At 69.6% G+C, this 57,671-nt stretch carries 41 protein-coding genes (1 of these 41 only partly in view); 18 read left to right on the plus strand and 23 right to left on the minus strand.

Annotated features, from left to right (window positions below):
* The 4 genes in view from QHF83_RS04120 to QHF83_RS04135 are tightly spaced (at most 8 nt apart) and all read right to left on the minus strand, a layout consistent with a single transcriptional unit that may run on beyond the window.
* Positions 1-963 carry the 5' portion of a glycosyltransferase family 4 protein gene (locus QHF83_RS04120; protein WP_282416443.1) on the minus strand. The gene continues 168 nt to the left of window position 1, outside the view, so the window shows 963 of its 1,131 coding nt (coding positions 1-963); the start codon lies at positions 961-963; its stop codon lies beyond the left edge, outside the window.
* Positions 956-1,396, minus strand: coding sequence for a 6-carboxytetrahydropterin synthase (locus tag QHF83_RS04125; protein WP_282416444.1), 441 nt, complete (start codon positions 1,394-1,396; stop codon positions 956-958). The genes QHF83_RS04120 and QHF83_RS04125 overlap by 8 nt, the downstream gene beginning before the upstream one ends.
* Before the next feature lie 8 nt (positions 1,397-1,404).
* Positions 1,405-2,400 carry a zinc-binding dehydrogenase gene (locus QHF83_RS04130; protein WP_282416445.1) on the minus strand — a complete coding sequence of 332 codons (996 nt, stop codon included), beginning with the start codon at positions 2,398-2,400 and terminating at the stop codon, positions 1,405-1,407.
* Positions 2,397-3,113 (minus strand): RibD family protein, encoded by a 717-nt coding sequence (locus tag QHF83_RS04135; RefSeq protein ID WP_282416446.1) that lies wholly within the window; start codon positions 3,111-3,113, stop codon positions 2,397-2,399. Before QHF83_RS04135 ends, QHF83_RS04130 begins: the two co-directional genes overlap by 4 nt.
* A 101-nt stretch (positions 3,114-3,214) precedes the next feature.
* Here QHF83_RS04135 and QHF83_RS04140 point away from each other — a divergent pair, with 101 nt between their 5' ends.
* Positions 3,215-3,814: a YqgE/AlgH family protein gene (locus QHF83_RS04140; RefSeq protein ID WP_282416447.1), complete on the plus strand. Its 600-nt coding sequence runs from the start codon at positions 3,215-3,217 to the stop codon at positions 3,812-3,814.
* Positions 3,815-3,826: 12 nt separating this feature from the next.
* On the opposite strand, the gene QHF83_RS04145 is transcribed toward QHF83_RS04140, so the two are convergent.
* Entirely contained in the window at positions 3,827-4,759 is a 933-nt protein-coding gene (locus tag QHF83_RS04145; RefSeq protein ID WP_282416448.1) for a hypothetical protein, read from the minus strand.
* Positions 4,760-4,876: 117 nt separating this feature from the next.
* Here QHF83_RS04145 and QHF83_RS04150 point away from each other — a divergent pair, with 117 nt between their 5' ends.
* Together QHF83_RS04150 and QHF83_RS04155 are read left to right on the plus strand one after the other, a co-directional pair.
* Positions 4,877-15,982: a tetratricopeptide repeat protein gene (locus QHF83_RS04150; RefSeq protein ID WP_282416449.1), complete on the plus strand. Its 11,106-nt coding sequence runs from the start codon at positions 4,877-4,879 to the stop codon at positions 15,980-15,982.
* Positions 15,983-16,305: 323 nt separating this feature from the next.
* On the plus strand, positions 16,306-16,644 hold the full coding sequence (locus QHF83_RS04155; protein WP_153818780.1) for an HU family DNA-binding protein: 339 nt from the start codon (positions 16,306-16,308) through the stop codon (positions 16,642-16,644).
* 181 nt (positions 16,645-16,825) lie between these two features.
* Here QHF83_RS04155 and QHF83_RS04160 read toward each other — a convergent pair whose 3' ends face one another.
* Positions 16,826-17,443, minus strand: a complete 618-nt coding sequence (locus QHF83_RS04160; protein WP_282416450.1) for a hypothetical protein — start codon at positions 17,441-17,443, stop codon at positions 16,826-16,828.
* Between the two features lie 124 nt (positions 17,444-17,567).
* Positions 17,568-17,861, minus strand: coding sequence for a hypothetical protein (locus QHF83_RS04165; RefSeq protein WP_282416451.1), 294 nt, complete (start codon positions 17,859-17,861; stop codon positions 17,568-17,570).
* Between the two features lie 206 nt (positions 17,862-18,067).
* Here QHF83_RS04165 and QHF83_RS04170 point away from each other — a divergent pair, with 206 nt between their 5' ends.
* Entirely contained in the window at positions 18,068-18,895 is an 828-nt protein-coding gene (locus QHF83_RS04170) for a hypothetical protein (RefSeq protein WP_282416452.1), read from the plus strand.
* Positions 18,896-18,991: 96 nt separating this feature from the next.
* Here QHF83_RS04170 and glyA read toward each other — a convergent pair whose 3' ends face one another.
* From glyA to QHF83_RS04190, 4 genes are all read right to left on the minus strand, one after another.
* Entirely contained in the window at positions 18,992-20,263 is a 1,272-nt protein-coding gene (gene glyA / locus QHF83_RS04175; protein WP_282416453.1) for a serine hydroxymethyltransferase, read from the minus strand.
* The gene (locus QHF83_RS04180; protein ID WP_282416454.1) at positions 20,260-21,591 is read right to left on the minus strand and encodes a dihydrolipoamide acetyltransferase family protein; all 1,332 of its coding nucleotides are present in this window, start codon (positions 21,589-21,591) and stop codon (positions 20,260-20,262) included. The genes glyA and QHF83_RS04180 overlap by 4 nt, the downstream gene beginning before the upstream one ends.
* Before the next feature lie 129 nt (positions 21,592-21,720).
* Positions 21,721-22,479: a glutaredoxin domain-containing protein gene (locus QHF83_RS04185; protein WP_282416455.1), complete on the minus strand. Its 759-nt coding sequence runs from the start codon at positions 22,477-22,479 to the stop codon at positions 21,721-21,723.
* Positions 22,476-24,488 carry an ABC-F family ATP-binding cassette domain-containing protein gene (locus QHF83_RS04190; protein WP_282416456.1) on the minus strand — a complete coding sequence of 671 codons (2,013 nt, stop codon included), beginning with the start codon at positions 24,486-24,488 and terminating at the stop codon, positions 22,476-22,478. Before QHF83_RS04190 ends, QHF83_RS04185 begins: the two co-directional genes overlap by 4 nt.
* 104 nt (positions 24,489-24,592) lie before the next feature.
* Here QHF83_RS04190 and QHF83_RS04195 point away from each other — a divergent pair, with 104 nt between their 5' ends.
* Both QHF83_RS04195 and QHF83_RS04200 read left to right on the plus strand, forming a co-directional pair.
* Positions 24,593-25,216 (plus strand): hypothetical protein, encoded by a 624-nt coding sequence (locus QHF83_RS04195; protein WP_282416457.1) that lies wholly within the window; start codon positions 24,593-24,595, stop codon positions 25,214-25,216.
* 374 nt (positions 25,217-25,590) lie between these two features.
* Positions 25,591-26,814 carry an iron-containing redox enzyme family protein gene (locus QHF83_RS04200; RefSeq protein WP_282416458.1) on the plus strand — a complete coding sequence of 408 codons (1,224 nt, stop codon included), beginning with the start codon at positions 25,591-25,593 and terminating at the stop codon, positions 26,812-26,814.
* 114 nt (positions 26,815-26,928) lie between these two features.
* Here the strand turns inward: QHF83_RS04200 and QHF83_RS04205 are convergent, their stop codons facing one another.
* The 8 genes from QHF83_RS04205 to QHF83_RS04240 form a co-directional block, all read right to left on the minus strand.
* A complete protein-coding gene (locus tag QHF83_RS04205; RefSeq protein ID WP_282416459.1) occupies positions 26,929-28,077 on the minus strand; it encodes a DUF4388 domain-containing protein in 1,149 nt (382 codons plus the stop codon).
* A 7-nt stretch (positions 28,078-28,084) separates the two neighbouring features.
* Positions 28,085-29,089, minus strand: a complete 1,005-nt coding sequence (locus QHF83_RS04210; RefSeq protein WP_282416460.1) for an ATP-binding protein — start codon at positions 29,087-29,089, stop codon at positions 28,085-28,087.
* Positions 29,090-29,189: 100 nt separating this feature from the next.
* Positions 29,190-30,875: a hypothetical protein gene (locus QHF83_RS04215; RefSeq protein WP_282416461.1), complete on the minus strand. Its 1,686-nt coding sequence runs from the start codon at positions 30,873-30,875 to the stop codon at positions 29,190-29,192.
* Positions 30,876-30,966: 91 nt separating this feature from the next.
* Complete coding sequence (locus QHF83_RS04220; protein ID WP_282416462.1) at positions 30,967-31,656, minus strand: OmpA family protein; 690 nt, start codon at positions 31,654-31,656, stop codon at positions 30,967-30,969.
* 61 nt (positions 31,657-31,717) lie between these two features.
* Positions 31,718-32,092: a roadblock/LC7 domain-containing protein gene (locus QHF83_RS04225; RefSeq protein ID WP_272419090.1), complete on the minus strand. Its 375-nt coding sequence runs from the start codon at positions 32,090-32,092 to the stop codon at positions 31,718-31,720.
* A 192-nt stretch (positions 32,093-32,284) separates the two neighbouring features.
* Entirely contained in the window at positions 32,285-32,686 is a 402-nt protein-coding gene (locus QHF83_RS04230; protein WP_282416463.1) for a V4R domain-containing protein, read from the minus strand.
* A gap of 701 nt (positions 32,687-33,387) precedes the next feature.
* Entirely contained in the window at positions 33,388-35,502 is a 2,115-nt protein-coding gene (locus QHF83_RS04235) for an ATP-binding protein (protein ID WP_282416464.1), read from the minus strand.
* A gap of 38 nt (positions 35,503-35,540) precedes the next feature.
* Complete coding sequence (locus QHF83_RS04240) at positions 35,541-37,256, minus strand: ATP-binding protein (protein ID WP_282416465.1); 1,716 nt, start codon at positions 37,254-37,256, stop codon at positions 35,541-35,543.
* 194 nt (positions 37,257-37,450) lie between these two features.
* On the opposite strand from QHF83_RS04240, the gene QHF83_RS04245 reads away from it, so the two are divergent.
* Together QHF83_RS04245 and QHF83_RS04250 are read left to right on the plus strand one after the other, a co-directional pair.
* A complete protein-coding gene (locus QHF83_RS04245) occupies positions 37,451-38,827 on the plus strand; it encodes a hypothetical protein (RefSeq protein WP_282416466.1) in 1,377 nt (458 codons plus the stop codon).
* A gap of 123 nt (positions 38,828-38,950) precedes the next feature.
* On the plus strand, positions 38,951-39,415 hold the full coding sequence (locus QHF83_RS04250) for a DoxX family protein (protein WP_282416467.1): 465 nt from the start codon (positions 38,951-38,953) through the stop codon (positions 39,413-39,415).
* On the opposite strand, the gene QHF83_RS04255 is transcribed toward QHF83_RS04250, so the two are convergent.
* From QHF83_RS04255 to groES, 3 genes are all read right to left on the minus strand, one after another.
* On the minus strand, positions 39,355-40,281 hold the full coding sequence (locus QHF83_RS04255; protein WP_282416468.1) for a YihY/virulence factor BrkB family protein: 927 nt from the start codon (positions 40,279-40,281) through the stop codon (positions 39,355-39,357). The genes QHF83_RS04250 and QHF83_RS04255 overlap by 61 nt on opposite strands.
* A gap of 146 nt (positions 40,282-40,427) precedes the next feature.
* Positions 40,428-42,056 carry a chaperonin GroEL gene (gene groL, locus QHF83_RS04260; RefSeq protein WP_282416469.1) on the minus strand — a complete coding sequence of 543 codons (1,629 nt, stop codon included), beginning with the start codon at positions 42,054-42,056 and terminating at the stop codon, positions 40,428-40,430.
* Positions 42,057-42,092: 36 nt separating this feature from the next.
* The gene (gene groES / locus QHF83_RS04265; RefSeq protein WP_153818762.1) at positions 42,093-42,389 is read right to left on the minus strand and encodes a co-chaperone GroES; all 297 of its coding nucleotides are present in this window, start codon (positions 42,387-42,389) and stop codon (positions 42,093-42,095) included.
* Between the two features lie 455 nt (positions 42,390-42,844).
* Here groES and QHF83_RS04270 point away from each other — a divergent pair, with 455 nt between their 5' ends.
* Both QHF83_RS04270 and QHF83_RS04275 read left to right on the plus strand, forming a co-directional pair.
* The gene (locus QHF83_RS04270) at positions 42,845-43,453 is read left to right on the plus strand and encodes a hypothetical protein (RefSeq protein WP_282416470.1); all 609 of its coding nucleotides are present in this window, start codon (positions 42,845-42,847) and stop codon (positions 43,451-43,453) included.
* Complete coding sequence (locus QHF83_RS04275) at positions 43,453-44,061, plus strand: hypothetical protein (protein ID WP_282416471.1); 609 nt, start codon at positions 43,453-43,455, stop codon at positions 44,059-44,061. The genes QHF83_RS04270 and QHF83_RS04275 overlap by 1 nt, the downstream gene beginning before the upstream one ends.
* Here QHF83_RS04275 and QHF83_RS04280 read toward each other — a convergent pair.
* Positions 44,058-45,065: an NAD-dependent epimerase/dehydratase family protein gene (locus QHF83_RS04280; protein WP_282416472.1), complete on the minus strand. Its 1,008-nt coding sequence runs from the start codon at positions 45,063-45,065 to the stop codon at positions 44,058-44,060. The two genes, QHF83_RS04275 and QHF83_RS04280, sit on opposite strands and share 4 nt — an antisense overlap.
* A 251-nt stretch (positions 45,066-45,316) precedes the next feature.
* Here QHF83_RS04280 and QHF83_RS04285 point away from each other — a divergent pair, with 251 nt between their 5' ends.
* The 8 genes from QHF83_RS04285 (at position 45,317) to QHF83_RS04320 (ending at position 57,631) form a co-directional block, all read left to right on the plus strand.
* Positions 45,317-46,087, plus strand: coding sequence for a response regulator (locus QHF83_RS04285; protein WP_282416473.1), 771 nt, complete (start codon positions 45,317-45,319; stop codon positions 46,085-46,087).
* A 289-nt stretch (positions 46,088-46,376) separates the two neighbouring features.
* Positions 46,377-48,368 carry a hypothetical protein gene (locus QHF83_RS04290; protein ID WP_282416474.1) on the plus strand — a complete coding sequence of 664 codons (1,992 nt, stop codon included), beginning with the start codon at positions 46,377-46,379 and terminating at the stop codon, positions 48,366-48,368.
* A gap of 52 nt (positions 48,369-48,420) precedes the next feature.
* Positions 48,421-49,422 (plus strand): MoxR family ATPase, encoded by a 1,002-nt coding sequence (locus QHF83_RS04295; protein ID WP_272419115.1) that lies wholly within the window; start codon positions 48,421-48,423, stop codon positions 49,420-49,422.
* Between the two features lie 14 nt (positions 49,423-49,436).
* Positions 49,437-50,384 carry a DUF58 domain-containing protein gene (locus QHF83_RS04300; protein ID WP_282416475.1) on the plus strand — a complete coding sequence of 316 codons (948 nt, stop codon included), beginning with the start codon at positions 49,437-49,439 and terminating at the stop codon, positions 50,382-50,384.
* 3 nt (positions 50,385-50,387) lie between these two features.
* The gene (locus tag QHF83_RS04305; protein WP_282416476.1) at positions 50,388-52,283 is read left to right on the plus strand and encodes a VWA domain-containing protein; all 1,896 of its coding nucleotides are present in this window, start codon (positions 50,388-50,390) and stop codon (positions 52,281-52,283) included.
* On the plus strand, positions 52,280-55,078 hold the full coding sequence (locus QHF83_RS04310; protein ID WP_282416477.1) for a VWA domain-containing protein: 2,799 nt from the start codon (positions 52,280-52,282) through the stop codon (positions 55,076-55,078). Before QHF83_RS04305 ends, QHF83_RS04310 begins: the two co-directional genes overlap by 4 nt.
* Before the next feature lie 198 nt (positions 55,079-55,276).
* Complete coding sequence (locus QHF83_RS04315; protein WP_282416478.1) at positions 55,277-56,221, plus strand: homocysteine S-methyltransferase family protein; 945 nt, start codon at positions 55,277-55,279, stop codon at positions 56,219-56,221.
* A gap of 48 nt (positions 56,222-56,269) precedes the next feature.
* Positions 56,270-57,631 (plus strand): glutamate-cysteine ligase family protein, encoded by a 1,362-nt coding sequence (locus QHF83_RS04320; RefSeq protein ID WP_282416479.1) that lies wholly within the window; start codon positions 56,270-56,272, stop codon positions 57,629-57,631.
* The last annotated feature ends 40 nt before the right edge of the window (positions 57,632-57,671 follow it).

Below are 57,671 nucleotides of genomic sequence, written 5' to 3' on the forward strand. Positions count from 1 at the left end.
TACGAGGAGGGCCTCTTCGCCGTGGCGGACGACCTCGGGGATCGCGCCGGCGTCGCATGACACGATGGCGAGGCCGTGGGATGCGGCCTCGGCGAGCGCGATGCCGTAGCCCTCGTAGCGGCTCGGCAGGACGAGGACGTCGTGCGCGCCGAGCTCGCCCGCGAGCGCGGCGTCGGTAAGGGCGCCCGTCACGCGCACACGGGTGCCGTAGCGTGATGCCGCGGCGAGCACGCGCGCGGTGTAGAGCGGGTCGCGATCGGCAGGTCCGGCGAGCGTGAGCACGGCGCGCGCGGCGACGGCGGGGAACGCTTCGAGCAAGGCGAGCGGATCCTTGCGAGGCGTGAGCGCGCCGAGGAAGAGCAGCCGCACGGGGGCGCCGCGCGTGCGCGCAGGCGGCGCGGCGCGAGCGCCGAGGCGATCACGTCCAGGGGGCACGACGGTGATGCGATCTGGCGGGATGCCCGCGGCGACGGCCACGCGCGAGGTGGTCTCGCTCGTGACCACGACGTGATCGGAGGAGGTGAGGAGCGCGCGTTCGAGGGCGAGGCGGAGTTTTGCAGAGGTGCCCGTTCGTTCGCTCGCGGCGAGGTGATGGAGCAACGTGACGAGGCGAGGTTGGGGTTCGGGGCGAAGGGCGCCGCAGGGCGACCCGAAGCCCCGAGCGTCGACAGCAGACGAGCGGGCGCGGATCGCGGCAGCGAAGGCGGCGCGCGGGTGACAGAGCTCGTCGACGATGATGACGTCGTAGGCGCGTGAAGAACGCGCGTGCGGGGCGAGGAGGCGCAGGAGCCGAGCGTTCTCGCGCAGCGAGGCGAGGGGGCCACGCACGTCGAGGTTCACGACGTCGACGTCGCAGCCGCGTGCTCTCAGGCCTTCGATGACGAGGCGATCGTAGAGGTAGCCGCCCGTGGGTTGATCGAGCGCGCCATCGATGACGAACGCGACGCGTGCCCCATCAAGCAACCCCGATCTCCGCGCCGGGCATGGTCGACGCATGACGAATCGGCCCGCGGTACTTGGCCCATGCGTTCGGAGACTCGTCGAGCACGACGGTGAGCATCGTGCCCGCGCGGAGCGGGAGCACGTGCCCGAGCTCGCGGTGGATGTACCGCGCGATGACCTCGGTCGTGGATTTGCCAGGCGTGAAGCCCGGGTGATCGTCGAGGTTCTTGTAGTCGAGCTGCTCGAGGACGCCGCGCAGCTTCGTGCGGAGCATGCCGATGTCGCAGACGACGCAATGCTCGTCGAGCTCCTCCTGCTCGACCTCGACGCTGACCACGTAGGTCGCGCCGTGCATGCGTTGCGCGGGTCCGAAGAAGTCACCGTCGAGGCGGTGAGCCACCATGATGTGATCGCGAACGCCGACCGTGTACATGCGCTCCAAGATAACCCACACGATGCGGATCAACGCGATGGATCGAGCACGCGATGAGGCGGATTCCAGACCTCGCCGGCGGCGAGCGACGCGTACAGGCGGGGCGCATCGGTGAAGGGAACGAGAGGACCAACGAGGCGATCGAGGTGTTCGTCGTGGAGCAGTTCGTTCACGACGGAGAAGCGTCGTTCGAAGGTGAAACGAGCGCGGCGCGCGGGCGGAATCGCGCCGACCTGGCTCGAGCGGATGGTGACGCGGTTCGGGTGGAAGCGGCCGCCGAGGGGCAAGGTGACGCCGTGCTCGCCGTACCAGGAGACGACGAGGATGCGCGCCTCGTGCCCGGCAGACGCGACGAGCGCGGCGAGGGCTTCGGGGGAGCCGGACGCTTCGATCAGGACGTCGGCCTCGGAGACGATCGCGGCGTCGATCGAGGAGAGGGCCGCGGCACATCCGAGGTCGCGGGCGAGCGCGGCGCGACGTGCGTCCGGGTCGATGCAGGCGACGTGGCCACCCGCGCGCGTGGCGAGGCGCGCGACGAGCTGACCCACGACGCCGAGGCCCACGACGACGACGCGCTCTCCGAGCGCGATTTCCGCGTCCCACACGGCATTCAGAGCGGTTTCGAGGTTCGCCGCGAGGGTCGCGCGAGGTGCCGGGACGCCGTCGGGCAAACAGCGGAGGGATCGTTCGTTGGAGAAGAAACGATCGTGGTGCGGGTGGAGCGCGAAGACCGTGCGGCCGAGCAGATCGGGCGAGGCATCTGCGCCGATCGCCTCGACGACGCCGACGGCCGCGTAGCCGTAGCTCGTCGGCAGATCGAACGAGCCGCGTTGCGTGGGCAGGGCCATGACGGCGCGGATGTCGGGCGGTACGCGGCCCGTGAGTACGAGACGCTCGGTGCCAGCGCTGACGCCACACGCGAGCGTGCGGACGAGGGCTTCGCGCGGGCCCGGTCCGGGCAGGGGTTCGTCACGCAGAACGGCGACGCCGGGGCGTTCGAACCAGATCGCGCGTGCCCGGGTCACGAGGCCACCGCGGCAGGATCGGGGAGCGAGAGCGGCAAGGGCGGCGCGCCTTCACGGGCGAGCTCGAGCAGCACGTCGCCGCCGACGTGGAGGACGCGGCGGAGCGTGAGGCGCAAGGCTTGATCGAGCTTGCGGATGCCGAGGTCGCCGACGGCCTCGATGCCCGCGCCGATGACGAGAGGGGCGACGGTGACGACGAGGCGATCGACGAGGCCTTCGCGAAGGAAGGAGGTGATCACGCCGCGACCGCCTTCGACGAGGAGCTCGCGCGTGCCGCGCTCCGCGAGGGCGGCGAGCAGCGCGTCGAGATGGATGCCCTCGCCACTCTTCGAGAGGGGGAGCGAGCAACACTCGACGTGAGGCGGGAGCGCTGCGCGTGGTGCCTGTCGTGTGACGTGCAGCGTGCGTGTCGTCGCGTCGCGGAAGAGCTGCGCGGCGGGAGGCACGCGGCCTCGGGTGTCGAGCACGACACGCAGGGGCTGTTTTCCGGGTACGTGTCGCACCGTGAGCCGGGGATCGTCGGCGAGCGCCGTGCCGGATCCGACGAGGACCGCGTCCGCGGCGGCGCGCAGGGCGTGAGCGAAGCGCAGGGTCTCCTGGCCGCTGATCCAGCGCGAATCGCCGGTCGCGGTGGCGATGCGTCCGTCGATGGATTGTGCGAAGTGCACGGTGACCGTGGGACGTGTGCGAGGTCCTTCCGTGCGGTCGCGCATGGTTCGGAGCGTAGCGTCGCCAATCGCGTGACGCGAGGTACGCGCGGAGGAGCAAGGAGCGGGCGCTCGCGCGACCACGGATTCGATTAAGATGGGAACGGATGAAGAAAGCCCACCGCTCGCTCGCGCCCGGGTTCTTGATCGCTTCGCCTCCGCTCGGAGATCCGAACTTCGATCGGACGGTCGTGCTGCTCGCGGTGCACAACGAGGACGGCGCGCTCGGGTTCGTGGTGAACCGCGTCGCCCCGATGTCGCTCGGCGAGGTCCTGAAGCTCGCGGGCTACAAAGGCCCCGAGTGGAAGGACGAGGGTCCGGTGTTCCTCGGAGGCCCGGTGGCGCCGACGATGGGCTGGATCCTCTGCGTGGATCCGAGCCTCGACGCCGAGCAGGAGGGCGTGCTCGCGGTGGATGCGCGGATCCGGATCACGTCGCGCCGCGCGGCGTTCGACGATCTCGTGCAGGAGCGGCTCTCGTTCGCGGGCGCGTCGGATCCGAAGCGGCGGATGGTGATGCTCGGCTACAGCGGCTGGGGGCCCGGTCAACTCGAACGAGAGATCGGGACGGGCGCGTGGTTGCCGACGCCGCTCGACGAGGGCGTTCTCTTCGACGTGGACGTCGACGAACGGTGGGAGCGCGCCTACGCGCTGCACGGGCTGACGCCCGCCGTGATGATGTCGATGCGGAGCGTGGGCGAGGCGTAACGCGCCGCGTGTTCAGGGGTTCGGCGGGGACGAACTGCGGAACCGGCGGTCGTGCCAGCGGAGCATCTCCAGGGTGCCGACCTCGCGGAGCCAAGGTTGGTCATGGGGTCCCGGCAAGACGATCGCGTCGTGCGGGACCTTGCGCTTCGTGAGCTCGGCGGAGAGAGCGACGTTGGCCGCGCGGAACGGATCCGCGGTGCTCGTCTCGACGTGCACGCCGCGCGCGCCGTGGGCGGTGAGGATCGAGGCGAGGCGATCGGCATACCCGGCGGCCCGGTGCTCGCCGATCGCCGTCTGCACGACGCCGATCGCGCCGAAGGCATCGGGGCGTCGCGAGAAGACCTCGAGCGCGACGTAACCTCCGAGCGAGCATCCATCGAGGGCCGTGCGAGCGACGTCGGTCGCCACGTGCGCCTCGCGGCGCGCGCGCGGCACGACGACCTCGGCGATCCAGCGCGCGTATCCGTCGAGCGCGGCCTTCGGGTTCGCCGCCTTGTTGACGTTGGGCGTGTAGGGGCAAGCGATCACGAAGCCGCGGAACGGCGCGCGCGTGAGCTCTTCGTTCACAGCGCGGAGATGTTCGTCGGTGAAGTCCAGCCGTTTCGACGTGCGCAGGACGGGCGGCCGGCAGAGTCGCGCGTACGCCGTCGCGAGGCCGTAACGTTCGAGCCAGGCGTAGGCGCCCATGCGCTCGTCGCCGGTCTCGCCAAGGCCGTGCAAGAGGACGAGGAGCGGCGCCGGGGCCTTCGTGAGATCGAGTCCGCGCGGGATCGAAAGGGTCATGCGCCGGCCGAGCGCGCGATCGCCAGGAAGATCGAGATCGCGCACGTCGAGATCCGGACCGCCGAGATCGGGAGTTCGTTCGGCTTCGGCGCGTCGCGTCGTGCCGAGCGTCCACGCCGCCGCGGAGGCGCCGATCAAGAAGCCACGACGTGTCGTCCGCACGGTGACGCAGCGTAACCCACGCCCCCCGCGCGGGGCCACCGCCGGGGGCGAGGTGGCCGACCGGTCCCCCGGGTTCCCGCTGCATTTCGTGATTTTGCCCGCGACCGATTCAGATCAATGCGATCCGTCCGAACGATCCTTGATACGTTCTCCGCCGCGCCGATTTTCCCCGGCGGCTCGGGAAGGGACATGCAGGAATCGAAGACCGGTCGCGCCGTACCGCAGCTGGACACCGTTGCCTCGGCCCTGGAACAGACGCTCGAGAACGAGCCCGCGCTCCTGGATTTGCTCGCTCAGGCCCTCGCGAAGGGCGCGAGCCCCGGAGAGCTCTGGGACATGCTCCATCAGGCGGCACATCGCGACAACCGCATCGCCGAGCTCGCCGCTGCCTACGACGCGATTTGCCGCGACCGGAAGATTCGCCTGCTGCAGCCGGCCGCGCAGATCGAGCTCTTGCTGAGCGCATCGGCGTTCCTCGTCGACTACGCCGGTGACGGCGGGACGGCGCAGCCGCACCTCGAGCGCGTCATGCAGCTCTCGCCGGGAAACGTCGACGCGTTCCAGCGACTCGAAGCCATCCTGCGCGACCGCGAAGACTGGACGAAGCTCGCCGAGCTGTACACGCAGATGGCGGCGCACCGGCAGGACAAACAGGAGCAGCTCGCGTTCCTCCGCGCCGCCGTGCAGATCCTCGCCGCGCTCCCGGGCGAGGAGGACAAGGCGTTCAAGCTCCACCAGCAGATCCTCCGGCTCGACCCGACCGACGCCGACAGCCGCAACGCGATGGCCGAGCGGTTCATCGCCGCGGGCCGTTTCGCCGACGTGGCGAAGCTCTACGAGCAAGCCATCGCCGCCGACCCGCCGCCGGCCGAGGAAGAGCTCCTCGCGCTGCGCGAGCAGGCCATCGAGCTCTACTCCGTCAGCCTGCACGAGATCGAGAAGGCGCTGCCGCACGCGGAGGAGGTGCTGAAGAAGAACCCCGACAGCGAGCTCGCGTGGCGCACGTGCGAGCAGCTCCTCACGCACAAGACGCTCGCCGCGCGCGCCGCGGCCGCCATCGAGAACGTGTTCATGTCGCGCGAGCAGTACGAGGACGCCGCGCGCATGCTGACGATCCAGATCGACAGCGTGCGTGGCCCGCGGAGGCTCGAAGCGCAGAAGCGGCTCGCGGCCTTGCAGTACCAGCACCTCGGCGACCTCGGCGCCGCGTTCACGCTCTACGAAGGCATTCTCACGGTCGATCCGAACGACGACGAGGTGCGCGCGCGGTACCGCTCGATCGGCGCGGCGCTCGATCGCAGGCTCGACGTGACGCGCGTGCTCACGCGTGCGTCGGCCGGAGCGAAGGACCCGCTCGTGCGCGCGAAGATCGCCGCCGACCTCGGCGAGCTCTTCCTGGAGACGGGGGATCCGAAGCGCGCGCGCGCGTCGTTCCAGAGCGCCGTGGACGCGGGGCTCGCGGAGGACGCGGGCGTGCGCGCGGCGCGGGCCCTCGTGGATCTGTGCGAGCAAGCCTCCGACTGGAGCGCGCTCGCCGCGGCGCTCGATCGTCTGAGCGACATCGAGCCCGAGCCCGACGCGCGCGCGGGCGCGGCCGAGCGTCTCGCGCGGCTGCGCGAGGAGACGCTCGGAGATGCACCGGGTGCGATCGCCGCGTACCGGAAGCTCATCGGTACGTCGCTCGAGAGCGAGGCTCTGCCCGCGCTCGAACGCCTCTACGAAGCCGCGGGGGACGAGGTCTCGCTCGCCGACGTGCTCGAACGTCGCGCGGCCCTCGAGACCGACAGGGAAGCCGCGCGCGACCTCGCGTTCCGCGCCGCCGATCTCCGCGCCGCGCGCTCGAACGATCTCGGCGCGGTGCTCGACGGCTGGCGCAGGTTCCTCCAGACGTACGGACCTACGCGCGAGATTCACGCGCGCATCCTGCCCTTGCTCGAACGCGAGCAGCGCTGGGAGGAGCTCGCGCAGACGCTCGACGCGGAGGCGGGCCTCGCGCCGTCGGAGGAGCGCATCGCCATCCTCGCGAAGCTCGCGCAGGTTCGTCTCAGCCGTCTCGGCGACGGCGCGGGCGCGCTCGACGCGTATCGCCAGGCGCTCGATCTCGATCGCTCGGACAAGGCGTGCCGTCAGGCCGTGGAGCGTATGCTCGGCAGCGGCGATCATCGGCTCGGCGCGGCCGACGTCCTCGAGCCGATCTACCGCGAGGAGGGCGCCACGCAGGGCCTGCTCAAGATCCTCGAAGTGCGCGGCGACGTCGCGAAGGACGCGTCCGATCAGCTCGCCGCGCTGCGTGAGGCCACGCAGATCGCGGAGGGGGATCTCGGGGACACGAAGCGCGCGTTGCAGTTCGCGGGCCTCGGCTTGCGCATCGCGACGAACCACGTGGCCGACGATGTGCCCGAGTGGCTGTCGACCGTGGAGCGCCTCGCGGGCAACGACGCCGCGCGTCGCGCCGGCATCCTGATCCAGGCCCTCGGCAACCGGAACGTGGATCATCCGGCGATCGCGGAGCTCGCGAAGGCCACGGGTGAGGCGCTCGCGGTTTACGGTGACTTCGTCGGCGCGCTGTCCGTGCTCCGGAACGCGCTCGCCTTCGAGCCGTCGTCGCCCGACCTCATCGCGCGCATCGACGGCCTCCTGCAGAAGCATGGCAACGCGCAGGAGCGGCTCGCGCTCTACAAGGGCGCGCTCGCCGCGACGACGGATCCGGATCGGCGCCGGCAGATCTTCCACTCGATCGGGACGATCGAGCGTCGCGGTCTGCGCGACCTTGCAGCGGCGGCCGCCACGTACCGTCGCGCGCTGGAAGAGGACGCGGGGGATCGGGGCGCGTACGAAGCGTTGCTCGACGTGCTGGAGGAAGCCTCGGATGCAGAGGGCCTCTACGCGGCGCTCGCCTCCGGCGTGGAGCGCGCAGCCGACGCGGAAGAGCGCGCGGCCATCACGCTCCGCATGGCGAACCTGTCCGCCTCGCGTGGGTGGATCGATCGCGCGCGGCAGCACTACCGGAGCCTGCTCGACGAGGGCACCACGCTGTCGGACGAGACGCTCGACCGGATCGCGGAGCTCGCTCGGAAAGCGGGCGACAACGATCTCTATCGTGTGCTGCTCGAACGGCGCATCTCGACCGCGGACGGCCCGCTCGCCGAGGCGCGCTGGCTCGAACACCTCGCCGCGCTGAAGGCCGAGGCGTTCGGGGACACGGCGGCCGCGATCGAGGACTACCGGCGTGCCGCCGACCTCGCCGACGGCGGTGGCGACGGCGCGCTCGCCGAGCGCCTCTTCGAGCGCGTGCTCGCGCTCTCGGCCGACGATCGTGAGGCGGCCGAGCGGCTCGTCGATCTCTATCGCCGCTCCGAGGCGTGGGAGAAGCTTCCCACGGTCTACGAGGTCCTCTTCCGCACGGCGGCTGATGCTGCGGAGCGCGCGGACAAACTGCTCGCGTTCGAGGACGCGGCCATCCACGCGAAGGCGACCACGCGCTTCGTGGGCGCGGCGGACGCGCTCCTCGCAGACGAGGGCGCGCTCGACGTGGGCCCGCGCGAGGCGCTCCAGGCGGCGCGCGCGCGTGTGCTCGCGGCCGACCCCGATCGCCAGGAAGACGCCGCGGCGGCGTACCGGAGCATGATCCAGGGCGCGTCGGATCCCTGGACCGCGGTCGAGGCGTTCGAGGCGTTCCTCGATCGGAGCCCGCCCTCGCAGGCGCGGCTCGAGGATCGTCGCTGGGTGCTCGGCTTCCGCCTGCAACGCGCCGAGGGGGATCGTCGCATCGAGGCGCTGGTCGCGTGGGCGGCGGCCGAGGAGAACGTCTTCAAGGATCCGCGCGCGGCCGCGGACCTCTACGCCCGCGTGCTGGAGCAGGACCCGCAGAACGACGCGGCGCTCGCGGCGCGCAGCCGGCTCCTTCTGGACCTCGGCGACGTCGAGGGCGCAGCGGCGATGATGGCCGCCCGTCGCGATCTGCGCGAGGGCGCGGAGCGGACGGCGCTCGAGCTCGAGCTCGCGACGCTGCTGCTCGATCGTCTCGGGCGGGTGGACGAGGCGCTCGCCGCGGTGGAGCCGGTGCTCGAAGCCGAGCCGGGCAACGAGGGCGCGCTCGTGCTCCTCGAGCGTGCGCTCGCGCGGCCCGAGTCCCGCCGGCGCGCAGCCGAGATGCTGGAGCGCGCCTGCGACACGACGGACGACGAGTCGATCGCGGCGCGGATCCTGAAGCTGCTCATCGCGACGCCCGCGGACGCGAGTGACCTCGTGGATCTCCGCGCGGGCTGGTTCACGCGGCTGCTCGACAGGCCCGGCGCCGCGCCGGAGCTCGCCCTCGACCTCGCCGTGCGCGCGGTCGAGGAGCTGCCCTACGACGCCGCGCTGTGGGATCGCGCCGAGCAGCTCGGCCGTGACGCCGATCGGCCCGACCTCGTCGCCGAGGCCTATCGCAAGAAGCTCGAATCCGATTCCGTGCGCGAGCTCGATCCCGACACGCTCGACGACCTCGGGCGGCGCTCGGTCGACTACCACGAGGAGTTCTTCTTCGACGATCAGGACGCCGTCATGAAGCTCCTGCGCCGGGTCGTCGACGTCGCTCCCGATGCGCTCTGGGCATTCGAGCGCTTGAAGCTCGCCTACAACCAGAACGAGCGCTGGGCGGACCTCTTCTCGCTCTACGACCAGGCCATCGAGCGCACCGACGACAAGTTCGCGCGCGTCGAGCTCCTGGAGGACGCGGCCGAGTCGGCGAAGGACCTCGCGGGCGATCCGGATCGCGCCGTGCAGTACCTGGAGCAGCTCCTGCCGCTCAAGCCGCGCGACAAGAAGATCCGCACCTCGCTCGAGCGGCTCTACGAGCGCCTCGGCCGTCATCGCCCGCTCATCGATCTTCTCTCGCACGAGCTCGCCTCGCTCGACGTCGAGGCGGCGCAGAAGCTCCGCGCGCGGATCGCCACGTTGTGGCTCGACGGCGTCGCCGAGCCCGACGCCGCCTTCCGCGTCGTCGAGGAGATGCTCTCCGTCGAGCCGTCGCGCGCCGAGGCGCTCGACCTCCTCGAGCGCGTCCTCGCCGCCACGGGCTCGGCCGAGCCGCTCTCCGTCCGGCCGAGCGCGGAGGCCGAGAACACGGCCCGCCAGCGCGCGGCCGTCGTCCTCGAACAGCGCTACCGCAGCGAGGAGCGACACGAGGACCTCGCGCGCGTGCTCGCCGTCCGCCTCGAAGCCGCGGTCGATCCGGCCGCGCGCGGCGCGCTCCTGCGCGAGATCGTCTCCTTGCGCGCCGACGTCCTCGACGATCCGGCGAGCGCGCTGGAGAGCCTCGCCGCGCTCGTCGCGCTGGAGCCCGCCGAGCCGAGCCACCGCGCCGAGCTCGAGCGGCTCGCCGCGCGTGTCGATCGCTTCGATCGGCTCGCCGAGGTCCTCGTCACGGTCTCCGAGGGCGCCGGAGGCGCGCTCAAGATCGAGCTCCTCTCTCGCGCTTCGGCGATCTACGTCGAGAAGCTCGGCGATCGCGGTCGCGCGATCGATCTCGGCCGGACGATCCTCTCGCTCGAACCGGAGCACCCCGAGCTCGTGGTCGGGCCCGCGCGTGATCTCGAGCGCCTCCTCGCGGAGGAGGGACGTTCGGCGGAGCGCTGCGAGGTCCTCGAACGGCTCGCGCGCCTCGAAACGGATCCCGACGCGCGCCGCGCCACGTTGCTCGAAGTCGCGCGCATCGCGTCGAGCGAGCTCGGCGACAAACCGCGCGCCATCGCGGCGTATCGTGCTCGCCTCGCGGACGAGCCGCGTGACCTCGACGCGCTCGGCGGCCTTTCGCTCGACCTCGAATCCGAGAGCCGCTTCGGCGAGCTCGCGGAGGTCCTCGAGCGCCGCGCCGAGCTCACCGAGGGCGACGCCGCGCGGCAGGATCTCGTGCGCGTCGCGGCGATCTGCGACCAGGAGCTCCGCGACGTGGCCCGCGCGATCACCGTGTGGGAAGGCGTGCGCGCCCGCTTCGGCGCCGACGACGAGAGCTGCGACGCGCTCGCCCGGCTCCTCGAAAAGGCGGCGCGCTGGCCCGATCTCGTGGCGTTGCTCCACACGAGCGCCACGCAGGCAGACGAGGCCGGGGCCAACGTCGCCCGCGCGGCGGAGCTCTACCGCCGCCTCGGCGACGTGCAGCGCGATCGCACCGGGCAGTGGGCCGAGGCCGTCGCGAGCTACGAGGCCGCGATTCGTTGCGCGGATCCGGGAGGCCTCGCGCTCTCCGGCCTCGAATCGTTGCTCTCGCTGATCGACCTCGACGACGAGGCGCGCCGGCCCATCCTCGCGGCCGCGGTCCGGGTGCTCACGGCCGCGTACGCGGCCTCGGGCGACTGGCAGCGCACCATCGATCTGCTCGAGCCGCGCCTCGCCGCCGCGACGTCCGCCGCCGAACGTACGGCGATCCTCACGGAGACCGCGTCGCTGCACGAGCACCGCCGGAGCGACCCGGCCGCGGCGTTCGACGCGGTGTGGCGCGCGTTTGCCGCCGTGAAGACGCCCGAGCTCTCGGCCGAGGTTCTGCGCCTCGCCGCGACCGCGGATCGCTGGGCCGACGTGGCCGACGCGTTCCCGGCGATCGAGGCGCAAGGCGACGTCCCGCCCGACGTCGCGCGGGCCCTCTGGTGGAGCGTCGCGCTCTGGCACCGCGATCGCCGCGGGGACGAGCGCGCCGCCGAGATCGCGATCGAGCGCGCGCTCACGTACGACCCGGCGAACGCCGAGATGCTCGCGGCGCTCGTCGAGCTGCGTCGTCACACGCCCGGCAAGCCCCTCGTCGACGCGCTGCTGCGCCTCAGCGAGGTCTCCGCGGACGCGCTCCCGCTCCACCGCGAGGCCGTCACGGTCGCCAGCGACCACGTGGGCGACCCGAGCCTCGCGAAGAGCATCGCCGAGGCCATGCTCCAGAAGGCCGAGGCGCGCTGGATCGGCGAGGGCTCGGACCCGCTCAGCGAGGCCGCGACCTTCGCCGCGTGGGCGCTCGACGTCCTCGTGCGCGTTTGCCGCGAAGAGGGCGACCTCGCGCGTGTCGTCGCGCTTTGCCTCGACGGAGCGAAGCTCCCCTTCGAGGCTTCGCGCCGCCGCTCGCTCCGCCTCGCTGCCGCAGAGATCTCCGACGCGCAGCCGGCGATCGCGATCTACGAGGAGCTCTTCGGGGAGGATCCGACCGACGAGCTCGTCGGCTCGCGCCTCGAAGAGCTCTATCGCAAGGAGGGGCGCCGCACCGAGCTCCTCACCCTGCGCGAGCGCCAGATCTCCGTGGCCGAGGACGTCCTCTCGCGCGTCGATCTGCGCCTCGACCTCGCGTTCCTGCTCGTCGAGTCGGGCGACGCGGATCGCGCGATCGGGTCGCTCCGCAAGAACCTCGAAGAGAGCCCCTCGCACGCGCCCTCCGTCGACAAACTCGCCGAGCTCTTCGGCGAGCGTGGCGATCACGGCGCTCTCGCGGCGCTCTGGGAGGATCAGGCGGCGCGGCGCGAGGCCGATCGCGACACGGCGGCGGCCGCCGAGTTGTGGCGACGGGCCGCGATCATCGCCGAGACGCGCGTCGGGGATCTCCCGCGCGCGATCAGCGATTACCGCCGCGCCGCGCGGTACCGCGACATGGCCTCGCTCGACGCGCTCGCGCGCCTCTTCACGGCGCGCGGCGATCACGCGGCCGCCGCGGAGGTCCTCGAGACCATCTGCGCGGACGCGCCGGCCGACGCCTCGCCGCACCCGGTCCTGCGTCTGGCCGAGGCCTACATCGCCTCGGGCGAGCCCGCGCTCGCGCAGCAGCGCCTCGAAGAGGCACAGGGCCGCGTCGCCGACCCTGCGCCGCTCCGGGCGCGCCTCTCCGTCCTCTACCGCGAGGCGGAGGCGTGGGGCCCGCTCGCCGAGCTCATCGCCATCGAGGCGGCGCACACCGAGAACGCCGCGAAGCGCACGGCCCTCCTCCGCGAGGCCGCCGATCTGCACTTCTCGAAGCGGAACCAGCCGGAGGCGGCCGTCCCGCTGCTCGAGCAGGCGGCGCAGCTCACGCCCGACGATCGCGCGATCAAGCTCTCGCTCTGCGACGCGCTCAGCGCGGCGGGTCGCTCGGACGAGGCCTCGAACATCCTTCGCCAGATCATCGACGCGTACGGCAGCCGGCGTCCGAAGGACCGCGCGATCGTGCACTACTACCTGGCGCGGGTCTTCCTGTCGTCGGGGGATCGCAAGGCCGCGCTCGCCGAGCTCGACGTCGCGCTCAAGATCGACCCGACGCACCCGGAGATCCTGCTCGCGCTCGCGCGCCTGTCCTTCGACGAGGGCCAGTTCGATCGGGCGCAGCGCACGTACCGCTCGCTGCTCATGATGGTGCGGCGCCTGCGCGACGAGCAGGGCTCGCCCGCCGTCACGCGCACCGAGGTGCTCATCGCGCTCGCGGAGATCGCCGATCGCCAGGGCGATCCCGATCGCTCCGCCGAGCACGTGGAGTCCGCGTTCGAGGCCTCGCGCGAGAGCCCGGACGAGGCCGATCGCCTCGTGCGCGCCCTCCGTGGCCGCCAGAACCACGCGCTCCTCGCGCGCGCGCTCGAACTCCGGCTCGAGGGCGCGGGCGGCGACGCGGCGTCCACGGCGCCCGTGCTCGCCGAGCTCGCCTCGCTCTACGAGCAGCACCTCGGCCGCGCCGAGGACGCGCTCTCGTTGTGGCTGCGCGCGCTCGCGGTGCGACCGACCTCCGCGGACGCGCATCGGTCGGCGCTCGGGCTCGCCCGCCGCCTCGGCGCGGTCGAGAAGTATCTCGACGCTCTGCGTAAACTCGTCGCCGCGACGACGGTCGATCCTCCGCTCGTCGACCTCCTCCTCCACCTCGGTCGTGCGCTCTCCGGCGAGGGTGGCGACGCGGCCCAGGCGGACGAGGCGTTCCGGCGCGCCGAGGCGCTCTTGCTGGAGCGGCCGGGTGATCGCCGGATCCACGAGGTCTGGCGCGCGCTCGAAGCCTCCTGCGAGCAGCGCGGCGATCGCGAGGGGCAGATCGCTCTGCTCGAGAAGCGGATCGCCGCCGCGAGCGAGAGCGCTCCGCCGGCCGAGCTCGCCGATGGCCTCTACCGCCTCGCCGAGCTCGCGCTGCGCGAGCCCGGCGGCGCGGGGCGCGGCGTGCCCGCGCTCGAGCGTGCCCTCTCGCTCGACGCGTCGCCCGATCGCGCCGAGGCGATCTTCCGCCTCGGCCTCCAGCGCGAAGAGAACGCGGCCCTGATCGCCCCGCTCTTCGAGCGCTTCGCGCGCAAGCACGAGCGCTCCCGTGCGCTCGTCGACGCGCTCGTCCTGCTTGCGCCCGAGCGTGGGGCCGACCTCTACCGTGAGGCCGTCTCCGTCGCCGAGGGCCTCGGGGACACGGCGCTCGTCGAGTCCGTCCTGCGGCGCGCGCTCAGCCGCGAGGAGGGCGTCGCCGATACGTCGGACGACCTCTGGGCGCTCGTCGCGCTCGCCAAGGTGCGCGCCGCGGCCGAGGACTGGGCCGAGGCGCGGGCCCTCGAAGAGCGCGCCGCGCGCGTGGCCGCCCCCGGCGACGAGCGGGGCCACCTGCTCGCGGCCGCGTCGATCGCTCGCGACAAACTCGGCGACCTCGCCGGAGCCGCGCGGCTTTATGCCGAGCTCTTCGAGCGTGAGCCTGCCGATCGCGACCTCTGGGGTCCGCTCGCCGATCTCTACCGGAGCCTCGGCGAGGACGAGTCCCTCGGCCGCCTCATCGAGCAGGTCGTCCCGCTGCTCGAGACGGTCGAGGATCGCTCGCGCATGCGCCTCGAACGCGCGCGCCTCGCGCAGAAGCGTGAAGGCGGCGCCGACGAGGCGATCACGACCCTCACGGAGCTGCTCGACGACGATCCCGCGAACGAGGAGGCGGCCACGCTGCTCTCCGGCTTGCTTTTGGCCGCGGGCCGCTTCGAGGATCTCGCCTCGCTCCTCGAGCGTCGCATCGACCTCGCCAAGGATCGCGAGGACACGGCGGGCGTCGCGTCGCTCTCGATGCGGCTCGGCGCGCTGCTCGAACAGCAAGGCGAGCCGGCCCGCGCCCGCGACGCCTACCACGGCATCCTCGACTGGGACGCGACGAACCTCGACGCGCTGCGCTCCATCGTGCGCATCTGCGAGAAGGCCGAGGATCCCTCGGAGCTCGCGGACGCCCTCGAAAAGCTCCTCGGCGCAGAGAAGGGCGAGGCCGCGGAGGCCACGGCGCAGCGGCTCGCCGCGATCCGCGCCGAGCAGGGCGACGAGGACGGCGTGGATCGCGCGCTCGAAGCGGGTTACCGCGCGTTCCCGACGAGCACCGTCCTCGGCGTCAAGCTGAAGGAGCGCTTCGAGTCGCGGGAAGACTTCCGCAAGGTCGCGGACGTCTACCAGATCGAGGCCGAGGGCCGGACCACGAAGGAAGACCGCGTCGGTTGCCTCCGCAAGGCCGCCGCGATCCTCCGCGACAAGGAGCAGGATCTGCCGGGCGCCATCGAGATCCTGAAGCGCGCGCTCGACATCGACCCGCTCGATCGCGCCCTCGTCGCCGAGCTCGTTGGGGCTCAAAGCGAGATGGGTGATCACCAGCTCGCGGCGGCCTCGATCGCGTCGGCGGCGGCGAACCTCGAGGGCGTGGCCGCGGTCGAGCTCCTGCTCCACGCCGCGCGCCTGCTCCTCGCGACGCCCGAGGGCGCGAGCGCTGCGGTGGAGCTCGTCGAGGATGCGCGTCGCCGGCAGCCGGACGCGTGGGAGCCCGTCATCGTGGTCGCCGAGGCGTACGTCGCGGCGGGTCGCGTCGACGAGGCGCGCCCGCTCGCCACGAACGCCGTCGCCGCGTACGAGGGCCGTCGGTCGAGGACGCTCGCGGCTGCGCACCGCGCGCTCGCGCACGTCGAGCGCGCGTCGGGCAACGACGACGCCGCGTTCGAGCAGCTCTCGAAGGCGTTCGACAACGACGCGGGCAGCGCCGAGATCGCGCTCGAGCTCGGTCAATTCGCGGTCGATCGTGGCGAGCACGACGTCGCTTCGCGTGCGCTTCGTGCGGTCACGATGATGAAGATCACGACGCCGGGCTCGGTCGAGGGCACGACGTCGCGAGCCCGCGCGCTCGCGTATTTCCACCTCGGAAGGCTCGCGGTTGCGCAAGGGGATCGCGGCAAGGCGCGCCTCCTCGTCGAGAAAGCCCTCGCCGAGGACGCGAACCTCGACGCTGCGCGCGACCTCGCGGACGAGCTCGCGAGCGGCTGATCCGGCTCATTTTCCGCCCTTCTGGAACCGCGCGCCGCGCACCCCCGCGGCGCGCTCCTTCCTCCTCCTTACATACCCACCGCCGCGCCGAACCCCAGCGATGCCTGTTTTCAGGCTGTTTTCGGGCCTTTTTGTGGTCCTTCTCCTCGGCTGCTCGCCCCTCTTCGAGCCCGTTCACCGCCTGGTAGAGCGACTCTCCGCGGCGAAATCGCTATTTCCCCCCGAAGATTTCGCTTTTTTCGCGACGCACGCCGTGTATGGTTCACCCGAGCCGAGCGCGCGGCGAGGGGTCGCGCGCGACGCGGAGCTCGGAGGAATTTGCAATGGCGACCAAGAAGAGTGCTGGGGGCGGGGCGAAGAAGTCGTTGAGCAAGAGCGCTCTGATCCAGGCGATCACGGAGGCTGCTGGGGACGAGATCTCCCGCAAGCAGGTCAAGAGTGTGCTCGAGTCTCTGGTCACGGTCGGGCACCGTGAGCTGAAGAAGTCGGGCGTCTTCACGCTGCCGGGCTTCGCGAAGTTCCGGGTGGTGAAGCGGCCGGCGACGAAGGCGCGCCAGGGCATCAACCCCTTCACCAAGCAGCCGATGACCTTCCCGGCGAAGCCCGCCAGCAAGTCGGTGCGTGCGCGTCCGATCAAGGCGATCAAGGACGCTCTCGCCTGATAGACCGCTGCTCCCCGTCGCGGCAGCAGCGCGCGACGAACGGCCCTCGCGATGCGCGTGGGCCGTTCGTTTTTTGTGCCCGCAAAGAACGAACCCGCGAATCTTGGGGCTCCAATGATTCGCCGATCCGACGCGCGGCGCGGCCCTCACTCGATGGAGAGCCGCGCCGCCGCGGGTCGTTTCACTTCTTCTTCTTGTAGACCTGGATGGCCACGGGCCCCGTGCCCGTCTTCGCCGTCGCGTTGACCTTCACCATCGCCGGCACCGGCCACGGCCACGCGTAGCAGCTCGTCTTCTGGCCGATCGACGCCGACGAACCCGCCTCCTGATCCACCGCGAGCGTCGGGTTCGCCGCGAGCGCGCCGAGCTGCGGCGGCAGAGCCGTCGCCATGTCGAGCGTCAGCGCCAGGTTGAGCTCCGTCACGCCGCCCGCGCCCTGCCCGATCACCGTGTAACAGAAGCCCGGCTCGAGCATCATCGTCGGCGTCGAGGCCGTCTGCCCCTCGGGCACCACCATGCAGAGCTGCCCACCTTCGGCTTTCATGCCGGGCGCCTCCACCTTCTCGCGCCCCTGCAGCATCGTCGTCAGCGCCAGCGACTGCACCGAATCACACGCTGCGACCGTCGGCGGGGGCGGGGGAGGCGGGGGAGGCGGGGGCGGGGGCGGGGGCGCCACGCTGGCGCCCGGACCCGGCTGCGGCGGCGTCTCGGGCTCGCTACCGCAGCCCGCCGACATCACCACGACCATCATCGACACGGCCGCCGCAGCGGCCCCCATGCACACCATCGAACGCGTCATCGGACCCTCCTCGAGGCTCGAGGGGCGCAAGAGGTGCGCCGCGCGAGACAGAGTCGCGCTCATACACCCGAACCCTACGCGGGGCCACAATCGATGAGGCCGCTCGGGGCGGCATCCGCCTCGGTCATCGCACCGGCACGCCGAACTCCTCCATTTCTCGCTGGATGCAGATGCGGGCCACGATGAGCGCGCGGGCCCGGAGCGACTCGTCGAGGTGCGCGGCCGCGTTCGCGTCGTCGAGCGCCTCGCGCAGCATCCCGCGCTCGAGGTTCGCGATGGCCCGGCACAGGTGGTACTCGGCGCGCTCCGCCGCGATCCCCATCCCCGCGCTTGGCTTGAGCTCTTCGTCCAGGAACCAGCGCGCGAACGTCCCGGGCGGAATGTCCGCCCCCTTCGGCCCCCCGCTCCTCTGATTCATGACGTAGTTTACCTCACTAATGAGGGGCGTGCAGGGCGCGAAGCGCGGCGGGCGGGGGCCCGTGGGGACGAAAAACGGCTCTGATCGATCTGCTGTTCCTTGACGCCCGTCCAAACCGTCAGGAAGGCAGTCGTAAGTTTCACGGGTTCCCCGCGTTGATTGATAGGGTAGGACCCAGCATTCGCCCGACTCCCGAGGAGGTCGCCTTGAATCGTTCCATCGTCATCTCGTCCGCGCTGCTCGTCGCGCTCGCGCTTGCGACCGGCTGCGAGAAGTCCGACGACTCTCAGCCGGCCCAGACGGCCGCGAACCAGCAGAACCCCTACCAGCAGCAGCAATATCCGCAGGGGCAGTACCCGCAGGGCCAGTACCCGCAGGGGCAATACCCGCAGGGGCAATACCCGCAGGGGCAGTACCCGCAGGGGCAGTACCCGCAGGGCCAGTACCCGCAGCAGCAGCCGTACCCGCAGCAACAGCCGTACCCGCAGCAGCCGGCGCCTCAGCAGCCGGCCCCGCAGGGCACCACGCAGCAGCCGGGCGGCTTCCAGTTCCCCACGATCCCCGGCTTCCCCGCCCCGGGCGGCACCACGACGACGGGCGGCACGACCCAGACGAGCGGCGGCACGCAGGCGCAGCGCATCGACCCGAACCTCGCCGGCGCGGCCACCTTGCCGCTCACGGCGTTCGCCCAGCAGTCGGCCCCGGGCATGCAGCGCGACGGCAACGTCGCCGCGGCGAACTTCTCCGAGGGCAGCATCCTCGAGGAGGCCGTCAACCTCCAGCCGGGCAAGTGCTACACGGTGCTCGCCGTCGGCGCGGGGCCGAGCGAGGTCGACATCCAGCTCGTCGCCACGACGCCCGTGCCCGGGATGAACCCGGTCCTCGCGCAGGACAGCGGCAGCGGCCAGCAGGCCTCGCTCGGCGGCGGCGGCAATTGCTACAAGTGGCCGTGGCCGATGGCGGGGCAGGCCAAGTACGTCATCAAGGCGACCCGTGGATCGGGCGTCATCGCGGCGCAGCTCTACTCGAAGTGAAGTGCGCGTAGCCTCGGATCGAGGCGAAACGAAAACGACGGGGGCGCGGCTCGACGAATCGAGCGGCGCCCCCGCGGTGTTTTGTGCGTCTCTGCGTCAGGAGAGGATGCCGGGCGCGGGGAAGCTCTGGCAGAGCTCCTTCACCTCGCCGGCGATACGCGCAAGGAGCGCCTCGTCCTGCGGATGGTCGGCGACCTCGGCCATCCACCCCGCGATGAGCCCCATCTCCTTCGGGCCCATGCCGCGCGACGAGATCGACGGCGTGCCGATGCGGAGCCCCGACGGATCCATGGGTTTGCGCGGATCGTTCGGGATCGCGTTGTAGTTGCCCACGAGCCCCGCGCGATCGAGCGCCTTCGCGTACGGCTTTCCGCCGATGTTCTTCGGCGTCATGTCGACGAGCAGGAGGTGGTTGTCCGTGCCGCCCGTGATGAGCCGGAAGCCCTTCGCCACGAGCGCCTCGCCGAGGACGCGCGCGTTCTCCACCACGCGCGCCGCGTATTGCTTGAACGACGGCTCCAGCGCCTCGCGCGCGGCGACCGCGATCGCGGCCGTCGTGTGGTTGTGCGGGCCGCCCTGCAGGCCGGGGAACACCGCGCGATCGATCGCGGAGGCGTGCTCGGCCTTGCACAGGATCGCCGCGCCGCGCGGGCCGCGGAACGTCTTGTGCGTCGTCATCGTCACGACGTCCGCGATCCCGATCGGCGACGGATGCGCCCCGCCCGCGACGAGCCCCGCGATGTGCGCGATGTCCGCCGCGAGGATCGCGCCCACCTCGTCCGCGATGGCGCGGAACGCGGGGAAGTCGAGCGTGCGCGGGTAGGCCGTCGTGCCGCACCAGATGAGCTTCGGCCGGTGCGTCCGGGCGAGCTCGCGCACCTGGTCCATGTCGATGCGGTGATCGTCCGCGCGCACGCCGTAGGGCACGCTCGTGAAGAACTTGCCGGTGATGCTGACGTTCCAGCCGTGCGTCAGGTGCCCGCCCGCGGGCAGGCCGAGGCCCATGATCGTCTCGCCGGGCTTCACGAACGCGAGGTAGACGGCGAGGTTCGCGGGGCTGCCCGAGTAGGGCTGCACGTTGACGTGCTCGGCCCCGAAGACCTGCTTCATGCGGTTCTTGGCCAGCTCCTCGACCTGATCGATCTGCTGCTGGCCCTCGTAGTACCGCTTGTGCGGGTAGCCCTCCGAGTACTTGTTCGTCAGGACCGACCCCGTCGCCTCGAGGACCGCGCGCGAGACGTAGTTCTCGCTCGCGATGAGCCGGATCGTGTCGGCCTCCGCGCGCTCTTCGCGGCGGATGAGCTCGGCGATCTCGGGATCGACCTCGGAGAGCGGGCGGTGGCCCTCGGGTTTGCTCGTGGCAGTCATCCGACTTCGAACTCCCCGCGGCTCAGGAGATCCGCGACGCGCCAGAGGAACGAGTTCGCCAGCACGCCGTCGACGATCCGGTGATCGTACGAGAGCGCCATGTACATCACGGGGTGGATCGCGATCACGTCCTCGCCGTCGCGCGTCACCACGACGGGCCGCTTCTTGATCTCGCCCATGCGCAGGATACCCACGTTCGGCTGCGAGATGATCGCGCCGCCGAAGAGGTTGCCCTTGAGGCCGGGGTTCGACACCGTGAACGTCGTGCCGGCGAGGTCGTCCGCGGTGATCTTGTTGGCGCGGGCGCGCGTGGCGACATCGTCGATCTGCGCCGCGATGCCCCGCAGCGAGAGCTGATCGGCGTGCTTGATGCTCGGCACGATGAGCCCGCCGGGCGTGTCGACGGCGACGCCGAGGTTGATCTCCTTGAGCACGGCGAAGGAGTTGTCGAGCACGCGCGCGTTGAGGTGCGGGTGCTCGCGCAGCGCGCGGACCGTCGCGGCGCAGATGAAGGCGAGGAACGTGAGCGGCACGCCCTCCTTCTTGAAGCGATCCTTGTGCTGCTCGCGCAGCTTCGTGGTCGCCTGCAGATCGACCTCGGCCACCGTGACCACGTGCGGCGACGTGATCTTCGAGTACGCCATGTGATCGGCCGTGATGCGGCGGCGGCGCGAGAACGGAATGACCTCGTCGCCCGGTCGCGGCGTGTAGGGGGGTACCCGGTACGCGCCGTAGCCGACGCCCGGGATCGGCGGGACGAACCCGCCTCCCGCCTGCACGAGCTGCGCGAGCTCGGGAGCGGCCGTGATCGGCGCGACCGGCATGGGCGCGGGGGGCGGCGGAGGCACGGCGAGCGCGGTAGGCGCAGGCGCGGGGGCCGCATGGGCCACGCGGCGCACGTCGTCGTGCGTGATGCGGCCGTGCTCGCCCGTGCCTTGCACCTGGCTCAGATCGACGCCTTCTTCACGCGCGAGCTTGCGCGTCGAGGGCGAACCGAGCGGCTGGGCCGCGGGCTCGGCCTTCGTCTCTTTGGGCGCCTGCGGCTCGGCCGGCGCGGGGATGACGGGGCGCACCACGTCTGCGCCGGCGGTCGCTGTCTCGTCGATGCGGCAGAGCAGCCCGCCCTTCGGGACCACTGCCCCTACGGGCGCATCAATCTCGGCGACCCGCCCCGCGGTAGGCGAGGGGACCTCGGTGTCGGCCTTGTCCGTCGCGACTTCCAGGAGCGGCTGCTCCCGCTTCACGAAGTCGCCTACACGCACGAGCCACTTGGTCACCGTCCCCTCGGCCACGCTCTCACCGAGCTGGGGCATGACTACGTCGATCATGGAGTTCGCTCCTGGAAATCCCCGCGCTTTCGGGTCCGGCTTGCGGGGGGGCCGCTCGTATACGCCCGGCGCCTGGCGAGGGCAACGTGGGCGCACGCGAAGAGCGACGATCTTGGGCTTCCGCCGCTGTCAGAGCGCCGTGCCCGAGGACGCCTTCGCGAGCGCGCGGTCGACGGCGTGGGTGCTGAAGCCCACGAGGATCTGCCCGCGGATGTCGATGACCGGGATGCTGCCCCCGCGCTGGCCCGACTTGTCGAGCTTGTCGCGCATCTCGAGGGCCGCCTCGGGGCTCGCCTCCACGTCCTTCTTCACGACGCGCACTCCCTTGGAGCGCAAATAATCTTCCGCCTGGTGGCAGGGCTTGCACCAGTCCGCGCCGTAGACGATCACCGTCAGATCCGAGGTCACGACGGGCGGCGTGTCCGCTCTCTTCGGCCCCTGCGTCGCGCTCGGCGCGCCGGTCGGCGAGGGCGGTGGCGGGGGCGGGGCGATCTTCGCGAGGTACGCGCTCCGCCGCTTCTCCACCTCGGACTCCCACGCGCGCCGCGTCATCGTCCGCGCCGCGTAGGTTCCGTCGTCACGCTTCTTCGTCAGATCGACGACGTAAAACAGGTTCTTCGTCCCCTCCTCGCGGTCGCTCACGACGACCCGCACGAGCGCTCGACCTTCCGCCGGCACGTCCGCGGGCTTGAGCTCGACGTGCATGTCGCCCTTGTCGTCGATCCACGTGAGCAGGAGGTTTGGCGTGTCCTCACCGATCGCGAGCGCCGGCAGCTCCTCCGTCGTCGCGAGCGGCGTCGTGCCGTCGTCTTCCTTTTTCGTCGAGCACGCAGCCACGCTCGCCAGCGTCACGAGCGCGATCATCGCCACGACGCCGAGGCGCCTCACGCCGTCCTCCCGACTTCTTCGGCCGCGAGCTCCTCGCCGAGCGTCATCCACTCCGTCATCGCCGTGTCCACGCGCTTCGCGAGTGCTTGCTCCTCGGCCACCATCTTCGCGAGTTTTTCCCAGTCCCCGCTCGGGTCCTGCTTCAGCACCTCGCGCATGCGCCCGAGCTCGGCCTCGCCCTTCGCGATCTCCTCTTCGAGCTCCTTCACGCGCTTGCGCTTGCGCTCGAGCGCCCGCGACGCGGCCTTCTCCGCCTCGAACGCGCGCTTCTTGTCGAGCGGCGACTCCGGCCCTTTCGCTTGCGCCACGACCGTCGACGCGCTCCGCTTCACCGCGCGCTTCGAGCGCCCATCGTCCTGCGCGCGCTCGTCCTCGTGCTCGCCGTCTTCCTCCTCGGGCGGCGTGGTCGGTCGGGACAAACTCGCCTGGAAGTCGCGGTATCCGCCGGGGAAGAGCTCGATCTTGCCGCCGTTGAACGCGCAGATCCGCGTGGTCACGGCGTCGAGGAAGCGGCGATCGTGCGACACGAGCAGCACCGAACCCTCGAAGCTCGCGAGCGCTTCTTCGAGGATCTCGGCCGCGGGGATGTCGAGGTGGTTCGTCGGCTCGTCGAGGAAGAGCAGATTGCGAGGCTCGAGCAGGAGTTTGGCCAGCGCGAGGCGGCTCCGCTCGCCGCCGGAAAAACCTTCCACTTTGCGCAGCGTGTCGTCGCCGTAGAACCGGAACCGCGCGAGGTACTGCCGCGCGGCATCGACGTTCATGTCGCCGCGCACGCTGCGGATCTCCTCGACCGCGGTCTTGTTCGGATCGAGCGAGCCGAGGTGCTGATCGAAGTAGCCCTCGCAGAGGTTCGTCCCGCGCTTGACCTCGCCCTGATCCTCCTCCGCGCCGCGGCCCGCGAGGATCTTCAAGAGCGTCGACTTGCCACACCCGTTCGACCCGAGGATCCCGATCCGCTCCCCGCGACGCACGAGCAAATCGAAGCCCGAAAAGAGCTGCCGCCCGCCTCGCGTCGCTTCGAGCCCGCGCGCGTCGAGCACGATGTCCCCGCTCCGCGGCGCCTGCACGAAGCGGAAGGCGACCTTCTCCGCCCGCGCCCACACGTCCTCCGGCCGGTCGACGGTCTCCATCTTGTCGAGCATCTTCCGCCGGCTCTGCGCCTGCTTCGTCTTCTGCCCTGCGATGTTCCGCCGGATGAACTCCTCGGTCTTCGCGACGAAGGCCTCTTGCCGCTCGGCGAGCTCGCGCTCCCGCTCGAGATCCTCCTCCCGCGCCTCCGCGTACCGCGAATACGGGAGCGGATACACGCGAAAGCTCCGCCGCCCGAGCTCCATCGTGATCGGGCAGAGCGCGTCGAGGAACGCACGATCGTGCGAGACCACGAGCATCGCGCTCGGCAGGGCCGCGAGGTGCCGCTCGAGCCACGCGATCGTCTCGATGTCGAGGTGGTTCGTCGGCTCGTCGAGCAAGATCAGGTCCGGCGTGTTCGCGAGCGCCACGCCGAGGTGCAGCCGCCCTCGCTCCCCGCCGGACAGGCTCCCGAGCGCGCGGCCCATGTCCTCGTGCGAGAAGCCGAGGTGCGCGGCGAGCATCTCCACCCGTCGCTCGAGCGCATCCCCGCCCGCCAGGTGGTACTTGTCCGTCGCGTTCGCCAGCCGATCGAGCGCTTGTTTCGTCCCGCTCGCGGCCGCGTGCGACGCCTCGTCGAGCTCCTTTCGCAAGGAGAGCAGCTCGTCGAACCCCGACAGGAATGCTTCGAGCACCGTGCCGACCTTCGGCAGCTCGTGCGATTGCCGGACGTACGCGACCCGCGTCCCCCGCTTGATCACGACCGAGCCCGCGTCCGGGACGAGCTCGCGCGCGATCAGCCGCATGAGCGTGGATTTTCCCGCGCCGTTCGGCGCCACGAGCGCGGCCCGCTCCCCCGGGGCGAGCGAGAACGTCACCCCCTGAAAGAGCTGATTTGCGCCGTACCCGAAGCCGAGTCCGGACACCTGAAGGACCGTCATGGCCGGCAGTCTTAGCATGTAAGGCGGGGGGCACCCGACATCCGGCCCCGGGGGTCACCGGAACCTCGCGCCATCCGCCTCGAACCTGGATAGGATGTGCCCTGATGACGAACGCCACGGACCTCGAACCCACCGCCCTCGCCTGGACCGAGGAGCTCGCGCGCGCGCTTCAAACGCGCACGGCGTGGAGCCAGCTCGGCACCGTGGAGATCGTCGAGCACTCGGGCGCGGCCACGCTGGGCGGCGTCATCGATCGTCGCCTCATCCGCCTCGAGCCCGGCAAGCCCGTCGAGGAGACGCTCGAGAAGTGGCGCGGCTCGGCCGACGGTCGCATCGTCGACCGGCTCGTCGTGCAGGCGAACACGATGCTCCTGCGCCGCTTGCCGCCGGCGCGCGTGGTCGAGCCCTTCGGCCCTGGATGGCTCGCCGACTTCGAACCCAAGGGCCCGATCGTCGTCCTCGGCACGGCCGCCGATCTCGTGCACGTCGTGCGTACGTTCCGTGACACGCCGCTCGGGAGCCGCATCCGCCCCTCGGCGGCAGATTGCAGGCCCGGATCCCTCGTGGCCGTGGCGGGTGAGGGCCTCACGGCGACGATGGTGTGCATGGTGTCTTTGTCGCTCACGCCGCAAGGCATTCACGTCGTCAGCGTCGTCGACAACAAATCGCGAACGAACGCGAAGCTCTCGCGCGCCGACGCCACGATCGCCGCCCAGCGCCCCGCCTGATTGCCAAAATCGTGCTCCGACCAGCGTGGGCACGATTCTCACGTTTTCACGCACACCAAATCCCGTTTTTCGCGCCAGGCCGCTGGTGGATACGCGGAGTTGTGCGTTGTCATTGAAAAGAATGGGATCCCATGCAATACGACAACGTTCATTTCTTGAACGAGATGTCGTGAAACGCCTCGCTCCGCGGCCGGAAACGGTATAGATTCGGTGTTATTCATTCGTCCCAGCCGATATGTTTTCGGCGGGCGACCCGCCTGACGCATCGCAGCGCGCCACGATATCGACGCTGCGGCGCCAAACCCTGGCCGATCGAGGAGATGTGTATGTCCGGAGAGGCGAAGCATGAAACCAATAATGTGGGCTGGGATGCCATGCCACCCTCGTCGCGCGCGCCGGCCTTCGTGATCACACAGGAAGGGGTGAACAACCCCGATCGGAAAGGCGCCGAGGCGGCGCTGCACAACCTCAAGCAGGCCCAGGCCGAGCACCCGTTCTGGCGGAACCGCTTCTTCAAAGCGTGCACGGCCGGGCACCTGACGAAGGCCGATTTCCAGTTCTTTTTCGGTCAGTACTACCTCTACAACCGCAACTTCACCCGATATCTCGCCGCGCTGATGGCGAACTCGGACAACGATTACCATCGCGCGCGGCTGTCGGAGAACCTGTGGGAGGAAGGCGGCGGCCAGGAGACGGACAAACGCCACGCCGAGATCTTCCGCAAGTTCCTGCGCGAAGCGCTCGAAATCGACATCGATAAGACCGACTACCTCGACGCCTCGCGCTTCTTCGTTCGTGAATTCCTCGATTTCTGCCTGCGCTCCCACCCCGCCGCGGGCTCCTCGTTCCTGTCGCTCGGCACCGAGGGCATCGTCTCGCGGATGTATACGATCATGGTCGAGGGCATGCTCAAGGCCGGGATCCCCGAGGAATTCCTGACCTTCTTCCGCATTCACATCGGATGCGACGACGAGCACGCGGAGACGCTGGAGGACATGATGCTGTCCTACATGCACACGCCCGACTGGTACAACACGTGCCTGTCGTCGATGAATTACGCGCTGAGCCTGCGCCACCGCTTCTTCGAGAGCCTCTACGACGCCATCCAGGGTCGGAAGCTCCAGGGCGTGCTGAGCCGCATCCAGGCGCGCCGCTCCCTCGCCCCCCAGTTCCCCGATGCCAGCCAGATCCGCTTCGCCTCCGGTCAGCGCGGCACCCCGAGCTACGAAAACGAGTCCATCGAGCGAATCCCCTTCAAGTCGGAGATCCTCGACACCCGGATCGTCCGCATCCCGCCCGGGAAGGTCAATGAGCGGCACAAGCACGCCCACGAGATGATCCTCCACGTCGCCGAGGGCACCGGCCGCGTGCAGGTGAACGAGTCGACCGTCGAGGTGAAGGCCGGCGATACGGTCTTCGTGCCGCGCTGGTCGCTCCACCAGACGCAGAACACGGGCGACGGCGAGCTCGTGATGCTGGCCTTCACGGATCACGGCCTCACGCGCCGCGCCTACCAGAACGAGCCGCCCCCGGCTCGCCCCGCCCCGCGCAAGGAAGACGGCGTGATCGCGCAGGCCGTCGCCGACGCCGAGGAGTAAACGCGAGAGAGCGCACCCCGGGGCGCCCCGGGGCGCCAAAACGAGAATGGCCCGGCCGAAGCAGCCGGGCCATTCTTCATTTGGGGCCCAAGGGGTCGAGCCCGAAGCGAGCCGTCAGAATCGTTTCGTCGGATCCTGGTCGAGCTTCTTCAGGTTGAGCTCGATGCGGCGGTTGCCCGGGTCGAGCTCCAGCGCCTGCTGCCAGAACTTGCGCGCGTCCTCGCGCTGGCCGTTGCGCAGCGCGGTGAAGCCCTGATCCATGAGCGACGCGACCTCGCGCTCCTTGAGGCGCGCGGCAATCTCCTCCGGCGTCTCCTCGGGCGGCGGCGGAGGCGGCGGGGGAGGCGGAGGCGGCGGCGGCGGCGGCGGGAGCGCCTGCGACGACGAGAGCTCGCGCGGCACCGGCGGCGCGTTGAGCGCGTCGAGGCGCATGCGCGCGTTCGTCGGGATCTGCGCCTTCTGCTGGAAGCCGGGGTCCGGCCCGAAGTCCCAGTCGTCCTTGCTGCCCTGCTGCTGCGTGATGCGGCCGGGGCGCACCGAGGGACGCGGCGCATCGTCGTCGGACGGGCCGAAGCGCGCCTTCTCGTCGAGCTTGCGCACGCCCTCCATCAGGATGTGCTGGTAGTCGCCGTTGATCGTGCGCTCGAAGTCCGGCGGGAACGGCGCCATGTTGAAGACGCCGTCCTCGACCGCGATCATCTCGTGCACCGCCTCCTCGCCGACGATGTTGTCCCAGACGGCGTGCACGATGTCGCCATTGTGGATGAGGATGATGCCCGAGACCTGGCCACGTGCGATGCGGAGCGCAGTCGTCTTGCGGCCGAGGCAGAGCATCTGGATGACGTCGACCGCCGAGAGCTCGGAGAGGCTCCCGAGCAGGCTGTCGCGCGTCTCCATGGCCTGCAGGAGCGCCGCGCGGAGCTCGTGCAGATCGAAGGGCTTGCGCATCAGCTTGAGACAGCCGACCGCGTGCGCCTTGTCGCGGATCGTCGCGACGTCGAACGCGGTCATCACGATCGCCCGCGTGTCCGGCGTCTCCACCGCGGCCCAGACGACGAGGTCCATGCCGCTCATGCCCGGCAGGTGGACGTCGGTCACCAGGACGTCGATGGGCGTCTCGCGCAGGATCTGCCGCCCGACCTCGGCGTTCTTGGCCAAGAGGACGTCGTACCGATGGTTGTCCTGGTAAAGGAACCGATGGAGAGCGAGGACGATCCCGTCCTCGTCGTCGACGATCAGCACTCTGTGGCGTCGTTGAGCCATGGCTGTTCTACCTGCCGGTCATGATGGGCAACGTGATCGTGACGCACGTTCCCGAGACGTTTCCGCTCCGTCCGCCGATCGTGATCGAGCCACCGTGGTCGGTCACGATTCGATAACATATCGAGAGCCCGAGGCCCGTACCCGTGGGCTTGGTCGTGAAGAACGAGTCGAAGACCTTGTCGACGATCCCCTCGGGGATGCCGCTGCCCGTGTCCTCGACACGCAGGACCATCCGCTCGTCCTCGATGCCCGCGTAGACCTTCAGCTCGCCGCCCTCCGGCATCGCGTCGGCCGCGTTGATGAAGAGGTTCAGGAGGACCTGCTGGAGCTGGTCCTGATCGATCCAGAGCGGACGCAGAAGGCCGTACCGCGTGCTGAAATGGATGTTGTTGAGCCGGCCCTCGGCCGCTCCGCGCGCGCGGTTCACGATGCTCGGCAGATCCGCCTTGTTGCGCCGCGGCGGCCGGTGGCGCACGAAGCCGAGGAGCTGGCCGAGCATGTTGTTCAGCCGGTCGATCTCGCGGTTCACCGCGTGCAACGAGTCGCCGAGCCCGGCCTCGGCGGCCTCGTGCTCGATCGACTGGATCGTCGCCTTGATCGCGGCGAGGGGGTTGCCGATCTCGTGCGCGACCATCGCGCATGCCTTGCCGACCTCGGAGAGCCGCTCGAGTTGCCTGCGTTCGGCCTGGAAGCGCTCGGTCTCCGTGACGTCGTGCATGGAGATGATCGTGCCGAGTCGAGCCGATCGGATGACACGGAAGCCGACGACGGTCTTGTTGCCGGCTTCGTCGAAGGCCTCGACCGTGAGCTCCTTCGTGCGCTGCGGGCCGTCGCGCCCGAGCTCGTTTTCCACGTGCTCGAAGATCTTGTTGATCAGCGGGGCGCCGCCCGCGCGTCGCGTGATCAGGTCGTCGGCGACGCGGTTCGTCACGACGACCTCGCCCCCCTCGTCCACGATCACGACACCCACCCCGATCTCGTCGAGCAGGGTGGTCCCCGATGAAAACGGCACGTTGGGGCGGTTTTTCCTCATGGTTTGGAGGGGGGTGGCGCAGCGTGGGCGCAGCGATCGTCCATTCTACGCCGCTCGCGCCACCCCCGCGGCTTCAACGTCAACCGTAGCCAAAGAGCTTGGTGACCGTCTTCACGACCTTCTCTTCGGCCGGATCCGGCGCCTCGTCGCGGAAGCCGAGAACGCTGAGCGCCAGCGTCTCGTCCGACCACCGCAGCCATCGCGTCCGCATGACCACGTTGTTCACGTCGAGGATGTGGATCACGTGAGGCTCGGCGATCGGCAGGAGGTTCCTCACCCGATCACTCACCTCGGACACGACCGAAGCCGCGGCCGCGAGCTCGTTCTGGTACCGCACCTCGCCGGCCGCCGCGATCACGAGACCACGCGTATCCGCCAGCACGACCGCGCGCCCGCCCGTTTCCTCGCGGAGCAGCGAGCTCATGCCTTCTTCGAGCAGCGTCTCCAGGCGCTTGTCCGTGTTGCGGAAGCTGATCGGACCCGTGCTGATCGGCGCCTGGCTCGGCGGAGCCTTCTCCATCGAGCGCGCCGCCGTCATGGCGAAGGCCTGCGCCTCGAGGTCGATGATGCGCCGCCGCATGTTCTTCGCCTCGATCGCGATCGCCTCGAGCTCCTCGACACGCCTGCGGAGATCGCTGTTCTCGTTGGCGTAGTAGTCGAGCTCTGCGGCCTTCTGCTCGAGCGTGCGAACGCGGAGCGAGAGCTCGTTGTTCTTCTTGTTGAGCGATTCGGCTTCCTTGCGCAGCTTCTCGGCCTCGGCCGCGCTCGCGCCGCCGCCCGCCGCCGCCGCGGGCGCGCTGGCGGAGGCTGCCTTGAGCTTCGCCTCGAGGTCCTGCACCTTCGCGCGCGCCGTGCCGAGCTCCATGCCGAGCTTCGCCGCCTCGTTCGCGGCTTGCTGCAGCGTGGCGATCTGCGCCTGGAGCTGCTGCACCTTGGTCTTCTCGGCCGCGAGCTCTTGACCGACCTTGCCCGCGTCGCCCGTCGACTTCTGCGCTGCCGCGAGCTTCTGCTCGAGGTCGCGCACCTTGGCCTTTTCGGCCTGGATGTCCTGCGCGAGCTTGCTCGTGCCCTCGGCCGTCTTCTGCAGCGCCGCGACCTGCGTCTGGAGCTGCTGCACCTTGGCCTTTTCGGTCGCGAGCTCCGCCGAGAGCTTGTCCGAGCCGCCCTGGCGCGTCTTGAGCTGCGCGTTCTCCGTCGCGAGCTGCTCGGCTCGCTGCGCCGACGCGCGGAGCTGATTCGCCTGCGTCTGCGCCTCGCGGAGCTGGGCCTGCGCGGCCTGCACCTGCGCGTTCGATTCGGCGAGGCGGCGTTCGAGATCCTGCCGCGCGCCGTCGTCCCCGCGACCCGCTTGCGCCTGGGCCATCGCGGCTTGCAGGCGTTGCTCGAGGTCGTGGGCGCGGGCGCGCTCGGCTTGCAAGGCCTGCGCGGCTTGATCGGCTGCGGCCGCGCGTTGCCGGAGCTCGGCGTTCTCTTGCCGGAGTTGGGCTTCCGCGGGCGAAGGACCGCTCGCGGCGGCGCGCGCGCGGTTGACCTCCGCCTGGAGCTGGTTCACCTGCTCGCGGAGCTTCTGCGCTTCACCTTGGGCCTTCTGCGTGGCCTCTGTGCGCGCTCGTTCCGCGGCCTCGGAGGCCGAACGCGAGAGCTCGGCGTTCTGCTGCTGCAGGGTCGCGAGCTGGCCTTCGGCTTGCTGGCGTGCCTCTTTTTCGGCCTGGACGAGGCTCGTATCCGCGGCGGCGCCGTTTTTCGAAGGGAACGCCCTGCTCACGAGCAGGCCAGCCCCGAAAAACAGCCCGGCTCCAGCCGCGGAAGAAAGCCATATCGATTGGATCAGGTCCATTCCTTCCTCAAGTCCTCGGCTACCGCCACTCGATCTCGACGCGCCGGTTCAGGCTCCAGGCCGTCGGGGTGTTCGAGGCATCTGCGGGCTTCATGCCGCCTACGGCCTCGGTCGTGATCCTGGAGTGCGGAATGCCGTTCGCGTGGAAGAAGTTCTCCACCGCAGCGGCGCGCTTGCGGCTGAGCTCCAGGTTGTGCTCGCGCGATCCGAGTTGATCCGAATGCCCCCGGAGATGGATGCGCAGGCTCGGGTTCGCCTTCAGCTGCTTGAGGACCTCGTCGAGCGTGCTCTTGGCCGACAACGTCAAGAGATTCGAATCGATCTCGAAGAGGATGTCGGAGACCGCCGCGGGTTTGTCGCCGGAAGCCACCGCCGGGGGCGTGGGCTTCGTCGGCGGGGGCGTGGGCTCGGGCTCCGCCGTGGGGGCCGGCGGAGTCGCTGTGGCCACCGAGACCACCGGCAGCGCGGAGGTCGTCGCCGTGGGCTCGGGCGCCGTGTTCGGCGGCTCGGGCGTGGGGGTCGGTCGTGGAGGCGGCGCGACGGCGACGCTCGGGCCAGGCGTGGCCGTAGGCCTTTGCGCCGAGGCTTGCGCCGAGGTCGTTCCCCCCGGCCGTGCCCCGGTCACCTGGGCCTGCTTCGCTTGCTCCTCGGCGTATTCGGGCGCGAGCTTGAGGTTAATCAGCCCGAGGTCCGTGAGACCGAGGAGCAACAGCCCACCAAAGGCCAGCCGAGCGTTTCCAGTCGAGTTAGCCATAACAATCAGGTCGCCGTCATACGATCTTGGACAGCTCGGTCACGCGCCGGCGAATATCGAGGAACACGAGGCCGAGCTTCGCGTCCGGCGTCGTGAGCACGATGAGCAGCGATTCCGCGCCGACCGCGTTCAGGATGACGTAGCCCTGACGGCCACGCACGTACGTCTGCTCCATGGCGCCACCCATGAGCTCGTGGGCGATACGCTCACCGACACCGAGGAGCGCGGCGGCCATACCGGACACCAACTCTTCGTCGATCTCGTTCGGGAGCAGCGAGGCGATGATGAAGCCGTCGGTGCTCACCATGGCCGACCCGATGATGTCGGGCGATACCGAACGAAGATTGCGAAGAATTTCCTGGATTTTTTCGACTCGACTTCCAGCTGCCACGTCTCCTCCTGTGCGGGCAAGCCGAGCCCGAGTTCGTGCTCGAGCTCATCAATCAACCCGGGCGCCGCGTCCGGGACATGTTCTGCCCTCTCGCACTGCTCTCCGGAGTCCCTCGGGCCACCGTTCTACTCCGAGGGCCCATCGGAAAACCGGCAAGTGGGCGAGGCCGCCACCACCACGTGGCGGCGTCGTCTAGCCCAATTCGACCGTCACCTGGCACGTACCTTCGCCGTTGGCGCCGCACTTCGTCTCGTACGCCTTCGGCTTCTTCTTGATGAGGATCTCGGTGATCCCTGCGACGAAGCCGACCTCGGAGTGGCAAATACGCTTCGAGATGCTCGCCATGCCTGCGCACGTGATGCACTCGTCCAGGTCCACCACGAGAAGCTTGTCGTCAAGCTGGCGAGGGATGAGAATGCCAATACGTGAATCGCGCACGAACTGGACGACTTCCTTGAGGTAATCGTCCGTGTTCGGCTTGTACAGCATCTGGCCGGCTTCCTTGCCGAGCTCCCTACCACCGTTCTGGAAAACGACCGCCGCCCCGCGTCCCAGCACTTCCTCCACGTAACCCGCGGAGAAGTGACGGAACACGCGAAAGACCAACAGCGGAATGTCGTTTCCCAGAATCGGCCTGTGGGTCTGAGCGACTTCTTGGATGAGACCCATTAGAGCACCTCATTGTCCTTGGATTGACCTGGACTCACACCAACCTCCCTATGATGCGGACCCAACCCTGCACGGTCGGCGCGGGGACACCCGCCACCCACCGCCTGCACACGCCCTCGCGACAGGCAGGACGGCGGGCGAACCCGCGTGCCAGCTCGGCGGGGTAGAGGCAGAGTGTACCGTCGGTTCGACCATCGCGTGAAAAATCGGCGGGAAATCCAAGCGTTGACGTTGCACCCCGAGGCGTGTGCCTACGAGGTCGCGGAGGCCGGGTGCGGTCCATGGACCCGCCCCGGGTTCCGCGGAATACCTTGAACCAAGGCAGGATAGACTGAAACGGACCCCGATGCTAGCCAAGAAATCCCCGCCAAGGGGCTCCGGGCACCGCGAGGATACGCGGCATCGCACGCGATCACAAGAAAGCATCCTGCTCGACGATCACGTCCGACAGACCCGCCCGGAAAATCGGACGAACCGTGCTTCAGATCGCTTCGGATGGGTCTTGTGATCTGGTTTTGTGAATTGGAACGCTTGGTAGAAACACCGGCACATGCGCATCCATGTGCCGGACTGTGTGAAACTGAGCCTCTAAGGGCGAGGACCAGGGGGGCGGACGGGAAAAACCGTCAGGCGGCGACCGAAGGTACGGACTGGAACGTGGCAGCGAGGACGTCAGGCGCAGGTAGGGCAACCGACGAAAGTCCACGCCGCGCCGCCGGAAGCCACGAGGCCGGATCCCCCACGATGCCCCGCGCCATCGACTCGAGGAGCCGTCGCCGCAGGAGATCCTTGCGCCGGTAGAAGCTCGCCCCGTGCTCGGCGTTCGCGTGCGGGACGTAACTCGCGAGCGAGACGTGCGTCTTCTCGTGCAGCATCAGATCCACGAGCGCCCCAAACGCCGCCGGATCGTCCTGCTGCAACACGGACACGAGCAGCGCACGCACCCGCGCCGAAGCGAGGTTGACGCTGATGCCGCTGCCGTCCGTGTGCGCCATCTCGTCCGGGCCGTAGAGGTCCTGGTGCACCGAGATCGGCGAGGGCGTGAGCTCCGCCGCGATCGAGATCGCCGCGTCGATCCCCTCGAGCACCGTCATCGCCGCCGCAAGCGCATCGACGCCCGGAACATCCTTCGCCGTCACGAGCAAGGTCTCCCGATCGATGCGCTGCATCGCGAGCGCGCCGATGCGCCGGCCCCGACGGTCCTGCGAGCTCGCCGCCGCCGCCGCCGCGGAGGTCGCGACGAGCCGCCGCCAGAGCGCGTCCGCAAGCGGATCGTCGAGCGAGACGTACGTGCGACCCGCCATCAACGGCTCGCCCATCGGTCGGAGCGTGCCCGCACGGTAAGCGCCAAGAAGATGGCGCAAGGTGACGACGCGCGGGTGCTGCTCGTGCTCGTCGTCGATGGTGATCACGCGGATGGCCGGCGTGTCGAGCAGCGCGTCCGCGAACCGCACGACCTCCTCGGGCGCGGCCACCGTGGGGCGCTTCTGCGGTCGTCGCTCGGACTCCGGTGGCACGGAGCTCGGCGGCGTGATGAGCGGCCAGGGCTTCGAGGATCGTGTCGCCTCCGTGAGCTCCTCGGGCGCGCTCGCCGTCGCAGGCTGCGTGGGCTGGCCCGCGAGCGCGGCGCAGAGCAGGCGATCGAGGACCGACGAGAGGCGATGATCCACGGCGCGGAGGAGCTCGCGATCGTAGAGCGCGTCGTGCAGCACGAAGCGCTCGAACGCCGCGATGAGCGCAGACTCGACGGCCGCCGATGCGTGCGCGGCCACCGCCGATCGACCCTTGTTGAGCGGCACCTCGGCCGGGAGCTCGACGACGATGCCGAAGCCTGCCGACACGATCGCCCGCGCGAGGTCGCGATGGAGCGAGAGCTCGGGCGCGGTGAAGAGATCCTGCCTCACCGCGACGAGCAAGCCGCGTTGCGTGATCGTGACGTGCGGCAACGCGCCGTCGCCGCGGCCGACCCAGATCGAGAGCTCGCCGAGCGGGCCGGTGAGCGCGCCCCCGACGTGCGCGCGCGCGACGCGGCGCATGCGCGTGCGGGCGACGTTGATGAGCACACCGTCGACGTAGATCCGAGCGACGGCGGGATCGACGAACGACGCGGCCGCGGCGACCTCCGAGGCGAGGACCGAGCGGCTGATCGGTTCGTCGAGCAGGAGCCGCACCGACGTGCCCGTCCAGCCCTCGACGTGCGGAAGCGGTCGGAGCGACCACGCGAAATCAGCGTAGGGCGGGCCCTTGCCGAGCGGCTCGACGCGCAGGAGGTGGCCCTCGGTGCGCGTGCGTGTCTTCACCTCGAGCCGCGGCGCGATCTCGAGCGCGCTGAAGAAGCCGATGCCGTGCTCGCCGATCGCGAGCTCCTCGCCCTCCTTGCCGCTGCGGAACGGGACGAGCAGATCGCCGAGGACCTCGTCGGCCGTCATGCCGCGCCCGCGATCCGTCACGATGATCTCGGTGCCGCCGAGGCCCGACTGCACGTCGATCGCGGAGCCGCGCGGCGAGGCGTCGAGCGCGTTCTGCACGAGCTCGCGGAGCGGCGCGATGCGCGATGCGCTCTGCGCGTAGATCGTGCGGGAGAGGATCCGCTCGGCGAGATCGGGGACCGTCGCCTCTCTGCGGCAAGCCTCCACGATGCCCGGGCGGGCCGTGCGGCTCGCCGCGAGGTAGGCCGCGGAGCGACCATGCACGCGTACGAGGAGCAGGTCCGAGAGACGGCCAGCGTAGACTTCGGTCATCGGTTTCCCCCTGATTTCCCCAACGTCCGAGGCGCGCGTTACACCGCTCCCGTGACCCCGATCGGCTCGCTGACGATGAGCTCGCGCTCGAGATCCGGTTCACGCATGCCCGTCGCGCGATCGAACGCGACGCGCAGCGCGTACTGCTCCGCCCAGCCCACGCGCCGCGCGACCGCGGGCGCGTCCTCGCGCACGAGCAGCGCATGACGCGTCCCGAGGCAAGGCAGCGGGCCCGGCGCGTTCTTGCGGCCGCGCGCGAGCGCCACGGGGACGGCCTCGGGCCGCTCGGATCGACGCGCGAGCTCCACGATCCCGGGCAGATCCGGGCGGCGACGCGCGAGGCTCGAGAGGCTCTCGGCGTGATCGATCTCGAGCTCGCGCGCGAGCAGCTCCCGCTCGCCGGGGATGAAGCCTTGCCACTCGCGCTCGGCCCAGAAGCTCTCGGGGACGAAGAGCCGGCTCTCCACGTTGCTGCCGAGAAAGCCGATCAGAGGCTCGCGCCGCTCCGGCCCGACGAGGTACCGATCGGGACCGAGCAAGGACCGCGCGAGCTCGGGCGCGACCTCGTTCCACGCCGCGGATTGCAACATCAGCGCGCTGATCTGCGCGGCGACCTCCGCGAGGCGATCGGCTGTCTTGCGGGTCGTCCCCGGGGCGCGGGCGAGATCGACCAGCCTGCGGTAGAACGTCGCCGCGGTCGCGCGGAAGTTTCTGCAAGGCTTGAGCGCGTCGCGACCCTCGGTGAGCTCCACCGCGGAGGGAAAGTCGATCAGCGCGAGCTCCGGGATCGCGAGGCAGCCTTCGACCTTCACGCCGGCGTGGTACGTCGCGGCGCAGATCCCCGTCACGAGCGAGCGGCCGCCCACGTAGAAGCGCGCGACGCGGCTCGGATCGTCGGGCGAGAGCGAGTCGGTGAAGTGCGAGCCTCCCGAGAGGTAACGGCCGTCGTTCAGCGGCACGCCGTCGAGGTTCACGATCGCGCGCTCCTTCGGGAAGAAGTGCAGCGCGTCGCGCAGGTACGCGCGGAGCGGCTCGGCCTCGACGAGCGACGAGCGCACCTGCACGCGTGTCCCGGCGCGCGGCGTCAGCCTGCGGATCGCGCAGATGAGCGACGACGGCTCCGGCCCGTCGGCGAGCACCGACAGCGACCAGCCCGACGCTCCGTCGCCCGTCTCCACCTCGATCGACAGGCTGGCCGGATCGGGCAGCCCCAGGCCGATGACCGAGAAGAAGCCCACGCCGAAGCGCCCGAGATCCACGCCGGGCCGCTTGTCGGTGGCGAACGGCACGAGCAGCCGTGACAGGATCGTCCGCAGATCCATGCCGATCCCGTCGTCGGTCACGATCACCACGCCCTCGCGCACGCGTACGTCCACGCGCGCGGGGTGCTCGGGTGTCGCGTCGATCGCGTTCAGCACGAGCTCGACGACTGGCCGCAGCGGGTGGCCGAACTGCCGGCCCACCTCCTCATCGAGGATCTTGAGCAGGTAGGCCCGATCCATCGGCGGGCGGGCCGGCGTCCCGGTGCCCGAGACGAGCGCCGAGAGCGCGGGCCGGTAGAGCCCGATGGCGACGAGCTCGTGCAGCGAGCCCAGGAAGCAGAGCTCGCCCTCGCGCACCCCGCCGCGGGCGATTCCGCCGGCGCGGGCTGCGGCGAGGTCGATGTGCGTCCTCGTGAACGGCCCGTGCGCCGATTGCTCGGCCGGAGGCGTCCCGAGGGGCGAGGAATCCGGAGCGCTGCGTGCCGTCGCCATCGAGCAAGCAATGGTGGGCCAAGTTACCTCTCGCGCAAGGGGGGGTTCCGCTGCCGAGCGTTCTCTTTGGCTTGTGTTCCGGTCGTCGCGCGCGGATCCGCCCTGGCGCGCGCGGGGCGCGCTCGTCGTGGTCGATTTCGAGGTCTGGCTTCTGATACGCTCGGGTCGTTTTCCTTACGACTAAGGAGGAAACGATGGGGCGCGTTCTGCGGTGGCTCGGCGTGAGCCTGGGGCTTTTCGTTTCGATTGGAATCGGGCTCGGGGGAGGCTGCGCGGCGAGCGGCAGCAGTCGACCCGGCAGCGGGGGCGAGGGCGGCGAAGGCGGGTCGGGGGGATCGGGCAATGGCCCTGCCGGGCCCGGAGGCGGCGGCGTCGGTGGATTCGGCGGCGGCGTGGGCGGCGGCGGCCCGGCTTGCGCGAAGTTCACGGCCGAGGCCACGCAGGCGCCCGCGGCCATGCTCACCGTGCTCGACGCGAGCGCCAGCATGAACAAATCGTCCAAGTGGGGGACGGCGCAGCTCGCGATCAAATCTGCAATCGACAAGGACGTTTTCGACACGATGTCCCTCGGCCTCACGGTCTTTCCGTCGAGCTTCGTCAACCCGCCGCCCTGCGTTTGCGCCTATGTCGGGCTCGATCAGGCGACGTGCAATGCCCTCCTCGCTCCGGGCGTCTCGTGCGGCGTCTCCGTCCTGCCGCAGGTGCCCGTCGCGCCGGCCGGGAAAGACAAGACGAACGCCCCGACCGGCGTGCGCCGCCAGATGTACGATTGGCTCGTCGCCCATCCGCCGCTCAGCAACGGCGACGACGGATCCCCGATTTACGACGCTCTCCGGGCCGGCTACGAATCGCTGAAATCCGAGAACATCGCCCGGCGCATGCTCGTCTTGATCACGGACGGCGGCTTCTCGTGCACCTCCGTCGCGAGCCCGGTCCGACCCGGGTACGCCGACGATTACAGCTGCCCCGACTGGGAGTACCCGGACAGCGTCAATTCGCTCATCGCGGCCGCGCGCACCGACCCGAACAAGCCCATTTTCACGTTCATCGTGGGCGTGCCCGGCTCGAACAGCACGGGCGTCGCCGTCGACGGGTTCGCCACGCCGCCCTACGACATGCTCCTCGCGCTCTCGACCTACGCCGTCAGCGGCTCGCCGGACACCGTGGATCCGGCCTGCTCGAAGGACGCCACCTTCATGCAAGGGGGGGCCGCCCCTGCCAAACCTTGCCATATCGATCTCTCGAACGGCGCGCAGTTCAACGCTGACGCGCTGGCCCAGGCGATCGCCGACGTCCGCGGCAAGGCGCTCGGCTGCATCTACGACCTGCCGCCCCCGCCGCCCGGCGAGCAGATCGACAAGAACCAGGTCAACGTGAACCTCACGCTCGACGGCATGCCGCAAAGCCTGAAAAAGCGCACGGATCCGCTGGATCTCTGCCCGCAGGACGGCTGCTGGGACTACACCCAGGACGGCAAGGTCCAGCTCCTGGGCAAGGCCTGCGAGGCCCTCGGCGCCGCCAGCGACGCGAAGGTCGACATCCAGGTCGGCTGCGAGACGATCCTCAAATAGAAAAACGTTTTTCGAGCCAATCGTTTTTCCCCAACGTCATCCCTCGCGTCGCATTCGTGCGCCCCTCCGCGTAGCTCGCCCGGCCCTTGCCTCGCTTGGCGTACGCCGTGCTACGCCACGGACATGAAGCTCCGATCCCTCCTCTATCCCGATCCGAGCCGCACGGGCTCGCTGGGCCTCCTGCTCATCCGGCTCGCGACGGGCCTGCTCCTCGCCGCGCACGGGCTCTCGAAGCTCACGGCCGGCCCCGCCGGGCTCGCCGGCGGCCTCGCGGCGATGGGCTTTCCCGCGCCGACGCTCCTCGCCTGGTGCGCGACCCTCGCCGAATTCCTCGGCGGCATCTGCGTGATGCTCGGCCTGCTCACGCGCCCCGCCGCCGCGGTCGTCGCGTTCAACATGGTCGTCGCCTGGGCGTCCATGCACATGGCGGACGCGGCGCACTTCGGCTCGGCCAAGGGCGGGGCGTTCGAGTATCCGTTCCTGCTCTCGATCCTCGGCCTCGCGCTCGCCATCACGGGCGGCGGCCGTTACTCGCTCGACGCCGTCCTCTTCGGCCGCAAGACCGACGCCGGCGGCGGAGGCGGCTGAATCGAGCGCGGCCCCTCGGCCTTCGGCGAGAGCCAGCGCTCCGGCGCGTCGTCGTGCGGATCGCGCACGCCTTCGAGCTGCGCATTCACCTCACCGCCGACGAGCAGCGATATCGAGAGCAGCCAGAGCCAGAACAGGAGCACCGCGACGTTCGCGAGCGTGCCGTAGAGCGTCGCGTACCGCGCCAAACTCCGCACGTAGACCGAGAACAACGTCGAGACGATCGCCCAGAGCGACACGGTCACGATCGCGCCGGGCCAGACGCGCCGCCGCACCGCGGGCGGACGCGTGATCGTGAAGCGGTAGAACCCTGCGACCAGCGCGGTCAGGATCAGCGCAGGCCCGAGCGCGGCCACGAGCGCGTCGCCGAGCGAGCCGGTCACACGCGTGAACACGATGCCCATGAACGTGGCGATCCCGACCGCCGGGATCGCGCCGAGCACGAGCCCGAGACCCACGAGGCGACGCTTCCACCAGGGACGGGGCGTGCACACGAACATCGTCTCGAACACGCCGATCGCCGTCGCCGCGCCGCCCGACGAGACCCAGAGGAAGGCGAGGAGCCCGAGCGGCGCGAGCACGAGGGCCTTCGCGTCGGAGATGCGGAAGAAGTCCTCACCGAGCGCGGCCGAGACGGACGGCGGGGCCGCGCTGAGTAGCGAGCCGAGCAGCTCCGCCGCCGCGTCGCGCAGCCGATGCAGCGCCCAGCCGGCCACGGCGAGCAGCGGGATGATGCTGAGGAACGCGTCGAACGCCATGGCGCTCGCCGCCCGCGGCGCCTCGTGCAGATCGAGGTAATGGACCAGCCGGCCGAGCGCCCGGAAGGCGGAGCTCGCCAACCCGGAGAGGTGCCGCCGATCCCACATGCCTCCACTGTAGCAAGGCTCCGGCCTCGATGGCGCGCTGTGTCGTCGCGTTCGTGCGCCATGGAAAGCAAAAGGCCGACGCCTCAGGGCGCCGGCCTTCGCTGTGCTTTCACGATTGCGTCGTGGGTGTCACGACGCGCGTCGGATCAGAAGTCGTGGCTGTGGCCCGCGTGCGCGCCACCCGCCGCCGCCTTCTCCTCCTTCGGACGCTCCGCGATGAGCGCCTCGGTGGTGAGCATGAGGCTCGCCACGCTCGCGGCGTTCTGGAGCGCCGAGCGCACGACCTTCACCGGGTCGATGACGCCCATCGCGAGGAGGTCGCCGTACTCGCCCGTCGCGGCGTTGTAGCCGAACGAGCCCTGACCGTCGCGAACCTTCTGGACCACGATCGAGCCCTCTTCGCCGGCGTTCGCCGAGATCTGGCGGAGCGGCTCCTCGATCGAGCGGCGGATGATGTTCACGCCGAACCGCTGCTCGTCGTTCACCTCGAGCGAGGCAAGCGAGGCCTGCGCGCGGATGAGCGCGACGCCGCCGCCGGGGACGATGCCCTCTTCCACGGCCGCGCGGGTCGCGTGGAGCGCGTCCTCGACGCGGGCCTTCTTCTCCTTCATCTCGGTCTCGGTCGCGGCGCCGACCTTGATCACGGCCACGCCGCCGACGAGCTTCGCGAGGCGCTCCTGGAGCTTCTCGCGATCGTAGTCGCTCGTCGTGTGCTCGATCTGGGCGCGGATCTCCTGCTGGCGCGCCTTGATCTTGTCCTTCTTGCCCTGGCCGCCGACGATCGTCGTGTTGTCCTTGTCGATGATCACGGTCTTGGCGCGGCCGAGATCCGAGATCGTGACGTTCTCGAGCTTGAGGCCGAGCTCCTCCGCGATCACCTGGCCGTCGGTCAGGACCGCGATGTCCTTCAGCATCTCCTTGCGGCGATCACCGAAGCCGGGCGCCTTCACGGCCGCGCAGTGCAGCGTGCCGCGGAGCTTGTTCACGACGAGCGTCGCGAGCGCCTCGCCCTCGACGTCCTCGGCGATGATGAGCAGGTTCTTCTGCTGCTTCGCGATCGCCTCGAGGACCGGGAGGAGGTCCTTCATGTTGGAGATCTTCTTCTCCGAGATGAGGATGTAGGCGTCCTCCATGACGCACTTCATCGCCTCGGCGTCCGTCACGAAGTACGGGCTGAGGTAGCCGCGGTCGAACTGCATGCCCTCGACCACGTCGAGCGTCGTGTCGGCGCTCTTCGCCTCCTCGACCGTGATGACGCCTTCCTTGCCGACCTTCTCCATCGCGTCCGCGAGGAGCTTGCCGATCGTCTGGTCGCCGTTCGCGCTGATCGTGCCGACCTGGGCGATCTCCTTCGCGTCCTGCGTGAGCTTCGCCGAGCCCTTGAGGTTCGCGACGATGGACTCGACCGCCTTGTCGATGCCGCGCTTGATCTCCATCGGGTTGTGGCCCGCCGCGACGAGCTTGGAGCCCTCGCGGTAGATCGCCTGGGCGAGCACCGTCGCCGTCGTGGTGCCGTCGCCGGCGATGTCGCTCGTCTTCGAGGCCACCTCGCGCACCATCTGCGCGCCCATGTTCTCGAAGCGGTTCTCGAGCTCGATCTCCTTCGCGACCGTGACGCCGTCCTTGGTCACGGTGGGCGAGCCGAAGCTCTTCTCGATGACGACGTTGCGACCCTTCGGGCCGAGCGTGACCTTGACGGCGTCCGCGAGGGCGTTGACGCCCGCGAGGATCATGCTGCGGGCCGACTCGTTGTAGATGATCTCTTTGGCAGCCATGTCGATATCTCCAGATTCAGGGGGTTACGGCCCGCGTCACGCCTCGATCACGCCCAGGATGTCGTCCTCGCGCAGGATGAGGTGCTCCTCCCCGTCGAGCTTCACCTCGGTCCCCGAGTACTTCCCGAAGAGGACGCGATCGCCTTCCTTCACGTCGAGCTTGCGCACGGTGCCGTCCTCGAGGACCTTGCCGTTGCCCACGGCGAGGACCGTGCCCTCCACGGGCTTCTCCTTGGCGGAGTCCGGGATGTAGAGCCCGCCCTTGGTCCTCTCCTCTTCCTTGAGTCGCTTGACGATCACGCGGTCCTGCAGCGGCCTGATCTTCGTCGCCATCGTGAAACCCTCCGGGGGTGGTCGAAAGCCACCAAATCCCATTCGCAATGGGCAGGCGCGGGGCGCGCGCATTCATCTGTGGGCGCCCCCGCCACATGCCCGATGAGCTTGCGGTTTTCGATTGTTAGCACTCACGGGGGGTGAGTGCTAACGAGCGGCGCCGAAGATAGTCATGGTCGTTCGACTGTCAAGCGGCTGCAAATCGCGGCCTTCGCGATCGCTGGCAGCCGCCCCCTGGGGTGGCCACAAATCCTCGGAATCCCTCGTAAAACCGTCTGCCGTCCGCTGGGCGTCGTGCGTCCGCTGCGGTAGATTCCGTTCATGAGGCCCGCGTCCGGCCCCGAGCCGTCCGCGAGCCCTCTGTCTCCGGTCTTTCGAGCACGAGCTGTTCAACCGGGCGCGTGGCGCCTGCTGGATTCCGGTTCCGAGGCGCCCCGTCCAGGACGAGGTGCCCCGTGAGCCGTACAACCAGCATTGCGATCTCTCCCAGTATCTCCGACTACTTCATGAGCGCCGTTGGCGATGCGCTGCGCTCGCGGAAGATGGAGGCCTCCGCGGCGGCGTCTCATTACCTCGTCGGTGTTCTCTGTGACTATGCCCACCCCAGCGAGGAAAACGAGTCGGCCTTTTCCCGACCCCTCGCCTTCCAGCTCCACGACGCGCTCGAGGCCTCGGGGGCCACACGCTTCCGGCGCCTGCGCGCGCTCGGCGACGGCGTGCTCTACGGCGTCGGCTTCTTCGGCAGCCACGTCGAGCTGCGTGGGATCGACCGCGGCTACGTGATCCGCGTCGGCGCGACCGCGTACGACAACGCCTCGGCCATGTTGCGCACGCCGGGCCAGCGCGCGACCCACGACGTCCTTTCGGAGCTCGCCGACCGATTCGAGCAATTCGTGGAGGTCCTGAACGAGGTCGCCGACGGCGCCATCGCGAAGGGCGCGCAAGGCCAGCGCGGGCTGCTCAAGCTCTACGAGCGCTGGCTGCGCACGGGATCGTCGCGCCTCGCGGAGGAGCTCGGCGCGCGTGGGCTCGTGCCCGTGCGTGGAAAGGAGGGCGTCCACTGATGGCGCCCTCGCTGCCCGCGCGCATTCAGGCAGCGCTCGAAGGCACGTACGGCATCCCGGAAGCGCCCTCGGTGGAGGACTTCATCCGGCCGATCGACGCTTCGGAAGACGAAGGGCGCGAGGTCCTCTTCGTGCGCGAGGACGAGGACGGCATCTCGCTCTTGCTCCACCTGCCGCGCGCGGCGCTCGAAGCGAAGAACCTGCCGTTCGATCTGCTCTGCCAGGTGGTCGAGGGCGTGAGCCATTTCCTCTACCTGGCCGAGCGCGCGCGGCGTGAGCTGCCGCTCACGCAGCTCGAGCTCGAGCTCCAGGCCGAGGTCGACAAGTACGTTCTGTTCGTGCACGGCCCGCTCGCCGCGCGCCGCTTCGATCCCGGCCGCGCGGCCCGCATGCGCGCGCGGCTCTTCGAGGCCGTGGCGTATCTCCACCCGCCGGGCACCGAGCGCGGCGATCGCTACCGCCTCGCGAACGATCTCGCCGCCCGCTTCGCCGGCAGGCTCGAAGAGACCTTCGCGCGGCGCGGCCACTTCGACCGGATGCGCCGCGCGCTTCGCTCCTTCTACGCGGCCGGACAATCCGACAAGATCACGCTTGCCCGTGCGGCCTAGACCATCCCGTTCGTCCGGAAATACTCGATCGCGCGCTCGACCGAGGTCCGGAGCGGCGTGCACGGCATGCCGAGCTCGCGCCGCGCTTTCTCGCCGCTGAAGTACGCGTACTCCTGCATGTACCGGACGCTCTTGTACGTGGCGAGCGGCGGCGCGTGGCTCACGTGATCCGACCAGAATTCGAGGCCGGCGGCCATGGTCCGCGCGAGGCCCGAGGGGATCGGCAGCCGCGGCGGCTTCTTCCCCGCGACCTCGGCCACGAGCTCGAGGAACGCGCCGAACGTGACGTTGTGGTTTCCCAGGATGTACCGCTCGCCGAAACGCCCGCGCGTCTCGGCCGCGACGTGCGCCGTCGCGACGTCGTCCACGTCCACCGCGCAGAACCCGCCTTTCCCCACGCCGGGCATCTTTCCCTGGAGGAACGACAGGATGATCCCGCCCGTCGGCGTGGGCCCGATGTCGCGCGGGCCGAACGGGAACGCGGGGTTCACGATCACCACGGGAAAACCCGCCTCGGCGAGGCGCGTGACGACCCGCTCGGCGTGGTACTTCGACGCGATGTAGTCGTTCGCGATGTTCCAGAGGTTCCACGGCGTCGACTCGTCCGCGGGCGTCCCGTCCTCCTTCAAGCCGACGGCTGCGATCGAGGACGTGTAGATCACGCGACGCACGCCCACGTCGCGGGCCGCGAGGAGCGAGGTCAACGTGCCCTCGATGTTGACGCGGTGGATCGGCGTCGGATCGGGCATCCACACCTTGTAGATCGCCGCGAGGTGGTAAAACGCGCCCGCGCCTTCGAGCGCCTTGCGCATGCCTACCGCGTCGCAGACGTCGACCTCGACCTGCTCGACACGATCCGCGGGCAAACCCGCGAGGTTTTTCGGATTGGCGCCGGGTTCGACGAGCGCGCGTACCTTGCGGCCCGCTTCGAGGAGCTTGCGCACGACGGCCGAGCCGATGAATCCCGTGGCGCCGCTCACGGCGGCGAGGTCCTGGGTGGTCATGGTGCGCCTCCATGCTCGCCCGAGTTTGCGTCCGAGGGAACGAGGTACGTCGCGGCGAAGTTCGTCCGGCGCTCCCCGATGCGCGTCAGCGTGTAGGGGCAGGACTCTACGATGGTATCGGGAATGTCCAGGCGTTTTCGTTGCTCGAGGGCCGGGACGCCTACGCCGGGCCTCCGAAGCGCTGTGGTGAAAGTGCCCGGCGCATGTAGGCCTTGACCTTCTCCCCTTCGACGTACTCTCATCCCGAAACGATGTCGTCCGCCAGCACCAGCACGAAGCCTCTTACCGTCGTCGTCGCCGAGGACGAGCCCGCCATGCTGAGCCTGGTGGCGCGGCATTTGAAGACCCTCGGCTTCCAGGTTCACGATGCCGCCGACGGCGAGACCGCCTGGCGCCTGACGCAGCAGCATCGCCCGGATCTGGTGATGCTCGACGTGATGATGCCGCAGATGAGCGGCTGGGAAGTCGCGAAGCTCGTCAAGGCACCGGGCGCCGCGGGCGGAACGCTCGCGAACACGCCCGTCCTCATGCTCACGGGCATCGGCGAGAGCATGAACGCGATGACCTCGCCGCTCTTCGCCGACGGCTGGCTCGACAAGCCGTTCGAGTTCGCCAAGCTCGACGAGAAGATCCGCGAGCTGCTCGCGAAGTACGGCAAGGACATGCCGCCGCGCCGCGCGCTCGACGACGCCGACCTCGACGAGGAGCCGGCCGAGGAAGCCGCGCCCGCGCCCGCGCCGAAGCCCGCGCGCGCCGCGAAGAAGGCGACGAAGAAGCCGGCGAAGAAGGCTGCCGCGAAGAAGGCCGGAAAGGCCACGGCGAAGGCCGCCAAGACCACGAAGAAGGCGGCCGCGAAGGCCGCGGCGCCGGCGAAGAAAACGGCCGCGAAGAAGGCCACGAAGAAGGCTGCGGGCGGCAAGGCGGCTGCGACGAAGAAGGCGGCGCCCACGAAGGCGAAGTCGACCGCGGGGCGGAAGTCGACGGCGAAAAAGCCCCGCGCGGCCGCGCGTCGATCGAGCTGACGACGCGAGAGTCGGTACGAGGAGGGCGCGGCGGACGGTCTTCGTCCGAAGCGCCCTTCGTCGTTTGTGGCTGCTTTCGGGCTGCGAGGTTCCTGGAGGCGGGTAGGGGGGAGCCCCGAACGTGCTTGCTCCCTGGGGGAATCATCCAGGCACATGGCGCGTAAGATCGCGATGCGCGGCGCGTTCCCAAGGTTAGGAACTTACGGGCGCTCGAAACGTCAACAGCTACAATGACGCCCCTCACCACCCGGCGATCGGTCCTCCCGGGGCGATCGGAGCGACTTCTACCGTGAGCGATCACCGTACCCAAGGGCTCTCTCGCATCCGCCGCGCCGCCGCGATCGTCTCGCTCCGGCTGCGCATCGCGCGGGCCGTACGTTATCTGCCGAACGCGCTCACGCTGGCGTTCGCCGTCGTCGCCGGCACCCTCGCGTGCCGCAAGTTGTTCCCCGACCACCTCTCCGAAGAGCGCGCGCGCCACATCTTGATCGGCGCCGCCGCGGCCGTCGTCGCCGTGGCGCTCGTGGGCCTGCTCCGCAAGCTCCCGCCGCGGGCCGGGACGATCGCGCTCGATCGCCACCACAAGTTCCATGACCGGCTCACGAACGCGCTCGCCTTCGACGCCCTCGATGCCTCCAAGCGCACGCCGCTCATGGAGGTGGCCATCGACGACGCGTGTGAGAACGCGCGGGATCTGAAGCCCAGCAAAGCCGCGCCGATTCGTTTGCCCTCCGACTATCTCGCGGCGCTCTTCGTGGGCATCGGCGCGGTCGCGCTCGCGCTCTTCGAGATCCGCACGCAGATCAAGGAGGCGCCGCCGCAGCTCCGCACGATCGACGCGGTCGCGCTCTCGGACGACGATCTGGAGCTCTTCCGCGAGGCCGCGAAGGAGCTCGCGAAGAAGGATCAGACGCCCGAGGTGCAGGCCGCGATCGAGCGGTTCAACCAGCTCGTCGAGGACATCGCGAACAAGCGGCTCGATCGCACCGAGGCCTTCCGCAAGATGGAGGCCATCGAGCGTGATCTTCTGAAGGGCGCCGAGGCCGATCGGAAGGCGCTCGAAGAGGCGCTCGAGCAGATGGGCAAGGACCTCGAATCGAGTGAGCTCTCGAAGCCCGTCGGCGAGTCGCTGAAGAAGAAGGACCTCGAGAAGGCGAAGAAGGACCTGAAGGAGCTCGCCGAGCGCCTGCGCGACGGGAAGAAGAAGCCCGACAAGGCCTCGCTCGAGCGGCTCAAGGACGCGCTGAAGAAGGCCTCCGATCGGCAAAAGGAGGCGCTCGCCGCGATCAACGAGAAGCGCGCCGAGGCCCGCGAGGAGCTGCTCAAGAAGAAGCAAAAGAAAAACGAGCAGGACGGCGGTCCGCAGGACGAGCAAGAGGAGCGCCTGCTCAAGAAGAAGGAGCGCGAGCTCGAGCGGCTCGATCGCGACGCGGAGAAGCAGGAGCGGCTCGGGCGGCAGCTCGACAAACTCGATCGCGCGCTCGCGAAGGCGGCCGAGGATCTGCTGCGCGAGCTCGGCGCGTCCGCCGAGGATCTCGAACAGGCGGCCGAGGACATCAACCGCATGCAGCAGGAGGAGATGTCCGAGAAGGAGAAGGAAGAGCTCCGGCAGCGGCTCGAAGAGCTGCGCGAGATGCTCCGGCAGCAGGGGCAATCGGGCAAGCAGCGCATGGCTCGCATGCTTCGCTTCGGCAAACGCGCGCGGGGCGGGCAGGGGCAAGGTCAGCCGCAGCAAGGCCAGGGCCAGCAAGGCCAGGGGCAAGAGGGCCAGGACGGCCAAGAGGGCCAGGACGGCGAGGGCCAGGACGGCCAGAACGGCCAGAACGGCGGCCAGCAGAGCGGTGGTCAGGGCAAACAGTGGGTGATCGGCCCCGGCGGCAAGAAGATGCTCGTGCTCTCGCAAGGCGGCGGGCAGGGGCAAGGCCAGGGCGAGGGCCAGGGGCAAGGCCAGGGCGAGGGCCAGGGGCAGGGCGGTCAGGGCACGGAGCCGGGCGGCAAGGGCGTCGGCTCGGGGCACGACGGCGATATCGCCGGCAAGCGCACCGATCCCAAGATGGGGACGCAGGACGTGCAGGCCCAGGGCCTCGACAGCGGGGGCGGCCCGTCGAACAGCGAGGTGATCCTCGCGGCGGCCGAGAAGGGCTTCCGGGGCGGCGGCTACAAGAAGGTCTTCACGCAGTACAGGACCGTCGCCGAGGAGCAAATCAACAAAGAAAAGGTGCCCGACGGGTACCGATTCTACGTGCACCGCTATTTCCAGCTCATTCGACCCAGGGAGTGAGCGGCGCGCGCGGGCACGATTGGTTTTTCCAAGTAGAACGATAGGGGAAGAGATGGCCGAGAAAAACAAGGATCTCGCGCGCGCCGAGGTCGCCGATTTTCAGAAGAGCATCGGCGGGCTACGCGAGGAGGTGGGGAAGGTCATCGTCGGCAACCGCGAGGTCGTCGACGGCGTGCTCACGTGCATGCTGGCCGGCTCCCACGCGCTGCTCGAAGGCGTGCCGGGCCTCGGCAAGACGATGCTCGTCCGGACGATGGCGCAGGCGCTGGAGCTCCAGTTCTCGCGCATCCAGTTCACGCCCGACATGATGCCGGCCGACATCCTCGGGACGACGATGATCGACGAAGGCGCGGGCGGGCAGCGTTCGCTCTCGTTCCGCAAGGGCCCGATCTTCGCGAACATCGTCCTCGCCGACGAGATCAACCGCGCCACGCCGAAGACGCAGAGCGCGCTGCTCGAGGCGATGCAGGAGCACCGCGTCACGGTCTCGAAGACGAGCTACACGCTCGAAGAGCCGTTCTTCGTCCTCGCCACGCAGAACCCGCTGGAGAGCGAGGGCACGTATCCGCTCCCCGAGGCGCAACTCGATCGTTTCTTCTTCAAGCTCCACGTGCCGTTTCCCGGCCGCGAGGAGCTGCACGCGATCCTCGACCGCACGACGGGCATGGACGCGCCCGAGGCGAAGCCGGTGGTCGACAAGAAGCGGCTGCTCGCGATGCAGAAGCTCGTGCGCGAGGTGCCGGTCGCGCGGCACGTCCAGGACTACGCGGTGCGGCTGCTCCAGTCGACGCACCCGGAGGGCAAGTCGCTCGACCTCGTGAAGCGCTTCGTCAAGTTCGGCTCGTCGCCGCGCGGCGCGCAGGCGCTCCTGCTCGCGGCGAAGATCCGCGCGCTCTTCGAGGGGCGGTTCGCGGCGTCGGTCGACGACGTGAAGGCCGTGTGCTTGCCGGCGCTCCGGCACCGCGTGCTCCTCAACTTCGAGGGCGAGGCCGAGGGCGTGAAGACCGATGACGTCCTCCTCGCGATCATGAAGCAGCTCCCCGACACCGAGTAGGGACCGTCCTCGCCATGGGTGTGCTCGAGTTCCTGGGGCTCCGGCCCGACAAGCCGTCCTTGCGCCGCGGCGGCGCGGCCGGCGAAGACGACCTCTTCGACGACGAGTTCCAGCGCAAGCTCGAGTACCTCGCGATGGTGAGCCGTCGCGTCTTCTCGGGCGCGATGCGCGCCGAGCGCCGGACGAAGAAGACGGGCTCGGGCATCGAGTTCGCCGATCACCGCGACTACGCGCCCGGCGACGACATCCGCTACCTCGACTGGAACGCCTACCAGAAGTTCGATCGGCTTCTGATCCGGCTCTACGAGGAGGAAGAGGATCTCGCGATCTACTTCATCCTCGACACGTCCTCGTCGATGGGCTTCGGCGAAGGCGAGAAGCTCCGGCAGGCGAAGCGCCTCTGCGCGGCGCTCGCGTACGTCGGGCTCGCGAACCTCGATCGGATCGCGATCGTCGCGGCCACGGACGAGATCAGCGGGCGGATGCCGACGACGCGCGGCAAGGCGCGCATCTTCCGCATCTTCCGCTTCCTCAACGGCGTGAAGGCCGAGGGCCCGACGGACCTCGGCACGGCGATGAAGACGTTCGTCGCGCAGCACAAGCGCCGCGGCCTCGCCGTGCTGCTCACCGATCTCTACGATCCGGAGGGCTTCGAGCGCGGGATCAACGTGCTGCGTTTCAACCGCTTCGAGCCCTACGTGATCCACCTCGTGGATCGGCACGACGCGCGGCCCGACATCAAGGGCGACGTGCGCGTCTACGACTGCGAAACGGGTACGGAGCGCGAGGTCACGGTCACGGCCAAGGTGCTCGAAAAATACCAGCAGGCGTACGACGGATACCTGGACGAGGTGCAGCGGTTCTGCACGACGCGCCAGGTGAGTTACTTCCGCGCCGACGTCGACGTGTCCTTCGACGAGCTCATCCTCCGCGTCTTCCGCCGCGGCGGCTTCCTCCGGTAGGCCATGCATTTCGTCGGCGTCCCGCTCGCGACCCTGCTCCAGATCGGCGCCCTCGCCGGCAGCGTGGTCGTCGTCTTCTACATCCTGAAGCTGCGCCGGCGCCCCGTCGCCGTGCCCTTCGAGAAGCTCTGGGAGCGCATCCTGCGCGACAAGGAGGCGACGAGCCTCTTCTCGCAGTTGAAGCGCTTCCTCTCGCTCCTCCTGCAGCTCGCGCTCCTCGCGCTGCTCCTCCTCGCGCTCGGCGATCCGCGCCCCGCGGCGAACATCCTCGAAGGCCGGAACATCATCGTGCTCGTCGACGCGAGCGCGAGCATGAAGGCCACGGACGCCGCGCCGTCGCGCATCGATGCCGCGAAGGACGAGGTCAAGCGCATGGTCCGCGGCCTCTCGGGCAGCGATCGCATGCTCATCGCGCAGATGGATGCGGCCGTGACGCCGCTCTCCACGATGACGAGCGAGATCCCCGATCTCGAAGCGGCCGTCGCGTCGATCAAGGCCACGGACGCGAGCGCCGACTTCGCGCGGGCCTTGCGCTTCGGGGCCGACACGCTGCGGGGCCTCTCCTCGCCGGAGATCATCGTCGTGTCCGACGGCGCGCTCGGCCCCGCTGTCGATGGGGCCGGTCCCGTCGAGCTCGGCGACGTGCGGATCTCGTACCTGCCCATCGGATCGCGCGCGACGAACGTCGCGATCACGGGCTTCTCGGTGCGGCGCTACCCGCTCGACAAGAGCCGCTACGAGGTGATGCTCGAGGTCACGAACACGAACGAAGAGCCGGTCGACGTCGAGCTCTCGCTCTTCGGCGACGGGCAGCTCACGGACCTCTCGCAGATCCGGCTCGGGCCGAAGGAGCGGCTGCCGCGCTTCTATCCGAACCTCTCGGGCGCGTCGAAGACGCTCGAGGCGAAGATCGCCTACGCGAACGGCAGCCGCGACGATCTACCCGCCGACGATCACGCCTTCGCGCTCTTACCCGAGCGCAGGCGGGCCCGCGTGCAGGTCGTCACGACGGGCAACATGTTCCTCGAAGCGGCGCTCCTGCTCGACGAGTACCTCGAGGTCACGTCGATCGATCCGTCGCGCTACCCGGCCAAGGGCAACTTCGACGTGACCATCTTCGACGGCGTGACGCCGAACGTCGCGCCGGGGAGCGGCAGCCTGCTCTACCTGAACCCCTCGGGCGAGAACGTGCCGTTCGAGGTGGGCAAGCCCGTCGAAGATACGGATCCGAACTATCGGCTCGGCTTCGACGAGCTCGACGAGAAGCACCCGATCCTCCGCTACACGGTCCTCTCGGACGTCAACATCGGGCGCGCGCGTCCGCTGAAGGGCGAGAAGGAGGACAAGGTGATCGGCAAGAGCTACAAGGGGCCGATCCTGATCGCCGGCAGCCGCGCGGGCGTGAAGTTCGTCGCGCTCGGCTTCGACATCCGCGAGAGCGATTTTCCGCTGCGGATCTCCTGGCCGCTCTTCCTGCTCAACACGATCAACGAGTTCGTCGAGGAGGACGTCCAGTACATCTCCTCCTTCCGCACGGGCACGGTCTGGCAGATCCCGGCCTCGTCCGCGGCGGCCACCGCGACGCTCGAATTGCCCGATGGAACGAAGCGCGATGTGCCCGTGAAGGACGGACGCGCGGTCTTCCTCGGCCAGCAAGCTGGCTTCTACAAGCTGTCCACGGGCCCCGACGAGACCACGACCTTCGCGGCGAACCTCGTCGATCCGGCCGAGAGCGTGATCAAACCGGCGACCGAGCTCGTCGTCGGCGGGCGCGCGGCAGGCCCCGTCGGTGAGTTCAAGGTCGGCGTGCGGCGCGAGATCTGGATCTACTTGCTCGCCGCGGTGCTCCTCGTCACCGCGATCGAGTGGCTCACGTACCATCGGAGGGTGACGGTGTGAACAAGCGCCTCCGGGTCATCGCTTGGGTCTCGACCTGCGTCGCGCTCGCAGGGCTCCTCTTCTGGGCCTATCGACGCTTCGTCCTCCTGCACCCCGAACCCACGCTGACGTGGGTTCGCGGCGGGATCACCTACGAGCTGCTCAACCCGAAGATGCTCGGGGCGATCTTGCTCGCGCCGTGGTTCGTCGGCGTCCTCTCGCAGTCGCTCGCCGATCTGCCGTGGCCGCAGCGCGTGCTCTCGGTGCTCCTGCGCATCTCGTTCGTCGCGCTCCTCGCGCTCGGCCTCTCGCGCCTCGCGCGCACGGCCACGACCGAGAAGGTGTGCACGGTCTACCTCGTCGACGTATCGGACTCCGTCACGGACGAGGCGCTCGACGACGCGCGCGCGGCCGTGCAGCGAGCCTGGGCCGAGAAGCCGAAGGACGCGGTCGTCAAGCTCGTCACGTTCGCGAAGCGGCCACGCGTCGTCGAGGTGGCCGAGGGCGAGGAAAACGGAAAACCTCCGCCGATCACGCGGCACGAGAGCGCCGACAAGGCGCAGTCGGAGTCGCTCGGCGCAGGCTCGAACCTGCAGGCGGCGCTCCAGCTCGCGTACGGCCTCTATCCGCAGGGCTACCTCAAGCGCGCCGTGCTCCTCACGGACGGCGTGCAGACCGAAGGCGACATCCTCGCCGAGTCGAACCGCGCCAAGGAGCTCGGGATCAAGCTCTTCACGATCCCGTATCGAAGGCCCGCGCCGCCCGAGGTGGCGGTGCGCGAGCTCAAGATGCCGGAGCGCGTGAAGGTCGGCGAGACGTTCGCGATCCACGCCGACATCTACGCGACGCGGGCGACGAAGGCGCGCGCGCGGCTCTACCAGGGCGAGGCGCTGAACGGGCTCGAAGGCATCAAGGAGCTCGATCTCAAGGCCGGCCCGAACGACGTCATCTTCAAGAGCGTCGTGCGTTTGCCGGGCCAGGTGACGTACGCGTTCGAGGTCGACGAGATCCCGGCCGACAAGTTCAAGGAGAACAACAAGTACGCGACGACGATCGATGTCCCCGGGCGCCCGGCGGTGCTCTACATCGAGGGCACGCCGCAGCACGCGGGGCCGCTTTCGAGCGCGCTCACGGCGCAGCAGCTCGACGTCGACGTGCGTCCGCCGGCGGGCTTTCCGGCCTCGGTCAAGGAGATCGAGCGCTTCGACTTCGTGATCCTGAGCGACACGCCGAAGGACGCCGTGTCGCTGCAGGCGCAGGAGCTCATCGAGACGTACGTCCGTGATCTCGGCGGTGGTTTCCTCTTCGCGGGCGGCGAGGCGGGCTACGGGCTCGGCGGCTGGTACCACTCGACGATCGAGCGGATCTTGCCGGTCCGCATGGACAACGAGCGCAAAAAGGAGATGCCGAGCGTCGCCATGGTGCTCGTCATCGATCGCTCGGGCTCGATGACCGGTCTTCCGCTGGAGATGGCGAAGGCCGCGGCGAAGGCCACGTCGGGCGTGCTCTCGTCCGACGACCTCATCGAGGTGATCGCCTTCGACTCGGCGCCGACGCGGTACGTGAAGATGCAGCCTGCGCGAAACCGCTCGCGCATCGCGGGCGACATCGCGCGCATCCAGCCGGGCGGCGGCACCGAGATCTTTCCGGCGCTCGACGCGGCCTACCAGGACCTCACGGTCACGCAGGCCCGCAAGAAGCACGTCGTGCTGCTGACGGACGGCAAGGCATCGAGCTCGGGCATTCGTGATCTCGTGTCGGCGATGATCGCCGAGTCGATCACGGTGACGACCGTCGGCCTCGGCGGCGACGTGGACGAGCAGCTGCTCAAGATGATCGCCGACGTCGGCGGCGGCCGTTATCACGCCGTCGGAGACGCGAACAACCTGCCGCGCATCTTCACGAAAGAGACGGAGATGATCGCGCGCGCAGCCGCGGTCGAGGAGTGGTTCCCCGTCACGCAGGTCGGCGACGCGGCCTTCTTGCGCGGCGTCGACGTGCGCACCGCGCCGAACCTGCACGGCTACGTCTCGACGAAGATGAAGCCGCCGCCCGCAGTGGAGCTGCTCCAGAGCGACACGCAGGAGCCCATCCTCGCGCGCTGGCGCGTGGGCCTCGGCTGGACACTCGCATGGACGAGCGATGTGAAGTCGCGCTGGGCCGTCGAGTGGCTGAGGTGGCCGGGCTTCGAGCGCTTCTGGGGCCAGCTCGTGCACGAGCACATGCGGCAGAAGCATCGGCGCGAGCTCGACATGAAGGCCGAGGTCGTGGGCGGGCGGCTGCGCGCCTCGGTCGACGCCTTCGGGGCCGACGAGCGCTTCGAGAACAACCTGACCTCGAAGCTCTCGATCATCGTGCCGGGCGGCGAGACGAAGGTCGTCGACTTCCGGCAGACGGCGCCCGGTCGGTACGAGATCGATGAGCCGCTCGACAAGTACGGCTCGTTCCTGCTCCGGGCCGAGCACATGCGCGAGGCCGAGGGCGGCGCGATGAAGCAGGTCGCCGTGAGCTTCGGCCACGTGTCGAACCCGTACCCGAAGGAGTACGCGAGCTTCGAGGCCGATCTCCCGACGCTCGAGAAGGCGGCCCTCGCCACGGGCGCGGCCGTCGATCCCGCGTCCGTGCAAGCGATCTTCGACCCCGGCGGGGAGAAGGTGACGTACCACGAGGAGCTCTGGACGCGCTTCGTGTATGCGGCCATCGTGGTCTTCCTCCTCGACCTCTTCGTCCGTCGCGTCCGTCTGTTCGATCGGAAGTTCCTCCCGAAGCGCGGGGCGCGCCCGTCCGGGCAAGCGGCCTCTGCGCGAGGGGCGTGATGCGTGGAGAGAAGCGTTGTGACGAGCACGTGAAGGCTCGCTCGCCGACCTGGACGGGAAATGCACGTGGCAGCCGCGTCTCGGGTTCCGTGTTTCCAGGTGAAGTGGTAGAAGGGGACGAAGGTTCGTCCTGTTGTCGACGGCCTTCGGCCGATCTTGGACATTCCCAGCTCGGACCTCGAACCCCGGCGTGATGACGTGAGCTCTCTCGATGCCCTCCTGACCCGCCTCGAAGCGGGGCGCCCGCTCGTCCTGGGTGGCGATCCGGTCTCGTCCTTCGCGGCGAGGGGCGTGGAGACCTCCGGCGCGGCGCCCCTCGGCCGCGCCGTGCGCGAGAACCCCGGCGCGGTCTCCGAGCACTACCGCCAGGAGATCGCCGCCGGATCGGACGTGATCGTCGCGGTCACGGACGAGACGATGCCGCGGGCGCTCGCGCAGATCGGCATGGCGTTCCGCTCCGCCGCGCTCACGGGCGCAGCCGTCGACCTCGCGATCGAAGCAGTCGGCGCTGCGCCTCGTCCGGTCGTCGTGGCGGGCCTGCTTGGCGCGCGCTGGATAGCGCCCGCGCTCCCCGAGCGGATCACCGAAGAGTACGCGATGCACGCGACGCGCCTGTCGACGTCGGGCTGCGAGCTCATCATCGCGCGTGGTTTCTCGCCGGAGGCTTTCCGGCACGGCACGCAGCTCGCGCGCATGGCGCGGCTCTCGGCCATCGTGAGCGCGTGCGCGACGCAGCTCCCCACGTGGGCGCTACTCGAAACATCGGACGGCGAGCGTGTCGTCGATGGGGACTCGCTGGAAGAGGGGACACGCACCGCGGTCGAGGCGGGCGTGCATGCAGTGCTCGTCGACGCGCCGAGCGAGAGTGCGGCCAAGGCTGCGCTGGAGATCGTGACGCGCGCGGGGGCTCCGCGCGTCGGGGTTCTGCTCGCGGCGAGCCCCGAGTGCCAACATGGCGTACCAGACACCACGACATCGGTGGATGCGTGGGCCGCGGCGTGCAAACGTCTGGTGGACGCAGGGGCGAGGTTCGTCGGCGGTGGTGCTGGGACCACGGCAAAACACGTCGCTGTCCTCGCGCGTGTGCTTGGTCCGAAGGGATCCGGCTCGGAGCGCTCCCCGATGTGGCCGCAGGCCGTCTAGGCCTGATCTGCGCCTCCAACTCCCCGAACAGCTTGAGAACCACGAACGATGGCCGAAGCGAGCCTTTCGAATCACGCGGAGATCATCCGCGGCATCGATGACCTCCTGATCCCTTTCCACGCGGCGATGAAGCCGCGCGATCGTTACCGCATCGGCGCGGAAGCCGAGAAGTTCGGCGTCGACACGACGACCGGGGCGCCCCTGCCTTACGAGGGCCCGCGCAGCGTCCTCACGGTGCTCGAAGCGCTCGTCGAGCGCCACGGCTGGAAGATCGATCGCGAGTCGCCCACGGGCCCGATCATCGCCCTCGAACGCGCGGGCGCCTCCGTCACCCTCGAGCCGGGCGGCCAGCTCGAGCTCTCCGGCGCCGCGTTCGACAACGTCCACCAGATCTGCCTGGAGATGAGCGGTCATCTCGCGGAGCTGCGCGACATCTCGGGCGAGCTCAACCTGAGCTGGCTCGGCGTCGGCTTTCATCCGCTCGCGCGGCAGGACGAGTTGCCGTGGGTGCCGAAGTCTCGGTACGGCATCATGCGTCGCTACCTCCCGACGCGCGGCACGGGCGGCCTCGACATGATGCGCCGCACGGCCACGGTGCAGGCGAATTTCGACTACTCGAGCGAAGAGGGCGCGATGCGCGCGCTCCGCGTCTCGCTCCGGCTCTCGCCCGTCACCACGGCGATGTTCGCGAACTCCCCGTTCGTCGAGGGCGCCCTCTGGGGCGGCAAGAGCCGGCGCGCGCTCACGTGGCTCAGCGTGGATCCCGCGCGGCAAGGGCTGCTCGAGAACGTGCTCGAGCGCGGCAAGCGCTTCGTCGACTACGTCGAGTGGGCGCTCGATGCGCCGATGTTCCTCATCAAGCGCGGCGATGCGGTCCTCGAGAACACGGGCCAGTCCTTCCGCAGCTTCTTGAAGCACGGCTTCCGCGGTCACCACGCGACCTCGACGGACTGGCAGACGCACCTGAACACGCTCTTCCCCGAGGTGCGCCTCAAGCGCACGATCGAGGTGCGCGGCGCGGACTCGCAGTCGGCCGCGCTCACGTGCGCGCTGCCTGCGCTCTGGACGGGCATCCTCTACGACGAGCGCGCCCTCGACGAGGCCGAGGCGCTCACCGAGAGTTTCACCTATGCCGAGCTCGAAGCGCTCCGTCCGGAGCTCGCCGAGAAGGGGCTCGGGGCGACGTTCCGCGGCGAGAAGCTCGCGGCGCTCGCGGAGCGCGTGCTCGTCATCGCCGAGGGCGGGCTCGCGCGGCGGGCTCGGATGCGCAATGGCAAGGACGAGCGCGTGCACCTCGCGCGCCTCGGCAGCCTCGTCGAGAAGGGTCAGTGTCCCGCGGACGCGCTCGTCGAGGGGCTCGACGCCGGCTCGGATCTACGCAGCGAGATCCTCGTGCGGGCTCGCATCTAGAGCCGCCATCGCAGGGAGAACGAGCCCTCGTTCGGCGCGC

Source organism: Polyangium sp. 15x6 (genome assembly GCF_029960785.1).
Taxonomy (GTDB): Bacteria; Myxococcota_A; Polyangia; order Polyangiales; family Polyangiaceae; genus Polyangium.

Bases quoted from the DNA above. Each gene is read 5' to 3' on its own strand.
- QHF83_RS04135 (WP_282416446.1), bottom strand. From the start codon at position 3,113: ATGCGCGACCGCACGGAAGGACCTCGCACACGTCCCACGGTCACCGTG.
- QHF83_RS04140 (WP_282416447.1), top strand. From the start codon at position 3,215: ATGAAGAAAGCCCACCGCTCGCTCGCGCCCGGGTTCTTGATCGCTTCG.
- QHF83_RS04150 (WP_282416449.1), top strand. From the start codon at position 4,877: ATGCGATCCGTCCGAACGATCCTTGATACGTTCTCCGCCGCGCCGATT.
- QHF83_RS04155 (WP_153818780.1), top strand. From the start codon at position 16,306: ATGGCGACCAAGAAGAGTGCTGGGGGCGGGGCGAAGAAGTCGTTGAGC.
- QHF83_RS04160 (WP_282416450.1), bottom strand. From the start codon at position 17,443: ATGACGCGTTCGATGGTGTGCATGGGGGCCGCTGCGGCGGCCGTGTCG.
- QHF83_RS04165 (WP_282416451.1), bottom strand. From the start codon at position 17,861: ATGAATCAGAGGAGCGGGGGGCCGAAGGGGGCGGACATTCCGCCCGGG.
- glyA (WP_282416453.1), bottom strand. From the start codon at position 20,263: ATGACTGCCACGAGCAAACCCGAGGGCCACCGCCCGCTCTCCGAGGTC.
- QHF83_RS04180 (WP_282416454.1), bottom strand. From the start codon at position 21,591: ATGATCGACGTAGTCATGCCCCAGCTCGGTGAGAGCGTGGCCGAGGGG.
- QHF83_RS04190 (WP_282416456.1), bottom strand. From the start codon at position 24,488: ATGACGGTCCTTCAGGTGTCCGGACTCGGCTTCGGGTACGGCGCAAAT.
- QHF83_RS04195 (WP_282416457.1), top strand. From the start codon at position 24,593: ATGACGAACGCCACGGACCTCGAACCCACCGCCCTCGCCTGGACCGAG.
- QHF83_RS04200 (WP_282416458.1), top strand. From the start codon at position 25,591: ATGCCACCCTCGTCGCGCGCGCCGGCCTTCGTGATCACACAGGAAGGG.
- QHF83_RS04205 (WP_282416459.1), bottom strand. From the start codon at position 28,077: ATGGCTCAACGACGCCACAGAGTGCTGATCGTCGACGACGAGGACGGG.
- QHF83_RS04235 (WP_282416464.1), bottom strand. From the start codon at position 35,502: ATGACCGAAGTCTACGCTGGCCGTCTCTCGGACCTGCTCCTCGTACGC.
- QHF83_RS04240 (WP_282416465.1), bottom strand. From the start codon at position 37,256: ATGGCGACGGCACGCAGCGCTCCGGATTCCTCGCCCCTCGGGACGCCT.
- QHF83_RS04245 (WP_282416466.1), top strand. From the start codon at position 37,451: ATGGGGCGCGTTCTGCGGTGGCTCGGCGTGAGCCTGGGGCTTTTCGTT.
- QHF83_RS04250 (WP_282416467.1), top strand. From the start codon at position 38,951: ATGAAGCTCCGATCCCTCCTCTATCCCGATCCGAGCCGCACGGGCTCG.
- QHF83_RS04255 (WP_282416468.1), bottom strand. From the start codon at position 40,281: ATGTGGGATCGGCGGCACCTCTCCGGGTTGGCGAGCTCCGCCTTCCGG.
- groL (WP_282416469.1), bottom strand. From the start codon at position 42,056: ATGGCTGCCAAAGAGATCATCTACAACGAGTCGGCCCGCAGCATGATC.
- groES (WP_153818762.1), bottom strand. From the start codon at position 42,389: ATGGCGACGAAGATCAGGCCGCTGCAGGACCGCGTGATCGTCAAGCGA.
- QHF83_RS04275 (WP_282416471.1), top strand. From the start codon at position 43,453: ATGGCGCCCTCGCTGCCCGCGCGCATTCAGGCAGCGCTCGAAGGCACG.
- QHF83_RS04280 (WP_282416472.1), bottom strand. From the start codon at position 45,065: ATGACCACCCAGGACCTCGCCGCCGTGAGCGGCGCCACGGGATTCATC.
- QHF83_RS04285 (WP_282416473.1), top strand. From the start codon at position 45,317: ATGTCGTCCGCCAGCACCAGCACGAAGCCTCTTACCGTCGTCGTCGCC.
- QHF83_RS04295 (WP_272419115.1), top strand. From the start codon at position 48,421: ATGGCCGAGAAAAACAAGGATCTCGCGCGCGCCGAGGTCGCCGATTTT.
- QHF83_RS04300 (WP_282416475.1), top strand. From the start codon at position 49,437: ATGGGTGTGCTCGAGTTCCTGGGGCTCCGGCCCGACAAGCCGTCCTTG.
- QHF83_RS04305 (WP_282416476.1), top strand. From the start codon at position 50,388: ATGCATTTCGTCGGCGTCCCGCTCGCGACCCTGCTCCAGATCGGCGCC.
- QHF83_RS04320 (WP_282416479.1), top strand. From the start codon at position 56,270: ATGGCCGAAGCGAGCCTTTCGAATCACGCGGAGATCATCCGCGGCATC.